We start from the raw sequence: 56,658 nt of genomic DNA on the forward strand, positions 1-56,658 counted from the left end.
TCCAGTCCAGGCAGGCACGGCACATCGGGCGACGGCTTGCTGAGAGGGCACCCAGGTCAATGCCGATGCCTGAGACGAAACCTTCGCCATCTGCGGTCAGGGCGAGGCCGCCCTTGTCCGTCGAGACGGCAAGGAACCCGCGCTTCTGCAGGCTGTCGAAAATACGCACCGCCATATCGCCGGCCAGATGGTCGTAGCACACACGGGCGGCCCGCATCTGCGGGTCTCTGGGGCCGGTGCGCGTGCGCAGGTGGCCCTTGCGGGCGGCAAGGCCCATCACGGCTTCCAGCACGGCTCCAACCTCCGGGCCCGCGAGCGTGAAATAGCGATGCCGGCCCTGCTTGGCCTGGGTCAGCAAGCCGCCTTCCATCAGTTTCTTCAGGTGCGAGCTGGCAGTCTGGCCGGTGATGCCGGCTTCGGTTGCCAGTTCCGTCGCCGTCAGGGCCTTGCCGCTTAACAGCGCGCTCAGGATGTTGGCGCGGGCCGGGTCACCCATCAAGGCGCCGATGCGGGCAATGTCCGGTCCATCCTTCATGGGATCTCCTCCATGGTTCGATCTGTGTCGAAGCATTGCAGACATGGACCGTGGCACACAAGTGCAATCGACACAGCCTTGAAGGAGACCTTGGTGATTACCTGTTTCATCCGCTATCACATCGACCCGACGAAGAAAGCCGCCTTTGAGCAATACGCGCGAAACTGGGGGCAGGCGATCCCGCGTTGCGGTGCGGATCTGATCGGCTATTTCGCACCCCACGAAGGCTCGACGACGCTGGCTTACGGTGTTTATTCCATCGAGAACCTTGCGGCGTATGAAGCCTACCGGGCACGGCTTGCCGCGGACCCGTTGGGGCAGGAGAACTATGCTTTTGCCATGAAGGAAAAATTCATCTTGCGGGAAGACCGCACGTTTCTGAAACTGGCCTCTGCACCGCATGGCATGGGAGAGAAACTCAAATGATTGCCGTCATCTTCGAAGTGATCCCGCATGCGGACAAGAAACAGGCTTATCTCGACATGGCTGCCGAGATGAAGCCCCTGGTCGAACAGATCGACGGGTTCCTGTCCGTCGAGCGATTCCAGAGCCTCACCAATCCGGAGAAATTACTGTCGGTCTCCTTCTTTCGCGACGAAGCCGCGCTGAATGAATGGCGGCAGCTCACGCAGCATCGCAAGGCGCAGCGTGCCGGACGGAACAGCTATTTCAACGATTACCGTTTGCGGGTGGCGCAGGTGCTGCGCGACTATGGCATGGACGAGCGCGACGAGGCTCCCGCCGACAGCCGCGACGTGAACGGTTAAGCCGGCAGCCATGCAAAACAGATCCATCGAACTGGCGCTTTTGGGCGTGCTCGCCCTGCTGTGGGGCTCATCCTACATGTGGATCAGCCTGGCGCTGCCATCGTTTCCGCCTGCGACGCTGATTGCCATCCGTGTGTCTCTTGCTGCGCTGGCGCTGCTGGCCATCATGGCTGCAAGGGGCATTCGCATGCCGCTGGACAGGCAAAACTGGAAGCAGTTCTTCATCCAGTCCCTGGTCAACAGCACAGGACCCTGGCTGATGCTGGCCTGGGGCCAGCAATATGCCGGGACGGCTGTCTCCAGCGTTCTGAATTCAACCTCGCCGCTCTGGGTCTTCGCCTTTTCGTTCCTGCTGCTGAACCATGGCGAAAGGCCAGGTGCACGGCAACTCACCGGCGCCTTGTTCGGCTTTGCCGGTATCGTGCTGATCGTCGGTGTCGGTGCGCTTGAGGATATCGGCAGGAACCTTGTGCCGCAGCTTGTCGTCCTATTCGGGGCTGCGCTCTATGGCATCGCGGCCCTGCGCGGCCGTGTCTTTGCGGGATTGCCGCCCATAGTGCCGGCTGCGGGAACGCTCATCTGCGCATCGGTTGTGCTGGTCCCGGCAAGCCTCATCGTCGACCAGCCCTGGCAGTTGACGCCGGATACGACAGGCATCGTTGCTGCGCTGACGCTCTCGCTCGCGTGCACCGCGCTGGCATTTCTGATCTATTTCCGTCTGCTGTCGACCCTTGGGGCAATGGGAACGGCCAGTCAGGCCTATCTGCGCTCAGGCGTAGGTGTCTTTCTCGGTGTCGTGTTCCTGTCGGAGACGCTGGATCTGGAGACCTTTGCCGGAATTTGCCTTGCCATTTTCGGTGTTGTTCTGATCAACTGGCCACGTGCGGTGAAGCGTCAAGACGTTTCGGCTCCAGTATCTGCCGCCAAGTAAGAGGGCATTCGGCCGGCAGGAAACTGGGCGGCCCGATCCGTGCGCATGGTGGCAGAGACTTGCGAGGAGGTGTCCATGAGTGTCCTGACCGTATTCGAGGCCGGTTCCAGGCCATCGCGACGTGCAAATCCGGATTATTTCACTGGAACGGTCTGGCAGGACCCGGTGATCGAGGCGCCCGCGCCAGCGCGAGTGCGCGCATTGCGGGTGACGTTCGAACCGGGAGCACGTACTCACTGGCATACCCATCCGCTTGGGCAGACCCTTCAGATACTGGAAGGGGCAGGTTTTGTGCATCTGTGGGGGCAGGAGAAACTGTCGATACTGCCAGGTGATGTCATCTGGATCCCGCCTGGCGTCAAACATTGGCATGGCGCCGGACCGAACACGTCTCTTGTCCATCTGGCCATACAGGAAGAACAGGACGGTGCGACGGCGGAGTGGCTCGAACCGGTCGATGAGGCCACTTACGCCGGTGGCCTTCAGGCAAGGCGTTGAGCACCCGGTGCCGAAGTTGCCCCGGCTCCTCTCGGCGAACGCCTTGCGTTCATCCGCGGCACGGGTGCCGGAGCATATTGTGCTTGCTGGCAGACTCTGGTCAAAAGGACCCATCCATTCATGAAGTGATTGCCCGATGAACATTGCCATTGTCGGGGCCGGGATCGGAGGACTGGCCACAGCCATTCTTCTGGAGCGTCTGGGCCACCGGATTTCCCTGTTTGAACAATTCCGCAAACCGGTTCCCATCGGTTCGGGCTTGATGATCCAGCCTGTCGGGCTTGAAGTCCTGGAACTGGCTGGTGTCGCGGATGTAGTGCAGAAGCACGCAACGCCGATCAAGCGTGTGCTTGGCAGGTCATCGCAAACCGGCAGACGGGTTCTTGACGTGGACTATGGCGCAGTCCCGGGGCTTGGTATCCACCGGGCCGCGCTGTTTTCCGCGCTTTATGAAAAGGTGCTGACCCGTGCGCTTTACTGGCACACGGATTGCCGGATCACCGGTCACCAGGACGGGAAACTGCGTTTCGCCGATGGCAGCTTTTCCGAGGCCTTCGACCTGATCGTCGATGCGTCGGGCGCAAATTCGGTTCTGTCGCCGCTGAAAGCACGCGCACTGTCGTTCGGTGCGATCTGGGGAACTGTCGACTGGGTTTCCGGCGGTCTGCCCGAGGATCATCTGTCCCAGCGCTATCGCGGTGCAGACCACATGATTGGTGTGTTGCCTGTCGGTCTCATGCCGGGACAGGACCGGCGGAAGGCCGCGTTCTTCTGGTCACTTCGCCACGACGCTTATGAAGACTGGCTCAAGGGCGGGCTGGCAGCCTGGAAGGACACGGCGCTGTCGATCTGGCCCGATGCCGGACCCTTTCTGGAGCAGATCACGGATCAGGAGCAAATGACCATGGCGCGCTACAGCCATGGCACCTTGCGCCAGCCCTGGGGTGACAGGATTGCCTTTGTCGGTGATGCCGCCCACCGGGCGAGCCCGCAGCTCGGGCAGGGCGCGAACATGGCTCTGCTGGACGCTGCCGCCCTGGCAAAATCTTTGGAGACCCTGCCACTTCACCAGGCTCTCCCTGCCTACGGCAAGGCCAGACGTTGGCATGTCGGTGTCTATCAGGCGTTCAGTGCGATGTTCACGCCGGCCTATCAAAGTGACAGCAGGTTGCTGCCCTTTTTGCGCGACAATGTGCTGTTTCCTGTCAGCCGGATCCCCCCCGTTCCATCGGTGCTGTCGCATCTGATATCGGGAACGCTTGTGCCACGCGGTATTTGATCCAGTCTATTTGCCCGCCCCGAGCGGCAATCTGACGTCGGCCTGAAGACCGCCTTCCGGACGGTTCTTCAACTCGATCCGGCCGCCATGTGCATGGATGATCGAACGGGTGATCGCCAGACCCAGACCGATGCCGCCTGTTTCTTCGCTGCGGGATTCTTCAAGCCTGACAAAGGGTTCGAAGACGTCCTTCAACTTTTCCTCAGGAATGCCAGGACCCTTGTCGATGATGCGGATGATGGCTTCGCCGGCGGATCTGGCCGCGTGGACCGAGACGCCGTCTCCGTAGCGGATCCCGTTCTCTATCAGGTTCCTCAGGGCCCGTTTCAAGGCCACCGGACGGCAAGGAAGCACGATGCGTTCTTCCGTTTCGACGGTACATTTATGGCCAAGGTCCTGCTGGTCGCCTGCAAGTGCCTCCAGGATCGCACCAAGATCGGCGTTTTCCGCTGTTTCCGCCTGGGCGTCGTCCCTGGCGAAACGCAGCGCAGCTTCCGTCATTGCGGCCATTTCTTCCAGGGTTTCGATCATCTTGTCGCGGTTTTCCTCGTCCTCGATGAACTCGGCCCGCAGGCGCAGCGAAGTTATCGGGGTTCTGAGATCGTGACTGATGGCGGCCAGCATCCGTGTGCGGTCCCTGACAAACCGTGTCAGGCGGTCCTGCATGTCGTTGAAGGCGTTCGTCAGCGAGCGGACTTCGCTCGGACCGCTGGGTGTCAGTGGCTTCTGTTGTTCGCCGCGGCCGAACTTCTCGGCAGCCACGGACAGTTCCTTCAAGGGCCGGGTTACGCGGCGGACGGCAAATCCGATAATGAGGACCATCAGCAGGGCGGTAATCGACAGCTGCACGACCAGGGGCAGAAAATCGCCGGCTGGCGGGCGATAGCTGGTGGCGACATTCAGCCAGCGCCCGTCACTCATCTGGATAGACAGCGACAGGTCTTCCGGCTTGTTCATGATCTTGCGCAGTTTCGAAGGGCGTTCGTGCCGCGGTTCGTCGCGCCACTTCGGATGGTCATCGTCGTCTGCCTCGCGGCCACGCGGTCCACGTTTTTCGTCGGCAAGAATGTTGAGATGCACAGTCTGGCCGTGTTCCAGCCTTTCGGCCATGTAGCCCTGCAGGCGTTTTTCGAAACGCGAGTTGCCGGGCGCCGGTGCCAGCGGCTTGTCGCCAAGCCAGAACACTGCGAACCGGCTGCTGCTGGCCACAAGGATCCTGTCCTGCAGGTTTGCAGGTGTATCTTCCATCAGCTCCGCCAGGGAAACAGCGCGCGACAGAAGGTTGTCACGGGCCGCCGCCACGAGCGCGATGCGCCGCTCGTCCTGGAAGATCCAGATGCTGAAGGCCTGTGCCGCGACGATGGCTGCGAGCAGCAGAATGATCAGCTGCGAGGCGAGGGTGCTCGGCCAGAGACGGGACAGGATCGGGCGGGGCGTCGGACGTGTCGTCATTCGGCCGTGTCTCTTACTTCCGCGGTGAACATGTAGCCGCCGCCCCAGACGGTCTTGATGAGTTTGGGGTCTTTCGGATCGATCTCGATCTTGCGGCGCAGACGGGAGACCTGGTTGTCGATGGACCTGTCGAAGACGGCGGGTGTCCGACCGGTTGTCAGGTCCATCAGCTGATCGCGGTTCAGCACCATTTTCGGACGTTTGAGGAAGGCGCACAGCAACTGGAATTCACCGCTGGAAAGGGCCACGGAAGTCCCTTCCGGGTCCAGAAGCTCTCGACGCGAGACATTCAGCGACCAGCCGTCGAAATGAAGCCTGTCGTGCTCGATCGGATCGCGTTCCTTCGGCACAAGCGATGTACGGCGCAGAACCGCGCGAATGCGCGCGAGCAGTTCGCGGGGGTTGAAGGGCTTAGTAACATAATCGTCGGCACCGATTTCCAGACCGATCACCCGGTCTGTGTCGTCTGCCATCGCGGTCAGCAGGATCACGGGCATGGAGCCGGTTTCCACCAGATGACGGCACAGGGACAGTCCGTCCTCGCCCGGCATCATGATATCCAGCACGACAAGATCGATGGACGCTGCCTTTAGGGTCTTGCGCGCCTGTGCGGCATTTTCCGCCACGGTTGCGCGCAGTCCGTTCTTGACGAGGTAGCGCGCAAGGGTTTCGCGGATGTCGCGGTGATCGTCCACCACCAGGATATGCGGGCTCGGATCGCTCAAGTGTCTCTCCAATCTGGCCTGCCGGGAATGGTCTCAAACCGGCCGGGCGCTGTGATCCTACTGTTTCTAAGGTAAAAATAGTCTCCGAAACGCGCTTGCGCGACCGGAACTTGTAACAAAGTGTGTCGCAGTGCCCATCCGGGACAGATGGCGACACTTCGGGCCCATTCGGACGGTATTCCTGCGACAATTGCTGCCTACCTTCAGCTCATCAACGAACCAAGGAGTTGTTGGAATGAAACCGTTCAAGAAGATTGCAATTGCCGCCCTGGCTGCGAGCGTCGCGGGTACCGCGCTGACGGCCGGCCTGTCCGCTTCCGCCCAGAACGCGACTGCAAACCAGGACGGGGGGCAACAAATTCAGCAGACCGACGGACAGCGTGTCGCGCTTATGGATGGGCGCGGTGGTCCGGGATACGGCTTCGGCCGGGGTCATGGCATGCGCGGTGGCAAGGAACGCGCCGAGCGGCTGTTCGAACGTTTCGATGTCAATGAAGACGGTGTCATCACCAAGGCTGAAATCGAGGAAGTCCGGACGCAGGAGTTCACATCGGCCGATGCAGATGGCAACGGCGAGATCAGTCTGGAGGAATTCAAGGCCGAATTTCTCACCCGCTCGAATGACCGCATGGTCAGGGCATTTCAGTTCCTCGACCGTGACGGCGATGGCACTGTAACCCAGGAAGAAGCGGATTTTCTCGCCAACCGCATGTTCAACATGCTGGATCGTGACGGCAACGGAACCGTTGAACGTGTTCGCGGTCCGCGTGGCCCTATGGCCGACGATGACGACGATGATCGTGGCCCGCGCGGCGAAAGAGCAGAGCGGGGTGAGCGCGGAGAGCGAGCAGAGCGTGGCGGCCGTGGTGAGCACGGCTGGCGCGGTGGTCCGCAAATGAGACAAGGCGGACACCACATGGGTCGTGGTGGTCACGGCGGCCCGGGAGGCATGTTCCTGGGCATGTTCGATACCGATGCGGACGGCAAGGTGAGCCGCGAGGAATTCGATGCAAGGCGCGGTGAATTGTTTGCTCTGGCCGACACCGACGGCAACGGCTCGTTCACGCTTCAGGATTTCGGTCCGCTGTGGCTTTCGATCAACGAGAACCGGGTGGTCGACATGTTCCAGCGTGCCGATGCCGACGGCAGCCTCGGGATCACCGCGGAAGAACAGAGCAAACACCAGGACCGCATGCTGGAGCGCGCCGACCGCAACAACGACGGCGTGATCACCAAGGCGGACTTCAAGGGTGGCCGGAAAGGTGGCCATGGTCCGGACAAGGGCCACGGCTGGAAGAAAGGTCACGGCCATGGTGATGGCGAAGGTCGTGGTCAGGGTCAAGGTCAAGGTCAGGGATGGGGTAAACACCACCGCGGCTGATCTGGCGCAGAACACCTGAAAAACTCCGGCCGATCACACCGGCCGGAGCCGTTTCCCACCCCCGGCGGCCCACCCCGCGCACGGGAAACGGATAAGGGAGCCGTCCCTCGCGGCTCCCTTTTTTTGTCGGTTCGGTTTTAGGGTAACTTCAAGAAATTTCGGCAATAGTCGTTCCGGTTTTCAAGGGGGACAGCATGGCCAAACCGACGTTGAATGAATTCGTGACTGCCAGAATAGCAGCGGGACATCTCAGTGAGGATGATGTCATCAACGTGCGCCGCTACGTTTACGGCGATATGGCTGTGTCCGTTGAAGAGGGCGAGGCTCTTTTTCGGCTGAACAATGCCGACATCACCTATCACGGCACCTGGTACGAACTTTTTCCCGAAGCCATCCTCGATATCCTGGTGCATCAGGCAAAACCCGAGGGCTATGTATCCGAGGACAAGGCTGCCTGGCTGGTCACCCAGATCATGGCGGACGGTCATATCTGTGGCAAAACCGAACTGGACGCCGTGCTGCATGTGCTGGAAAAAGCCCGCGAAGCACCGGAAAGTCTCGAACAGTTTGCACTGCGGGCTGTGGCGGACAGCGTGATTTCGGGGAAAGGTCCGACGCGCTCGGGCCTGGACCTCAAGCCCGGCGTCATTGCCGAGGCTGAAGTGGAGCTGCTGCGCCGGGTGCTCTATGCCGGTGCCGGCAGTCGCGGCGTTGCCATTTCGAAGGCTGAAGCCGAGGTACTGTTCGATCTCAACGACGCGACAATAGAGGCGGAAAATGCTCCCGGCTGGTCGGAGCTCTTTGCCAAGGCGGTTGCCAATTACATGATGGCGATGTCCGGTTTCACGCCACCCTCCCGCAAGATTGCCCTCGAGCGTGAAAACTGGCTGGAACAGCCCGGCGGATTTGAAGGTGGGCTCGGCGGTTTTTTCAAGAAGATGTTCAGCGGTGGTGTCGGCGGTATTCGTGACGCCTATGGCGACACGCCTGACCCGTTCACCGCCCGCGGAAACGAGATGCTTGCGGAGATTGCCGCCAATGAGGTGGTGACGGAAGACGAAGCCAGCTGGCTGGTGGAGCGCATTGGCCGCGACGGTATCCTGCATGAAAACGAGAAGGCCCTGCTGCGGTTCATCCGGGAAGAAAGCCCGAACATTCATCCCTCTCTCCGGCCATTGCTGGAGAAAGTTTGACCGGGTACCAGGCCGGCCAACGTTTTTTTGTTCCATCCCGGCTTCTTGGCACGTCGTCAATATTGCAAGGATGCCGCGGTCCGGTTACCTGAAGGTTGTCGAAAAAGGCGTGACCGGTTGGGCCTGTCGCCCGGGTAAGCCCCGGTCCCTTCACACGTGAAGGCTTTGTTCGGCCAGGCGGCATAAACGCCGTCCGGCAAGAACCCCCGACTGTGGCGGCGGAGATGCCGTCCCTTCGCGTTTGCGAAGTCGAGGGAGCATGTCATGACGATCCCATTTGAAACGCAGGGTTCCACGCGCCCGATCGGGTACTGGATCCGCTCTGCCGATAAATGTCTTACCAAGGCGATCGAGGCCATCCAGTCTGACCTGGGGCTTGAGCGAGCCGACTGGCAGGTGCTCAATACGCTTGCCGAAAGTGCAGCAGGAATGCCGTTTGGCCGGCTGAGACAGACCTTTGATCCCATGCTGGAGGTAAGGGACCTGCACAAGGTTCTGATCAGTCTTGCAGACCGGCGGCTTCTTCGGTCCGAGGAAGATTTCTGGCGGCTTACGGACAAGGGCAGGGACGTCCACAGAAGCGCGATGGAACGCCAAACCGCCTTGCGGAGAAAGGCGATGCAGGGAATCTCCGAGGCTGATTACAGCCTTGTGGTGAATGTTCTGGCCAGGCTCGTCAGCAATTGCCACAGGCCAGAAGACACTTGAAAGGAGACGCGAACCTCTGCAAGTTGCCGTCGCCAATGGCCAAACGGCCAGCCGAACCAGATGGAGCCGGACATGACGCAAGAGACTTTTTCACTCAAGGGGACATGCCGTTGTGGCCACACGAGCTTCGAGGTTTCCGCGCCGCCGCTGATCACCTGTGCCTGCCATTGCAGAGGGTGCCAGCAAATGAGTTCCAGCGCCTATTCCCTGACTGCGATCATGCCGGCGCCCGCGTTCAAGGTGACCGAAGGTACGCCGGTCAAAGGGGGATTGCAGGGACCTGAGGCGGATCATTACTTCTGCCCGGACTGCAAGACCTGGATGTTCACGCGTATTCCCGGGTACGACGAAATCGTCAATGTCCGCTCGGTCCTGCTCGACGACCTCCACTGGACAGAACCTTTCATGGAAACAATGACTGCCAGCAAGTTGCCTTGGGCGGAAACGCCTGCCAGGCACCGTTATGAAGGCTTTCCGCCGCCGGAAGACTTCATGAAGCTGATGGGCGAATTCGCCGCCCACCAGCTGGCAACCAGATAGCAGGTCGGCCAGGTCAGATTTCCTCGGCAACGTCGATCCGGTTGCCGTCCGGATCGGCGAAGACGAAGGCTCTGAGGCCGTAGTCCTTGTTCCGGAGGCGCTTGACGATGCGCAAACCATGGTGCTCGCAGGCCCGGCAGGCGGCGTCCGCGTCGGACACTATGATGTGGGCCTGATTGAATGGCGGAGCCCGGTAACCTTTCTGGAGTGTCAGGTGCAATTCGGCATCGTCCTTCTTCAGGATCAGAAAGCCAACCGGACTGCCGTTTTCGAACACTTTTTCCAGGCCGAAGATTTCCCGGTAGAGTGTACGGGAACGTTCAATATCGCTGACGCCCAGTGTTGCGGCGATGCGGCCGAGCCGCAGCTGCGAGGAAGTGTCGGTGGTCATGGCTTACCCTTCTGTTTTCAATGACGGACAGCAAGGCAACCGGTCGGTGCCGGTGAGAACCCGCTTATCCGCAATCTCAGGGCGGTGCCTGTGGGGGAACGGCTTCCGTTCAAGCGGAAGCCGAACGGTTTTCTAGTCGAGGCCGTAAATGCCGGCAATGTCCTGAAGCATCAGCTTTGCAGCCAGAATGCCACCGGCGGTGTTCCAGATCGCATCGCTGACCTGATGCACCTTGCCCGCCTTGACGGCGGACAGGGACTGCCACAACGGATCGGCAAGCACTTCTTCTTCCAGAGACGTGCCTTTGCCATCGCCCGTGTCATAGGTGAAATAGAAGATCCGGTCGCCGTCCATATCCGGAATGCTCTCCTTGCCGGTGCGGATGGCAAATTCTTCCACATTCTGGTTCGCCGGCCGGTGAAAGCCGATGTCTTTCAAAAGCACACCGGAGAAACTGTCGAGCTGATAGATGCGGATCTGGCCGGGCACGAAACGGATCACGGAAACTTCCTCGTTGAGGTGGTCACCAAGTTTCTCGCGAAGGTCTGCGACTGAAGCATCGTAATCGGCGACGGCTGCATCCGCTTCCTGCTCCTTGCCGAGTGCTTCGGCATAGAGGCGGAAGTTGATTTTCCAGTCACCACGAAGCTCCTTGGACATGACGGTCGGGGCGATTGCAGTCAGCTGCGGATAGATTTCCTCGTGCCGCTGCTTGTTTGCCAGGATCAGGTCGGGCTCCAGAGCCGCGATCAGTTCCAGGTTCACCGCGCTTTCCTTGCCGACAGGTTCTGCTCCGTCCATGGCATCGGAAATATGGTCCCACCAGGGATCGCCATTCCAGGAATTGGCCGCGCCCACCGGCGTCACGCCCAGTGCCAGCAGCGCTTCCGTGCCTTCATTGGTAAGGACGACAATCCGTTTCGGGGCGTCCGGAACCGTGACGGTGCCCATGCTGTCGGTGACATCGCGAGCAATCGCAGGGGCCGATGCCAGCATTGCAAACAGCGGCAGGGCGCACAGCAGGCGTGACCAGATCTTCATTAGAATGACTCCAAAAAGTTGAATATTTGCCTCCAGTATTAAACCCGTGTATGGACGGGCCGTTGATTTGTCAATCGGAGGGGAGAGGGCGCATGAGGCGGCCGGCGATTGCATTGTGTCTGGCGCTGTGCGCGGCTGTCATTTTCAGCCTGCATGCCGGACTGACCTTCTATACGCCTCATACGGTCCTTTCCGCGCTCTTGGGGGGCGAGGGCGCAGATGCGCTGATTGTGACGACGTTGCGTCTTCCAAGAACCGCGATCGGCTTGGTTTGCGGGGCCTCTCTCGGCCTTTCCGGCCTGTTGATGCAATCGGTTACGCGCAATCCGCTGGCAGAGCCGGGATTGCTCGGGGTCAATGCAGGTGGTGCGCTGTTCGTGACCTTCGGTGTGACGGTCTTCGGAGTGGCAAGCCTTGCCGGTATCGGCATGGCAGCAGTGATGGGCGCATTGGCGGCAACGGTCCTGGTTTTTTCGATTTCAGCGTCCACTGGCGGTGCAGGCAATCCGGCAACCACGTTGCTGGCCGGATTTACCGTCGCCGCGCTGCTGGCGTCCTTCACGCAGACCTTGCTGCTGATCGACGAAAGCGCTCTTGAGACACTGCTGTTCTGGCTGTCGGGCAGTTTTTCCGACAGGCCTATAGGGTTGTTGCAACTCGGGTTGCCGTCGCTTGCCATCGGGGTCGCAGGCAGCCTTCTTCTGGCAACACCGCTGGATGTGCTGCGCCTCGACGATGCCAGTGCCCGGTCTGTGGGTGTCAATGTTGGCGCAGTCCGATTGACGGCGCTCGGTCTTGCGGCCCTGCTTGCGGCGGGGGCGGTGGCGATGGCGGGCCCGGTGCTGTTTCTGGGGCTGGTTGCGCCGCATCTTGCCCGGCGTCTGACCGACGGCGCCCTGCCGTCGACACGGCAGTTGATCGTGCTTTCCCTTCTGACCGGTGCCCTGATCGCAGTCCTTGCCGATATTCTTGCGCGTATTGTCGTTGCGCCCGGTGAAGCGCCGATGAGTGCCGTTCTTGCGCTTGTCGGTGTGCCGATGCTGGTACATCTGCTTCACAGGCGGAAAGGGCTGGCAGCGTGATGGCAGGCGCATTTCCACTTTTCAGGCTGCTGCCGGTCATGCTGCTCGTGTTTGCGTTGACGCTGGCTGCAACGGGCATCGGGTCCAGCTTCATGCCGCCGGAACGTGTTGTCGCGGCGCTGGCCGGGCAAGGCAGCCGCATGGATGAAGTAATCGTCTGGACCCTCCGCTTGCCCCGTGTTGCCCTTGCCATACTGGCCGGAGCGGCGCTTGCCCTTGCGGGTGCCTTGCTGCAGCGGGTCGTGCGCAATCCCATGGCGTCGCCCTCGGTTCTGGGCATTACCGACGGCGCGGCGGTTGGCGTCGTGCTGTTCTTGTGGCTGTTTTCCGATCAGGCGAACAATCTGACAGTCTCCATTCACTGGCAGCCTCTGGCCGCCATCGCCGGGGCGGCCGTCTTCGGTGCCCTGGTGATCGCATTGGCATCGCTCGATCGGGCAGGCAGCAAGCCGCTGAAGATCATCTTGTACGGTATTGCCCTCGCGGCACTCGCAAAGGCCGCGGTCACGCTGTTGATTATTCTCGGACCTGTCTACAGGGCAAGTCAGGCACTGATCTGGCTGACGGGCTCGGTTGGTGCAGCCCACTGGCAGGACGTTCTGGCGGTCGGTCTCGGCCTAGTCGCAATCATCCCGGTGTTGTTGTGGCAACGGCTCACACTGCGGCAACTCGTACTTGATCCTCAAAGCGCTGCCGTGACCGGCCTGTCGCTGGACAAGGCCCAGTTCTGCCTGCTGGCAGTTGCCGTTTTCCTGACGGCCATCGCAACGGCCCACGTCGGTGCCATCGGTTTTGTCGGTCTGGTCGCGCCGCATGTTGCACGGATCTTCCACGGTCAGTTCCGGTCCGGATATCTGGTTTCCGTGGCTCTGACCGGGAGCTTCCTGGTGCTGGCAGCCGACACGCTGGCCCGGATCATCGCGCCGCCGCTGGAATTGCCCGCAGGCGCGTTGACTGCGCTCGTCGGTGCGCCGCTGTTTCTCTATCTGCTTGTAAAAGGACGGCAATCCCATGCCTGACACTCTGGCCAGTCTCGATCGTGTCAGTGCCGCATATGACGGCGCGCCCGCGCTGAACGAGGTCTGCCTCGACCTGCCCGACGGCAGGATCATTGCCTTTTGCGGACCGAACGGCAGCGGCAAATCGACGGCCCTGAAAGTGATGCGCGGTCTGCATCGGCCGGATGCCGGCAATGTGGAAATCGCAGGCAGGGCGCTTGGCGACTGGTCGCAGAAGGATCTTGCGCGCCAGGTCGCCATGTTGTCCCAGTCGCCCGATGCACCGTCGGATCTTTCGGTTGAGGATCTGGTGCTGATGGGGCGGTTTGCGCATCGAAGCCGGTTCGGCGGGCCATCGGCAGCGGACAGGGCTGCCTGCGACCGTGCACTTGAAATCACCGAAATGACCGAGCTGAAAACCCGGGCTCTCGCCCAGCTTTCCGGCGGGCAGCTGCAACGTGCCTGGGTTGCCATGACACTGGCGCAGGATGCGCCCCGGATCTTCCTGGACGAACCGACCAACCATCTGGACATTGCCCATGCATTTGAGTTGCTGGACCTCGTCAAGCACCTGAGCCGCTCCGAGGACCGAAGCTTCGTCATTGTCCTGCATGATCTCAACATGGCCATGCGTTATGCCGATCACGTTGTGCTGTTCGAAAAGGGACGGATCGCCGCCAACGGGCCGACAACGGAAGTGCTGACAGAAGCGACCGTCTCTTCCGTATTTGGCATCGCCTGCAGGATCATGCCCCTGGACGGGTTGGAACGACCGGTCATCGTTTCCTGGGGCAAGGCCACCGGCGCGGGCGTTTCCGGCCAGTCGTCCGGCAAAATGCGCAAAATCTGCACATAGGCTGACAAAGGCCTGCAAGCGGGCTTGGCACAACAGGTGCCATGACCCGCCTGGCAACCTCTTCCCCGACCTCACTGGCCTTCCTCCTGGCCTCGCTGATCCTTGCCTACGAGCCGCTGCGCTGGCTGATCGGCACATGGACTGACCCGTCCTACCCATCCACCGGCGCGCTCTATCTGGTCGCGGTGGCAGCCCTGGTGCTCTGGTCGATGACGAGCCCGGTTCGGCAGAATTCGATCGGGCACCGGCAAATGGCAGTGCTGCTCCTGTTGGCGGCGGCGCTGATCCGGCTGGCAAGCCAGGTTCTGGCGATCAACGTGATCGGCGGGGTGGCGCTGGCAATTGATGTCTTCGCGCTGGCGACCCTTTTTCGGACAGGGGAGAGGCAGAGAGCCGTTTCCCCATTCTGGCTTTCCGTCCTGTTTCTGTTCACTCTGCCGGTCGAGCGCATTCTGCAACGGCTGCTCGGCTATCCGCTGCAGGAACTGTCGGCCAAGCTTTCCTGCGGCGGTCTCGGCCTCTTCTTTTCGGATCTCTCGTGCTCAGGCATCCGGATCGGCCTTGCCGGCAAGGACGTTCTGGTGGACCTGCCTTGCTCGGGCACATCCGGGCTGATGCTCGCCATGGCCTTTCTGGTCATCCTGACTGCGCTTTACCGGCCGAACCTGCTGACTGCCGTGCTCTGGATTGGCATCACGCTCGGGCTGGCTCTCATCGGCAATTCTCTGCGCATCGCTTTGCTTGCCGTCGGTATTGCGTATCCGGAAAGTGTCCTTGAGGCCGATGTCATGGCGCAGCCGCTTCACGACATTATCGGTTATCTGACGCTTCTTCTGTCGATGGCACCGGTGCTGGCGTTCTACAAGCCACGTCCCGCTGAGTGGCGCGCTGCCCGGGCTGTCTTCAGCTTGCCGGTGATGTCGCGGCCCTTGCAGAAGATGTCTGCTCTGGTGTTCCTGAGCCTTGCCTTGTTCATCGTCAGCCTGCCGAGGCACGCGCTTGATGTCTCGGCTTCGTCCCGGCCGCAGCCGCTGCCTTTGACACTGGCAGGTGAGGTCGGTGTCGACGAAGCGCTGTTGCCGATCGAGGAGCAATATTTCCGGCAATACGGTGGCTACGCCCAGAAGCGGCGCTACGGGCCGATGGCACTGACGCTCGTGCACACCTCTTCGCCGCTGCGCCACCTGCACGCCCCGGACGATTGCCTGCGCGGGCTCGGCTTCGATGTGACCTTTCTCGGCAGCCGTTTCGAACCGGTTCCGACAGCGCTCTACCGGGCCCGGTCGGAAACCGGTGGGGACTGGCGCGTTGCCGTCACCTTTACCTCCAGCACCGGCGAGACGACCCACAACATCGCCGAGGCGATCTGGCTGTGGCTGAAACGGCCCGGCACCACCTGGACCAGCATTCAGCGAATTACCCCGTGGACTCTGGACGAGCCGCAACGCGCCGCCTTTGAGGCCGCCGCAGGGGCTGCGCTCGATCTCAACACCCGCACTTCCGGTATTTTCCCTGACCAAAAGGAGAAACGCATATGACGTTCCTGTCCCCATTGGCGTCTGCCAGTTCTCTAAAACCAACTCTGAAAGCCACACTGAAAGCTACTCTGGCAGCCTCGCTGGCCATCGTCTTTGGCACGCTTTCAGCGCTGCAGGCTTCAGCCGAGCCAGACCTCGACGATCTGTCCGGCACCGTGGTTGCCACAGCCGATGGCAAGGAGATCCATCTGCCGCTTCTGAAGGCCGATTACAGGGTCGAGGTTGACGGCGATGTTGCCCATGTGGAACTGACGCAGACCTTCCTGAACCCGACCAAGTTGCCACTTAGTGCGACCTACCTGTTTCCGCTGAACCAGAAGGCCGCCATCCACGCCATGCGGATGGATCTCGACGGCGAGACCATCGTGGCGCGGATGAAGAAGAAGGAAGATGCCAAGGCAACCTTCGAGAAGGCGAAGCGGGAAGGCAAGGCCGCTGCCCTTCTGACGCAGCACCGGCCCAACATGTTCACCCAGGATATTGCGCATCTCATGCCCGGTCGCCCGGTGAAGGTGACACTGGAATACGCCCAGACCGTCCCCAAGATCGACGGCGCCTATGAGCTGGTAATGCCGATGGTGGTGGGGCCTCGTTACGGGGGGCTGGGCGCGCAACCCGCCCTGAAGCATTCGCAAAACATCGCGGACAAAAGTGTGCCGGAGGACGACAGTCCAGGATACGGCGATACCGAATATGCGAGCGATGAGCCCGTCTCAGTGAAACCTGCTGCCTTCAAGCACAGTGAAACAGTCTCCGGCTGGCAGATCGACAAGCTTCCGGCCTATCCGGAGGTCATCGGGCAGAATGCTCCGAAGGAAATCGATCCGAGGCGGGTGTCGCTGGAACTTGCTCTCAAGGCACCGATGCCTGTCTCGCGGCTGTCGAGCGATACCCATGCACTGGAGGTTTCCAGCCAGGGCGAAATGCGGACAGTCCGCTTCAAGTCCGGCAGGGCCATCGACAATCGGGATTTCGTTTTGCGTTATGAGCTTGCCGCACAGAGCAATGTTGCTGCCGGTGTCTCGTCCCGGTACGAAGCCGATGGCGGGGGCTATTTTTCGCTGCTGATCGAGCCGCCGAAACTGCCGGCTGAAGACATGATTGGCCAGCGCGAGCTTGTCTTCGTGCTGGATACATCCGGGTCCATGAGCGGGCAGCCGATCGAAGCGAGCAAGACCTTCATGACAGCAGTGATCAAGTCTCTGCGCCCTGATGACTATTTCCGCATCCTCCGCTTTTCCAATAACACTTCCCAATTTGCCGGAAATGCCGTTCTGGCAACGGAGCGAAACAAGCGGCAGGCCTTGAAGTTCGTGGCTGGCCTTTCGACCGGTGGCGGGACGGAAATCAACCAGGCCGTAAACACCGCCTTTGATCAGGCACAACCGGAAAACACCACACGCATCGTTGTCTTTCTGACCGACGGTTATATCGGCGACGAGGCGACCGTGATCTCGAGTGTCGCGAGCCGTATCGGCAAGGCGCGTATCTATGCCTTCGGCGTCGGCAACTCGGTCAACCGGTTTCTGCTGGATGCGATGGCCACGGAGGGCAGGGGCTATGCCCGCTACGTGGCTTTGGGAGAAGACGCGGGCGAAGCGGCGGAAAACCTTGCCGCAAACCTGAAAACACCGCTCCTGACAGACATCGCCATCGACTGGAACGGTCTCAAGGTCGAGGGACAGAGCCCGGCCAGGATACCCGATCTGTTCGAAGGCGGCTCGGTGCGCGTGATGGGGCGATACGCTGCCGGCGGCAAGCATACGATTTTCATCAACGGTCTGGTCAACGGACATGCTGCCAGACTGCCGCTTGAAATCGACCTGAAGTCTTCTGTCGACGGCAGTGCGGTTTCCAGTCGGGCCCTGCCGCTGATCTGGGCGCGTGAGCAGATATTCGACAAGGAGCGCGCCTATACGATCGGCGGCAGCACCGACATGCAACTGAAGCAGGAAATCGTCGATCTGGGCCTGACCTATTCGCTTCAGACCCGGTTCACGTCCTTTGTCGCCGTCTCTGAAAAGGTGGTGAACGGTGCACCGGCGACCGCCTCTCACCGAAACGTGCCCTTGTCGCAGGTTGCAGGCGTTTCGACCAATGCCTATCCGTCCTTGAACCTTTCCGGCAGTTCCGCGCCGGAACCGGAGGGCATATTGGGAGTGATGCTGGTCCTCCTGGCTGTGGTTGCCCGGTTCCGGCTTAAACTGGCAAATAGCTTCCGCAAGTTGCGGGAAAGGGTTCGGGCGGGCCGGTCACGCGATGAGGAAGCTGCGTCTGGCGAGCTGGATCTTGCCTTGCCCCGTACGTTGCGCCGGGATGGTTGGTGGCTGGAAACCTGATCCGTGCTTCGCTATTGGTAACGCTCTCGCAGGCAACTGCGGGGCCATTTTTCGGGAAGAGACATTTGCCAGGTCAAACCATTCTTGTTGTCGATGACGACCCGCATATCCGGGACGTCATCTGTTTCGCGCTTCAAAAAGCGTCCTATGTGTTCGAAGTTGCCGCTGACGGGAAGGAAGCGCTCGACAAGGCGCTTTTATGCAATCCGTCCCTGATCGTTCTGGACATCGGCCTGCCGGAAATGGACGGGCTGGACGTCTGCCGGCATCTGCGCCGCACGTCGGAGGTGCCGATCCTGTTTCTGTCGGCACGCGATGACGAGATCGACAGGATCGTCGGTCTGGAACTGGGCGCTGATGACTATGTGACCAAACCTTTCAGCCCGCGCGAACTGATCGCCCGCGTCGGCGCGATCCTGAAGCGCTATGGCGCCCCCGCGGCTGCCGAAATAGTTGAAGACTTGCCTGCGCTGCGTTTCGGTGCGGTCGAACTTGACCGGTCGCAGCGCCATGTGACAGTCGATGGAACGCCTGTCACGCTCACGGCCATCGAGTTCGATATCCTGGCTACCCTGCTGGTCCGGCCGAAGATCGTCTTTACCCGCGAGCAGATCCTCCAGAATGCCTACCGGGACAATATCCACGTCTCCGATCGCACCATTGACAGCCACATCCGCAACATCCGCGCCAAGCTTGGAACCGTTGGATGCGGCGATGCCATCGAGACCGTGCACGGCGTCGGATTCCGGCTTGGGCCCTGCCGGGTCGAGAATGGAAACGGCGGATGATCCTGTCGCGCACCTTCCGAGACAAATGGCGTCCGCCACTGTCGCTCGTGGTGGCGGGTGTTCTTGGCATCATGCTGCTGGTGCCTCTCGCAGGTGTCGCCTTCTTTCGCGTCTATGAAAACCAGCTCATCGAGACGACAGAAGCGGAGCTGATCGGGCAGTCGGCGGCAATTGCCGCGGCAATGGCGCAGCGCCTTGAGGAGATTGGTGGCGCCGACCTGCCTTTGGGGCCGGAAGTTGCGAAGGCTACGGAGGTGCCCGGCAGTCGCAGCATCTATCTGCGGAACCCGGGCGGAAGCTGGACGCCGCAACTTCCGGAACTCGATCTGACGCGCACAAATGTCTTGCCCGGAAGAGGGGCGCCACGGCCGGCTGCCGAACCACCACTTCTCGAATACCTGAGTGCCGGACAAGCCGTGGACCGCATCCTGCAGGAAACTCAGAAGAAGACCCTGGCCGGATTCCGGGTGCTGGATTTCAATGGCGTGATCATCGCCGGACGTGAGGATATTGGCCTGTCGCTTGCCCATGTGGAGGAGATCAAAAGAGCGCTTTCGGGACATTATGCCAGTGCGCTGCGCGAGCGCATCGTCGACAATCCGCAGCCGATATATTCCATCAGCCGGGGAACCAGCGTTCGCGTTTTTGTCGCGATGCCGATTATCGTGAGCGACCGGGTCGCGGGCGTTGTCTATGCCTCGCGAACACCCAGCAATATCCTCAAGGAAATGTTCGTTAAGCGCGAGGCCGTCTTCTGGGTCGTGGTCTTTGTGCTGGCTGCGACTTTTGTCGTCGGTTTCATTTTCGCGCGCGCCATCACCGGACCAATCAAGGCACTGACACGGCGTTCTCTGGCGATCGGTAATGGCGAGCGGGATGCATTGGTGCCGCTTGCCATTCACGGCAACCGCGAGATCCATGCGCTTTCAGAAAGCATGCTGGACATGTCGCGCAAGCTGTTCGATCGGAATGACTATATCTCCACCTTCGCCAACCACGTGACTCACGAGCTGAAGACGCCGCTGACCTCTATCCAGGGTGCCGCGGAGCTGTTGAAGGACGAAGGGGCAGAGCTGAGCGACGCGGACAGGGAGAAGTTCCTGAGCAATATCCTGCACGATACCGAACGTGCCTCGAAGCTCTTGAACCGACTTCGAGATCTCGCCCGGGCCGACAGCGTCGAGATCGGCGGGAGTTGTCGGCTGAGCGAAGTTGCCACCGCGCTCAGGAGACGCTTCGAAGGGCTGGAAATTGACCTGTCCGGCGATGCGGATCTGCCGATGTCGGCGGAAAACGCCCGGATCGTTTTTGAAAACCTGATCGACAACTCCCGCCGCCACGCCGCGTCCAGGGTATCGATTGTTGCTGTGCCCGACGAGAAAGGCCTGACAGTTCAGGTGCAAGACGATGGCGAGGGCATTTCCGAAGGCAATCAGGACCAGGTCTTCGAACTCTTCTTCACCACCCGGCGGCAAAGCGGGGGCACCGGCATGGGGCTTGGCATCGTCCAGGCGCTCCTGAAGGCCCATGGTGCAGCGATCCGACTGCTGTCGGGTGCCGACGGTGCTACTTTCGAACTCTTCTTTCCGGTGAGGCCACCTGCCATTAGTCCGGCCAGCGGGAGCTGAACACTGCGGCCAGATGATCGAGCAGTGCACGCACGCGGCGGGTCAGGTGCCGGTTGGGCGGGTAGAGTGCATAGAGGCCGAACGTGTCGGTCTTGTATTCCGGCAGCACGCGCTCAAGCCGTCCGTCCGCCAGGGCGTCCTCGATGGCATAGAGCGGCGCGATGGTGAGGCCGAGACCTCCCATTGCCATACGGGCCAGGGCTCCGGGAGAGTTGGAGCGGACGGCACCATGCAACCGGATGACCTGCTCTTCGTCCCCGGAATGAAACCGCCAGGTGTTGAGTTCGGTCTGATTGCTGTCGACAAGGCAGACATGGGTTGAAAGGGCTCTTGGGTCCTGCGGTCTGCCGTGCCGCTTCAGATAATCCGGTGAGGCACAAAGAACCAGCGGCATGCCGGCAAGCTTTCGAGCGATCAGGGTGGAATCCCGCAAGGCTCCGATGCGGATCGCCAGATCGAGACCTTCCTCCACCAGGGCAAGCCGGTGATCGGTCAGGCGCATATCCACCTCGACATCCGGATGCTTGCGCAGGAAAGGGACAAGCGCCTCGCTCAGCCTCGTGCTGCCGAAGCCTGTCGGTGCCGTCAGCCTGATCTGGCCAGCCAGGGCGCCCTGACGTTCACGCACAAGCGAATCCAGATCATCGATCTGCTCCAGGATCGGCCGGCAATGTTCCAGATAGGCAGCGCCGACGTCGGTCAGGGACACACTGCGCGTGGTCCGGTTGAAAAGCTGGGTCTTCAACTGGCCTTCCAGATGCTGGACATATTTGCTGACTAGCTTGGTCGACAGGCCCAGCCGTCGCCCCGCGCTTGTGAAGGATCCTTCCTGCGCGACGGCGATGAAGGCTCGCATGGTTTCGATCTTGTCCATCACTATTGTCCTCGGCGGATCCTGCTCTCGTCAGCTATTTATCCCCTATTTGTACATAATCATTGAATGAATTCGAAGATTATCTCCATTCAAGTCAGGAGGCATATTGCAGGCAGCGGACCGGACCAAGACGCTTCGGCCGCAGGAAGATCCTTCAAGGCAAGAGGAAGCTGGCGATGTCCAACGCAATCAAGATCCACCGTTTTCCGCTCTCCGGTCACTGCCACCGGGTGGAACTCTTTTCCAGCCTCACCGGCATCAATTACGAGCTGGTCGAGGTCGACCTGGCCAATGGCGAGCACAAACGCGATCCGTTTCTGAAACTCAATCCGGTGGGCCTGGTTCCGGTCATCGAAGATGGTTCGACCGTGCTCTCTGACTCCAACGCGATCCTCGTCTACCTGGCCCGCAAATATGCGCCGGACTGGCTGCCGACAGATCCGTATCTGGAAGCAGAAGTTCATCGCTTCCTGGCCTTTGCCGCCGGTGAACTTGCCAGCGGACCGGGTGCGGCGCGGTTGATCACGGTCTTCGGACGGCCGCTTGATCCGGAACGTGCAAAGTCTGTCGCCAAGGTGGCTTTCGATAACCTGGAAGCCCATCTGGACGGCCGCGAGTGGCTCGTTGGCGATCGGCCGACGATCGCTGACATCGCCATCTACAGCTACACGGCGCATGCGCCGGAAGGCAACGTTTCGCTGGAGCCCTATCCGCGCATCCGCGGTCTTTTGAAGCGCATCGAGGATTTGCCGGGCTTTGTGGCCATGCCGGCCACCAAAGCAGGCCTTGCCGCGTAACGTTTCACCGGAGCTGCAGGTTCTTGCAAGCAAGGGCCTGCGTCTGGCGTTCCTGAAGGTACCGAGAGGATTTGACGATGGCTGAGATCGATGAGACTGCAAACCGGACGGTCATCCCTTCTCCGTTTCATGACGGCGAGCGCCAGGTGCAAGAACGACTTGGTGACAGGGACGTGGAGCGCTGGGCGCGTGGTGCCATCCGTGGCTTCATGCCTGATCAACATCGGGCCTTCTTTGAGGACCAGCCATTCATGATCGCCTCGGCGCGCGATCCTGCCGGTCGCCCCTGGGCGACAGTGCTGGAGGGCTGGCCCGGGTTTGTACGCTCACCCGATCCCGGGTCGTTGACGATTTCAGCGCGTCCTGTCGCAGGAGACGCCCTGGAAGAGGCATTTGTCGAAGGCGCGGATGTCGGTTTCATCGGGATCGAGCTTGCAACCCGGCGGCGCAATCGCGTCAACGGGACAGTCGCGTCAGCAGGGTCCGAGGGGTTCCGGTTTGCTGTCGGGCAGTCGTTCGGAAATTGCCCGCAATATATCCGGGCACGGGATGTGCGCTGGAGCACGGAAGCTGCCTCGGGAGAAGCTGTTCGTGGATCACGTCTTAGCGCGAGGCAAACGGCGTGGATCAGGTCTGCCGATACGTTCTTCATCGCAACCGGCTACCGGGGAGAGGGAGATGACGAGGCCTTTGGCATGGACGTGTCTCACCGGGGTGGTGAACGCGGCTTCGTGCATGTTCTGGATGATCGCCGGCTGATCTTCCCCGACTATGCGGGCAACAGGTTCTACAACACGCTCGGCAACATTCTGGCGGATGCGCGAACAGGGCTGTTGTTCCTGGATTTTGCAAGCGGCAGCCTGTTGCAGGTGACCGGCCGGGCAACGATCGTTTGGGATGCGGAAGAAGTGGCGAAAGTGCCTGGTGCACGTCAACTCGTGTCCTTCGAGGTCGACGAAATCGTTGAACTGACGTCGGTCTTGCATTTGCGCTGGCAGAAAGAAGCATCGGCAATCCGGTCGTTGCGGCTTGCCGAGAGAATCCGGGAAAGTTCCGACGTGACGTCTTTTGTGTTCGAGGCTCGCGACGAGGGAGCTTTACCTTCGTTCAAGGCCGGTCAGCATTTGCCGATCGAACTCAGCCTTCCTGCCGGCCATGGCAAGATCCAGCGAAGCTATTCGCTTTCCGGCGATCCGTCCGAAGGCCGCTATCGAATATCCGTGAAGCGCGAGCCGAACGGACTTGTCTCGCGTCTCCTGCATGATGTGCTTCAGGTTGGCGGATACATAGACGCTGGAAGGCCGGCTGGTGATTTTGCGCTGCCGGAGACGAAGGAGCCGGTGGTGCTGGCAAGTGCGGGCATCGGTATCACGCCGCTCCTGAGCATGCTGCATCATCTGGCTGGTGAGGACGGGAGCCGTCCCGTGTGGTTTGTCCAGAGTGTCAGGGATGGCGATCATCATCCCTTCCGGCAGGAAGTCGAAAGCCTGACGGCGGGGAGGCCGAACATTCGGCACGAGATCCGTTATAGCCGCCCCCAGCCTTCGGACGTTTCAGGTCAGGATTATGATGCGGTCGGCCGGATAACAGCGCAACAGCTGCTGGACTTGTCACCCACACTGCAGACGCAATACTTCCTGTGCGGTCCGTCTGCCTTCCTGGCTGATCTGAAGTCCGGGCTGGAACAGCTTGGTGTTTCGCAGGAGCGGATCCACTTCGAAGCCTTCTGAGGGAGATCCGGGCGTATCAGTCCGGTCGTCAATCTTCCGGGGTGAAGTCGACATGGATATGGTTGCCGTCCGGGTCCCAGACATTGATGGCAACCGTCCCCGTGCCGGGCTGAACGGAGCGGCGATAACGTTCGCCGCGCTCGTTCAGTCTTGTTTCGAAAGCCTCCAGGCCGGAAGCGGTAAAGGCGAAATGTTCCAGTTTCAGCTTGGCTTCGGATCCGGTCGCTTCCGGCCCCTCAACGCCGACCAGATGAATGGCTGCATCGTTACCCGCGTAGAGCCAGGCACCTGGAAAGGGAAAATCGGGACGCGGTCCGGGTTTCATCCCGAGAATGTCGCCATACCAGGCGATCAGTTCGTCGAGCCGCGTGGTGCGAAGATTGACGTGGTCTAGCTTTCCGATCTTCATGCGCTGGCCTTTCCAGAGCGGTCCGTTTGGTCCGGTAAGTGGTGATTTGTTGTCTGACCCTCGAGGGCTGGCAAGTCAATGCCGGTCGGCATCCAGGGAACCGGGCAAGGCACCGCGAAACACCTGCCGGGACTGTCACAATTTTTAGCAAATAGTTAAGGTCGGGCAAGGCTTTCGGCTCTGAAGACCACTCGTCCGGTTCAGCGTGAAAAAAACCTTCTGCAACTGAAAATTTCCTATTGCATCGGGGGGCGAACGGGCGCATATACGCCTTGCCCAAATTCGCACGTGCCCGTGGTCGTCCATGGGATGTTCAACAAGACATCTCTTAAGGGGCCGCTGCCAGACAATCCGCCAAGGGGCGGGGCAGTTGAGATCCGGACGGCTTAAAGCAACGACGTAAGAGGGCTTTTTTGGTCTCTGCCGGGGTTTCCAACCTCCGGCGTCACTGAAGAGGCACTTGTTACATCATTGCCCGACGTGCGGTTCGGTTCTCCCGATCCAATCAACGGCATTTCCCGACGCGGGAAAGCTTTGTGCTGCTTGGCAGTCGCATAGCCCAACCGTCGCTGCAGTCAACCCGGCCTCCGGTTCCATCCCGGGGGAGGCCCGGTGCGCATTGCAGCACCCTGCGACGTGAACGCAGCGCGCACGCCAAGGATTAGCGCGCCTGCGGCTGAGATTGAGAAAGAGGGGAGCCCCCCAATGAGCGACCGTATCCGCGATTTCCTCCGCCGACGTGACGAAGATGGCCCGTGCGTTGTTGTCGATCTCGACATCGTGCGCGACAACTTTGAAGCTTTTGCCAAGTCCCTGCCGGACACCTCCGTCTACTACGCAGTGAAAGCCAACCCGGCACCTGAAATCCTGTCGCTCCTGGAAAGCCTCGGCTCCTCCTTCGATTGCGCCTCCGTCGGCGAAATCGAAATGGTGCTGGCAACCGGCGCATCCGCCGACCGCATTTCCTACGGCAACACGATCAAGAAGGAGAAGGATATTGCGCGTGCCTATCAGTATGGCGTCCGCCTCTTCGCCGTCGACTGCGTCGAAGAAGTTGAAAAAATCGCCCGCGTTGCCCCTGGCTCCAAAATCTTCTGCCGCGTCCTGTGCGACGGTGTCGGCGCCGAGTGGCCGCTCTCCCGCAAATTCGGCTGCGACCCCGAAATGGCGCCCGACGTCCTCGAACACGGGCACCGGCTCGGCCTTGTCGCCCATGGCGTTTCCTTCCATGTCGGCTCCCAGCAAGCCAACCTCACGGCGTGGGATCTCGCTCTCGCCATGGCAGCAGGCGTTTTCCAGGAAATGGCGCTCCGCGGCATCGAACTGAAAATGGTCAACATGGGTGGGGGCTTCCCGACCCGTTACCTGAAGGACGTCCCGGGCGTTTCGACATACGGCGAAGCGATCTTCCAGGCGCTGTGCAAGCACTTCGGCAACCGTCTGCCGTCCACCATCATCGAGCCGGGCCGCGGCATGGTCGGCAATGCCGGCATGATCGAAGCTGAAGTCGTGCTGATTTCCCGCAAATCCGCAAGCGACGAAGTACGCTGGGTCTATCTCGATATCGGCAAGTTCCACGGCCTGGCCGAAACCATGGACGAGGCGATCCGTTATCCGATCCGCACCCCGCGCGACGGCGACACCACCGCACCTTGCGTGCTGGCTGGCCCGACCTGCGACAGCGTCGACGTTCTTTACGAAAAGACGCCGTACGAACTGCCGGTGAGCCTGTCCATTGGCGACAAGGTGCTGATCGAGGCCTGTGGTGCCTACACCACGACCTATTCCACGGTCGGCTTCAACGGCTTCGCGCCGCTGGCGTCCTTCGTCATCTGAGGCAAGTGCCATGATTGATATTGTGGACGAGGCGCCGGATCACACCGGCGCCCGCGAGGGTCTGCTTGACCTTTGTTTCGGCGAGGACCGCTTCAGGAAAACCTCCGAGCGTCTGCGTGAAGGCCGGCTTCCGGTCTTCGCATTTTCTGCAATCGACGAATCTGGCAAGCTCGTTGGCACGGTAAGGCTCTGGTCTGTGGCGGACCGCAACGGCTCGCAAAGCCTGTTGCTCGGACCCCTTGCCGTCGATCCGGCTTGCCGGGGACTGAAGGTCGGAGACCGCCTGATGCGGCACGCCCTCAACCAGGCTGCCGTGCTTGGCCATGGATCCGTGATCCTGGTCGGAGATCAGCCGTATTATACCCGCTTCGGTTTTGCTGCGGGCCTTCTCGACAAGGTCGGGATGCCGGGACCGGTGGACTATCACCGTTTCCTCGCACTCGAGTTCACTCCAGGGCACATTGACGGCCTGGAGGGTGTGCTTTCTGCATCCGGTGTACTGGATCCGATGGCAGTGCCGGCTGCCCGGGAAGACGTCTTCTCGGTTTCGCAAGCAATTTGAAGCTTTAGACTTGGAGACGGCGGCGAAGTTTTTCGCCGCCGTCTCTTGTTTTTTAAGCACAGGCTTGTTTGTTTAAAAATAACAGGGGTTGAGACAGTCATTTGTCTTTCCTTGAACGGGCTTTCACCGAGAAGACTTGAAATTCCTGCAGAAACCAGCCACACCTAACAAAGGCGCAATAAGTGCGCTTTGCTGTTTGAAGGATTTCCCAACGGGCCGGACCCTCTGGAAGCGATGTGGGCGGCATATCGGATAGGATTGGAGTTACGCATATGACCGACGACACCAACGACGGTGCGCCGAAGAAGCTGGCGGTAAAAGCTGCCGCAAAGCCAACAACACGGCGCAAGACCACATCGCGTACGCCTGCTTCCAGAGCCGCATCGGCAAAGCCGGCAAGCTCCAAATCCACACCTGCCAAATCACCGTCTGCGAAGCCGGCTGCAGCCAAGGCTGCGCCCGCCAAACCGGCGGCTGCGAAACCGGCGGCTGCGAAACCGGCTGCTGCAAAAACTCCGGCCAAAACAGCCTCTGCAAAGCCTGCTGCTGCGAAACCCGCAACCAACAAGCCGTCCGCCTCCGCCACCAAGGCAGCTGACGCGAAAGCGCCCGCAAAGTCTGTGGCGGCCACAAAACCTTCGACAAGCAGGACACCGAAACCTGCTGCTGCAAAAGCGCCAGCCAAGCCGGCTGCCAAAAAGGCGGCTCCGGTGAAACCGGAAGCAGCGAATGCTTCCAAGGCGAAGACAGCCGCTCCTAAAGCTTCTGCACCGAAGGCGGCAGCTTCGAAGGCCGCTGAACCGAAAGCAGATTCTACAGCATCAGCAGGCGCTGTTCACGGAACGATCACCGGCCCGCTTGTGATGATCGGTCTCGGGTCCATCGGCAAGGGAACGCTGCCGCTGATCGAGCGTCATTTCAAATTCGACAAGAGCCGGTTTACCGTCATCGACCCGGTTGATGGTGATGCCAAGCTGGTGACCGACCGGGGATACCGGTTCGAAAAAGTCGCCCTGACGCCTGAAAACTACAAGGACATACTCACGCCTTTGCTCACGGAGGGCGAGGGGCAGGGTTTTGTCGTTAATCTGTCTGTGGACACTTCATCGCTGGACCTGATGAAATTCTGCCGCAAGCTTGGCGTGCTCTATATCGACACCGTGGTCGAACCCTGGCCGGGGTTCTACTTCGACGACACCGCAACGGCAGCCGACCGGACCAATTATGCACTGCGTGAGGCCGTACGACGCGAAAAGAAGAAACATCCTGGCGGCACTACGGCAGTTTCCTGCTGCGGCGCCAATCCCGGCATGGTCTCCTGGTTCGTGAAGAAGGCGCTGGTGGATATCGCGACCGATACCGGCGTCAAGTTCAAGGAACCGTCCAGCCAGAAGGGCTGGGCCAAGCTGATGAAGAAGGTGGGTGTCAAGGGCATCCATATTGCCGAGCGTGACACCCAGCGAGCCAAGGAACCGAAACCATTCGGCGAGTTCTGGAACACCTGGTCGGTGGAAGGTTTCCTTTCCGAAGGTTTCCAGCCCGCGGAACTCGGCTGGGGTACGCACGAAACCTGGAAGCCTGCGAACGCCAAGAAGCACAAGAAAGGCTGCAAGGCTGCGATCTATCTGGAACAGCCGGGTGCCAACACCCGTGTGCGGACCTGGTGCCCGACGCCAGGCGCGCAATATGGCTTCCTCGTCACGCACAATGAAGCAATCTCCATCGCCGACTACTTCTCCGTGAGCGACGGCAAGAAGGTCAGCTACCGCCCGACATGCCACTATGCCTATCATCCGGCGAACGTGGCCGTGCTCTCGCTGCATGAACTGTTCGGCTCCGCAGGAAAGGTTCAGGAGACGCTGCACGTTCTCGACGAAAGTGAACTGCAGGACGGCATCGATGAACTCGGCGTTCTGCTCTATGGTCACAAGAAAAACGCCTACTGGTATGGCTCCCAGCTGTCTGTCGAGGAGGCCCGGGACCTTGCGCCGTATCAGAACGCGACCGGTCTGCAGGTGACTTCGGCCGTTCTGGCCGGAATGGTCTGGGCGTTGGAGAACCCGGAAGCGGGCATCGTCGAGACGGACGAGATGGACTACAAGCGCTGCCTCGAAATTCAGCTGCCGTATCTTGGCCCGGTCAAAGGCTATTATACGGACTGGACACCTTTGGAAGGGCGGCCTGGCTTCTACAAGGAAGATATCGACACCAAGGATCCCTGGCAGTTCCGTAACATTCTGGTGCGATAACGAAAAAGGGCAACCTTTGGTGAAAATAGCCGCCGGATAACTCCGGCGGCTTTTTTGTTGTTTGTTGAAATTCGGAAAGTCGCCGAACGCGAAAACTTTGTGATCTACATAACATTCTTGAAATAAATCTTGGCAGAATATACGTCATAGGGTGCAACCATTCGGCGAGGGCAAGTTGAAAGTCGATCAGGCAAGACTGAACGCTGCCATCCGGGGCCTTTATGAGGCCGCGGTTACGGCGGAGCTCTGGAAGCCGGCCATGGAAGAGGTGACTGACGCCCTCCAGGCAAAGAGTTGTCACTTCTTCTCCAACAACCTGACAGATGCGGGGGACGACCTCTTCGTCACGGTTCGCATGGATCCTGATTTTCACAAGGATTACATGGGCACCTACGCAGAGCTTGATGTCAGGTATCCGCGCATCCTGGATGCACCGGTCGGAAGAGTTCTGCACGGAGAGCTCCTGTGGACCGACGAAGAGCGGATGGCCAGTCCTGTCTATCACGAGAACCTGCTGCCTTTCGAACTCTACGAGGTAACTGGCGCTCAACTCGCCATGCCCGATCGCTTGAGCTGGCTTGGCTTTTCTCTCTATGAAGAGGAGCCTTGGGAAAAAGATCAGCTCGAGGCTCAGCAGCTGGTCCTCGGCCATACCCGGCAGGCCTTGCGGATCCATCTGACACTGGCTGAAGCAAAAGCGAATACGGAAACGCTCGGCAATCTCCTGACGGCACGCGGGCAAGGGATAATTCTGGTGACCGCAGGGGGCAGGATCGTCTTCGCGAACGATCAGGCCGAAGCCTTGCAGCAAGAACAGGTTCTGAAAATGAGCAGCCGGGGTCTTGTCTTCCGGGACAGGGCCTTGAACCGGCGTCTTGCGCTTGCCCTAGATGCCCTTCACTTCCGTTCGAGCGTTCCTTCGGGCGAGACCGTTACGCTCACCGATACAACGGATCATCAGATCGGGGTCCGCTTCCTGCCCGTTCCCGGAGGGATCGGTGGTGGCGGCTCGATGCTGGCTGTCCTGTGTATTCCGCTCCACATGCAGCATGGGCCGGACCCATCGGAGATCAGGCAATTTGCCGGATTGTTCCGCCTGACACCTTCCGAGGAGCTTGTGGTTGGCGCAATCGCGTCCGGGCAGGATCTGTCGCAACATTGCATTGAGCGCGGCATCTCACTCGACACCGCAAGAAAACACCTGAAGAATACAATGGCAAAGGCCAACTGCCGCTCGCAGAAAGATCTTCTGCGGCTGGTCGAGCGGTTCTGCTTCTTCCGACTTCGCTGACCTGCGAAGCTCTTGCCATCCGGAATGCCTGACAGATTTATACTGGATCCGTTGTCGCTGATCTTGCCGGACCCGGGCCGCCTTGCCTTGTTTCCCCCGGTTCATGTCAAGACCGTTTGCGCCTGCTGTTCGGGCAGTGTCGCTGGTCACAGGAGGCCGGGAAGGGGATGAGCTAACAAGAGACGGTGACAGGGCTCGTGTCAGGTTCAAACGCTGGTGACAACGGTTGCCATCTACCCGAACCTGACGGGCAGCCGACCGTGAAAGAACCGGGCGCAAAACGAACCCGGGCTGTTGAGGCATAAAAAGGACAATGACAGTGCTGAATTCCATGGAAACGACTTCGCGAACCGATGCGCATCCCCTTGGACCGGAAAGCCGTCATGCCGGAACCACCAGGATCCTGCACTGGATGATTGCCGCTTTGGTTCTGGCTACATGGCCACTGGGTTACGTGATCAAGTTCGTGAAAAGCGATGTGTCCCTGGATTTCTACCTGCTGCACGAAAGTATCGGCTTTCTGGTGCTCTGGCTGATGCTGGTTCGTGTCGGCAACAAGCTTGTTGCTCGAAAGCCGGCGGAAGAGGGTCCGGCTCTGGAACGACTGGCGGCCAGCGTCGTTCACGGGCTTCTCTATCTGTTCCTGATCGTCATGCCGGTCAGCGGGTTTCTGGCAACAAACGCCCACGGATTTCCGCTGAGCTGGTTCGGCCTGGTTCCGGTCTGGAGCCCGATCGGCAAGTCGCCAGACATTGCGGGGACACTGTCGGCCATTCATTCCTGGAGCGCATGGGCTTTGCTGGCACTGTTTGCCCTTCACATTGCCGCGGTACTGTTCCACCACGTTCTGAGGCGTGACCGGACACTCTACCGGATCCTCTGAACCGAACAGCCAGTGCTGGGTAGCGCTGGCCGCTTCCTCCAGTGGCGAGTGTCAATCGATCAGCCGCACCACCTCCAGGGGCTCAACTCTGCCTTTTACCTGATGCTGGCCGATGGACCGGTACTCAACGGTGTTGCCAAGTCGTTTGGCGATCTCGCTGGAGACGAGGATCACTACATCGGAGCTGCCGTCGATCTCCTTGCCGAGGCTCTCCAGCCGGGAAGCGGCGTTCACCGTGTCGCCGATGACCGTGTAGTTGACCCGCTCCGGTGCGCCGATATCGCCGACCACGAGCGGGCCCATGTGAAGGCCGATGCGAATACGCACAGGCGCTTCACCGCGGGCAACGCGTGCCGTGTTGTCCGCCCGGATGGCACGGGCCATGCCGATTGCCGCACGGGCGGCAGGTTCTGCCGGATTTTCCAGCCGTTCCGGAGCGCCCCAGAATGCCATGACACTGTCGCCGATGTATTTGTCGATGGTGCCGCCTTCCTTTGTGATTTCGGCGCCGAGCAGGGACAGGTGATGATTGACGAAGGCAGCGGTTTCGGTTGCCGTCATGCCTTCGGAGGCGGAGGTGAAGCCGGCAATGTCGGTGAACATCACCGCGACTTCTCGTTCTTCCGGCGGCGCATACGCCCGGCCTTCACGCAGGAGTTTCCTGACCAGTGTTTTGGGTACGTACCGGCTGAAAGCGGTCAGGCCGCTGACCATGGAATTGAAACCGTTGGCCAGGTCGTCCAGTTCGCGCACGAAGCTGCCTGGCAGGTGCTCGGCAGAGTCCAGTTCAAGATCCGCGACGGCCCTTGCCCCAAGCGCTGCCCGACGGATCGGCTGGCCGATGCGGTGGGCAAGAAAGCCGGCGCCGATCAGCGACAGTCCGAGAAGGGCGATGCCGATCAGTATCGCATCGCTCAATTGCTCAAGCGGCTGCTCGAGAACCTCCGCCGGAAAATGGGCGCCGATGGAAATCGGCAACCCTGTCGGGCCGAGGTCCGGGCTTTGGAGGACGACAAACCGCTTGTTGCCAAGGGCATCATAGCCGGCACGCATTTCGTGTCCCTGGCGTATGCCATAGCCTGATCCATCGACTGTTTCGGTCGATTTGAGGGTTTGCAAAAAAGTGTCCGGGACGTTCTCGAGTTCAATCAGCGGACTTGTCGGCGACAGAAGGTTGAAGACCTCCGGCAACGCAGGATGAGCAATCAGACCGTAGGTCTGCGGGTTGATCATGAACACCTGAACCAGGCCGGTGGAGATGTCGCTTGTGACTTCCGACAAGCGCTCCATGGACATGGCCATCAGGACGAGGCCTTCGTAATCACTGCCGTCAGGGCCGTCGGACAGGATCGGTTGAACGTGAGCGATATAGGTGTGCTGGCGCTGAGGATAAAAGGCCGGGCCAGACCAGAAGGGGGCTGTCTTGTCCCTTGAAGACGAGATCAGACCCGCAAGGGCATGCGTTTCGTCCGTCTTCGGCACGAATTGAGGTACAAGAATTCCGTCTGCTCGGCCCCGGTCGACCTGGATGAAATTGCCGTTCCTGTCGGCGACGATGACAAAGGAGACATGCTCCATGGCCGATAGCGCACCGAACATGTAGTCGGCGACTTCCTGAGGACGGCGCAACAGGATGCTGCCGGTGGAAAGCGCTGCCGCGGTAAAGGAGCTTGCTTCCTCGACGGCTTCTATCTGGGCGGAAAAGGCCTGCTCCAGGGAGTGCATGCCCGAGTTGATCAGCGAGCCGCCCAGGTTGCGCACGACCTTTTCGGACGTGGCCGCCTGGACGATCAGGACAAGCGCAGCGGTGATGAAGACAAAACCACCGATGACCGTCGTGAGCGTCGGCGTGATGTGAAGGCGCCTGTTAAAGGGCAAGTGCTTGGCCTGCGTACTGAATTTCGACGCAATACCCATACCCTGATAACGTGGCGAGGCAAAGCGCGGGAGACCGGATGAAACCGTGAGGATTGCAACGGATGATCGGCTCGGTGCTAGCCACGCAGCCGAACGACCTCGACCGCTGCCGATTTACCCTTGACCTTGTGCAGTCCGATGGCCTCCTGCTCGATGCTGCTGTCGAGACGCTTGGCGATCTCGCTGGAGACGAGAATCACAACATCGGCATCGCCGTCGATCTCCTTGCCGAGGCTCTCCAGCCGCGAAGCGGCGTTTACCGTGTCGCCGATGACCGTGTAGTTGACCCGCTCCGGTGCGCCGATGTCACCGACGACAAGCGGTCCCATGTGAAGGCCGATGCGAATACGCACAGGCGCTTCACCGCGGGCAACGCGTGCAACGTTGTCCTCCCGGATGGCCCGGACCATGCCGATTGCCGCCCGGGCGGCAGGTTCTGCAGGATTTTCCAGCCGTTCCGGTGCGCCCCAGAATGCCATGACACTGTCGCCGATGTATTTGTCGATGGTGCCGCCTTCCTTTGTGATCTCGGCGCCGAGCAGGGACAGGTGATGATTGACGAAGGCAGCGGTTTCGGTTGCCGTCATGCCTTCGGAGGCGGAGGTGAAGCCGGCGATGTCGGTGAACAGCACTGCAACCTCCCTTTCTTCCGGCGGGGCATCCGCCCGGCCTTCGCTCAGAAGTTTCCTGACAAGTGTGCCCGGAACGTAGCGATTGAAGGCTTTCAAGCCGCCTAACATGGCATTGAAGCCCTTGGATAGGTCGTCCAGTTCCCGGATGATGCTGGAAGGCAGCGGGGCTACGGTCGAAAGGTTCAGGCCCGCCACTTCTCTTGCCGCGACCGAAGCACGTTGCACCGGTCTTGCAATCCGTCTCGCCAGCAAAACTGCGCCAAGCAGCGACAGCACGAGCAATCCGCCACCAACAAGTAGCGCCATCAGCAATTGTTTCAGCGGCTGGGAAAGGTACTCGGCCGGAAAGTGAACACCGATCCTGACCGGAAGACCCAAGAGGTTTTCGTTCTTCTGTTCAAGGATCACGAACCGTTCGGCGCCGTCAGGGGCAGTGCCGGAATAGACAGCCAGTTTCTCGGAAATGTCGAAGGACTCATTCTTGACCCTCGGCATGTCCTTGAAGCCGGCCAGAAAGGCATCGGGCAAACGATCGACATTCAGAAGAGGCATTTCTGCTGTCAGGTCATCGAAGGATTTGTGAAGGTCGGGATGGGCGACGATTTCGTCTGATCCCTCCTTCATGAGAAAGACGGTTATGTCGTCTGTCGAAACGTGCCAGGTGATCTCGGACATTCTGTCGAGCGACATGCCGATCATCAGGCTGCCACGGTAGGTCTTACCCTCATGCAGCGGGCGTACAAAGACGTAATAGGTGTGCTCGCGGTTCGGCATGTAGAACGGCTCGCTCCAGAAAGCACCAGACTGCTTTTTCGCGCGCTCCGCCAGGGGAACCAGGATCGGAATATCCGTCGCCAGATTGACGTTGCCGCCCAGCAGCTTGCCGTCCGCATCGCCTCTGTCGACATCAACGCCTTCGCCATTTTCGTCTACCAGAACCAGAAAGGAGACTTGCTCCATCGGGGCGAGTGCACCGTAAAGGTAAGACAGGATGAGATCGGGGTCGTCGACCGGCAGTTCCTTGCGCTCATAGGTCAGCCGGGTGAATTCGGCAGTTTCCGTGATGGCATGAAGCTGTTCGACAAACGCCGTTTCGGCTGCTTCCATGCCGATATCGACCAACTCACCGCCCATTCTCCTGACGACTTCCGAAGAAGTGACGGCCTGGATGAAGAGGATCGCAGCCGCGGTCACCAGCACGAAACTGCCGATGACGGAGGCAAGGGTCGGTGTGATGAAGAGTTTCCTGCGTGCTGGCACCGTGACGTCCCGATTGTGAGTTGTGTCGTCGTAAGCCGATATCTCTTTCAAATTACGCCGCGCGTAGCAATCGGGGAACTGTACCGGAAGCTTGAAACCTGTTTCAGATACAAAAAGACCCGCACGGCGAAACCGTGCGGGTCTTGGTTTTTCGCGCTTGGAAAAGCGTGCGTCAGGAAGTCTTTTCTGCCCGGTCGAACGTGTGACCGTAGTCCACGGCAATCTCGTAATCCGGATCTTCAAGGACCGAGACTTCGACAAGATCGCCAGCCTTGGCCAGCAGCTTCTTGCAGTCCGGCGACAGGTGGCGCAGGTGCAGGCGCTTGCCAGCAGCAAGGTATTTCGAGGCGAGGGCGTCAATTGCTTCCAGGCCGGAATGATCGACCACGCGGCTGTCGATGAAGTCGACGACAACGTCCTCGGGATCGTTCAACGGATCGAAGAGGTCGGCAAAGCCGGTGGTGGAGCCGAAGAACAGCGGGCCGGTCAGACGATAGACCTTCCAGCCTTCCTTGCTGGTGCCGATACGGGCACGGATCCGGCTGGCTGCATTCCAGGCGTAAGCAAGCGCGGAGATGATCACACCGACGACAACAGCGACCGCGAGATCCGAATAAACGGTGACGCAGGTGACAATGACCATCACAAGCGCGTCGATCGGCGGGATCTTGTGCATGATCTTCAGGCTGGTCCACGCGAAGGTGCCGATGACCACCATGAACATTACGCCGACCAGGGCTGCGACCGGGATCCGTTCGATCAAGGGCGAGGCGATGACGATGAAGGACAGCAGGAAAAGAGCTGCGGCAATGCCGGAAATCCGGGTCCGTGCACCGGATTTCACGTTGATCATGGACTGGCCGATCATGGCGCAGCCACCCATGCCACCGAAAAAGCCGGTCACGACGTTCGCCGTGCCCTGTGCAAGGCATTCCTTGGACGCGCCGCCCTTGGTGCCCGTCAGGTCGGCCACGAGGTTCAACGTCAGCAGGGATTCAATGAGGCCGATGGCTGCCAGGATCACGGCATAAGGCAGGATGATCTGCAATGTGTCGAGCGTCAGCGGCACCATGGGAATGTGGAAATCCGGCAGGCCGCCGGCGATCGAGGCGAGATCGCCAACCGAGCGGGTGTCGAGGTTGAAGCCGAGCACGAGCGCGGAGACAACCAGAATGCCTGCAAGCGGCGCGGGGAAAGACGATGTGATCTTGGGCAGGAACCAGATAACAGCCATGGTGAGGGCGATCAGGCCGAGCATCAGATACAGCTGGGAGCCTTCCATCCATGTCAGTCCGCCAGCGCCATCTGGAACCTTGAACTGGCCAAGCTGTGCAAGGAAGATCACGATCGCAAGGCCGTTGACGAAACCAAGCATGACCGGATGGGGCACCATGCGGATGAACTTGCCCCACTTCAGCAAGCCCACCACGATCTGGATGAGGCCCATCAGCACGACGGTGGCGAAAAGGTATTCCACCCCGTGCTGGCTGACGAGGGAGACCATCACCACGGCCAGTGCGCCGGTCGCGCCGGAAATCATGCCGGGACGACCACCGATACAGGCCGTAATCAGTCCGACAAAGAACGCCGCATAGAGACCTACCAGCGGATTTACGCCAGCAACAAAGGCAAAGGCCACGGCTTCGGGAACGAGCGCCAGGGCAACTGTAAGCCCGGCCAGAAGTTCGGTTTTGATGCGGGACGCATCCATTTTCAACGGTTGTTCAGGCGCAACGGCCTCCGCGCGTGCTGACACGGGCTGCTCCGGATATTTGGTGTGGTTTTTTAGGTCAGCGCCAATCCCTGCCCGGATTTCCACTTTTGACCTGGATCAAGTTGCCATCTTCTAATCGATTTTTTGCAACGCAGCAAGGCAGGCCAGGCAGGAGCAGCCATGCGTTGACCGGGGTTCTTCCTTGATAAGGGGGTGGTGGTTGCCTGTTGAGCCAGTAAAGCGCGTGTATGACAGGAGTTTTCCGTTAAGGAAGAAGAATTGGTTCTTGCTGGATACAATTTACGATATTGCAATAATACGAGCGATAATATTTGATGAAATTGGGTAACAACTTTAATTCTCTGATTATTTGGGGTTGTTGTTGTGTCAATTTCTCGTATCTGTTGCGTTGCTTTTTCCTTTTTGCTTGCGGTGTCAGCAGGCGCCGCACGCGCGGACGAGATGATCATGGCCACCGATGACTGGCCGCCATTCCGGATTTCGGAGGGAGATACCTTCATCGGGCTGGATCTGGACCTGATGGACGAAGTTGCCAGGCGCACAGAAGCCGAACTCCGGATTGCCAAACTGCCTTGGGGGCGGGCGCTCACCGAAATGCAAGGGGGCGGCGTCGATGTCATGACCGGGCTGGCTTTCCGTCCGGACCGGGCAGAATATATCGCCTATACCGATACGCCTTATTTCAGATGCACGACCGCCTTCTACACCATCAAGGGACAGGCCGATAAGATCCGGAGCTACGAAGACCTGGCGCCATACCAGGTCGGCTACGTGTTGCATTCGGCCTACTTCGAAAGGTTCGACAAGGACCGGTCATTGGACAAGGTCGGCGTCGCGCAGGAGCAGATCCTGATCGACATGCTGATGAAGAGGCGTTTCGGTATCATGATCGGTACGGATTGCCAGGTGGACTACCTGATCAAACGCCAGGGGTTCGCCGACAAGATTGAAAAGGCGCCGTATAATCCGGGAAACTCGGTCGACCTGTATCTCGGTGTTTCCAAGAAATCGGGTTGGGCGGCAAAGCTTGATGAACTGAATCGTGTCATCAAGGAGCTTGTCGACGAAGGCTTCATCGACAAGATTGCAGAGGACTATTACGGCACGCACTCCTAGCGTTGCCAAATCCTCTGATCCTTGAAGTCTTTTCCTGACTGGCAGAAGGAGAGACATGCAAGCGCACGTTATTGGTTATTCATAATAGATTGTACAACCGCATTGCAATCAGCTTGGAAAGTCTGCAAATTGTCCCGTAGGGTTATTGCTCTAGATACGGGACTGCGGAGGACGTGGCCGCAGTCAAACGGCTTGTTGTGAACGAAATTGTCGTGCAGGCAGCTTAAGGAGGGCGGAATGCATCGGCTCATGTTTTGCGCCATGCTGAGCGTTCTTCTTTTGATGTCCAGCGCCCGGGCACAGGACGTTCTCAAACTGTCCGGTTTTGAAGCCCCAAACCTGACCCCCGTTGCCGAGAGTATTCTAAGTCAGGCCTATGGGGAGTTAGGCATCCGCATCCAGACGGTTATCACCAGCCCTCGCAGGGCACTGCTGGATTCTGCTTCCGGCAAGACCGACGGTGAACTGGTGCGGATCAGGACCATCGAAGCCGATCACAGCAGCCTGTTGCGTGTCGATGTTCCGATTATTCTGGCTCGGACCTTCGCCTATGCGAACAAGCCTCAGCTTCGCGGCAAGTCCTTCAAGCAGCTCCAGCATTTGCGGGTTGGCCATGTGGCGGGCGCACGGTTCGCCGCTGAACTGGCAGATGGGTTTGCCGAGGTATGGACCGCAGATACGCCCGAACAATTGTTCGAGATGCTCCAGCGAGACCGGATCGACCTTGTCATTGCCGGGGAGGGCACGGGGCGGCGCATTATCCGCGACCGGAAATTGGTGGGTGTCTTCCCGTTGCGACCGTCTTTGCAGGAGGTCGCATTCTATCATTATCTGCATGAAAAACATGCGGATCTGGTGCCCAGGATCGAAGCAGTTCTGAAAAGAATGCTGGCTGTGCCAGTGGGTGAGGAAACCGACGGTGTCGGTGAGACGACGCCGGAGAAAGATGGACACGTTCTGCACAAGACCGGCTTGAGCTGAAGGTTTTACGCAGGCTGCACGGCCGACGAGACGCTGCGAGGAACACTATGTGCACGAAGAGGCTCATATGTCTGCTGGCTGGGTTCCTTCTGGCTACTGCCGCTTCCGCTGGCGAGAGAATTGTGCTGTCCGGGTTTGAGGCTCCCGGTTTGACCCCGGTGGCGGTCGGTTATCTGCAGAAAGCCTATTCGAGCCTTGGGATCGAACTGGAGATTGTCGAAAACACGCCAAGCCGGGCACTGGTGGAATCCACCTCCGGCAAAACCGATGGCGAAGTGATCCGAATCGGCTCTGTGGGGGACCGTTATCCGACCCTCGTCAGGGTGGATGTGCCGCTGCTTTCTGTTGTGGCCTATGGCTACACCAACCGCGCAGACCTGAAGGACAAATCCCTGGAAGATCTTAAATCCCTGCGGGCAGGGCATGTGCGTGGGGCTGTCTTTGGCGAAATGGCGGCCAGCGGGTTTGCAGAAGTCTGGTCGGCTGAAGAACCGGAGCAGCTGTTTCTCATGCTGAAACAGAAGCGGCTCGATCTGGTTTTCGTCCGCGAGTTGAGGGCGAAGGAGATGATAGAGAGGTTCGGTCTTGAGGATGCTTATTCTCTCCCGTCCAGCCGCAAGGAATATGCCTTCTACCATTACCTTCACGAGCGGCACCGGGATCTGGTGCCTCGGGTGGAGGAGGCCTTGCGCGCCGTCCTGAGTGACGAGGACAAGGATACCGGGGATGGCCCGAGCTAGGCGGGCCAATCCGCTGATCCGGACTACTGCCCGCCGGATGTCCGGTTAGCTGCCGGTTGCTGGGCCTGGCCCAGGCTTGCTCCGAGAAGGGCGGCCGCACCGGCAAAGCCGCTGTCTCCACCGACAACTGTATTGGGAACAAGCTTGCCGACGAGGCCAACCAGCTCCGGTTTGCGTTCCAGCGAGGTCAGCAGTTTCTCCAGCGCCTGCAGCAGGGCTACGCGGTCCTGGCCGAGAACGTCGACCTGCGCTCTCTGGCCTCGGGCAAGTTCCTCCAGATACTGGCGCTCGGCGCGGCCGAGGGCCGCGCGTTCCTGTTCGCGCTGATTAGCCACCTGCACAGCTATCTGGGCTTCCACGAGACGGGGCTGTTCGTCCGCCGTGGAACGTGCCTGTTCCGTTTCGATGCGTTTTTGCTGCGCATCCGTTTCGCGTTCGTAGGCGGTGGAAAGCTGATCGGCCAATTGCACGCGCAGGCGGGAGACCAGCAGTTCCGGCGGGATGGCCGGTTCGCCCAGACGGATCTCGCGAATGTCGACGCCGGCCTTGTTGCCTTCGATCTTGATCTGCTGCTCGATGGTCTGTTCCAGGGCATCGCGGTTTTCGATGAGATCCAGAACCTTTGTCGGGCGCACGGTGTAGGTCGCAGGCTGCACCGGCGTCCCGTCGGCATTCTTGTCCTGCACGCGGATCGAGGCACCGGCTACGTTCCTCACGATCGAGCGGATGGCCGGGGTCAGGATGCGGTTTTCAATCTCCTCCAGTCCACCGACGGAGCCGACGACCACGGGTGCATTGTCAGGGTCGACCTGGACGAGGGCGCGCAGTTCCAGGGGGATGTCCCAACCTTCCACCTTGACGTAGACCGCCCGGTCGGCAGCGTCGCTGGGGATCTGTTCCTGCACGGAGCGTTCGTTCTGCTGGATATTGCCCTGTTGATCGACCGAGAGATCGATGATGCGTTTTACGTAGCCGCCCTTGTATTCCCAGGTCTGGACGCGGGTATCGACCAGCGTGACTTCATAGGCCTGCCGGTTGAGGTAATAGGCCCCGGGGAAGAGCGGGTCTTTCCAGATGCCGACGCAGCCTCTGGGTACCAGGGGAACGGTAAGCGCCTCGCGGGAAACAGAGGAGGCAGAGACTTCTTCCTCGATGCAATTGATGCCGGGCTGACTGACATTGGACTTGACCACACCCACGTGCCCGGCGGGGATAATCGTCGCGTTGGTATTCTCATCGAGGCGAATGTCGAAGAGATACCGGTTCAGACGGTATTGCCCCGGCTTCAGCACCGTTTCCTGCGGTCCGCGCAGACCGCCCTTTGTCAGGAAGCTGTCGGCCTTCAGCATGTCGCCGACATCTGCATCTGCAATTGCCGGTGCCATGAACATGCCGGAGGGCATGGCGTCGCCGTCGAGTGCGGTCAACTGGCCATAATAGCCTTCGGGAATGGTGACGACGTCCCATTCCTCGAAATCGTAGAGCACCCGGACAAGCGGAATGAAATGGAAGCCGGGCCCGAGGATCTGGGCCTGCGGGCCTTTTTCGCCGTCCAGGGCAAGGATGCGGCCCTCAGGTAACTCCTCGAACGCATAGATCCTCTTCAGGTGACCAACACTGTTGGCGTCCACCAAGATGAAGGAAGAGGACAGGAGCATGAAGCCGCCGATCAGCACCAGAATGATGCCCATGAACCGGCTCGAAAAAATTTGAACCAGCCTGTGACCGCCGGCGGGAACTCCGGCTCGTCGAAGAATGATGCTGGCTCCCAGAAGGATTGCCACAATTCCAATAATAACGCCGAGCATCACGTTTCCTCCGCCAAGGTTCCGATGCGGAACCTATCTGACTGCGGGTGATGGACTGAGTCAACGACACTCATATGACATGTGGTGGTCGAACTGCGCCTGAGCCTCGTTCAGATGAAAAAGCTCGACGGCAAACGCGGGTAGGATTAGAACCGGCGAAAAGACGCTCGGGAGGAACCATGAAGCCGACCAATCCGGTCTTCACCGGCATTGCCACCACCGTGTTCGAGACCATGTCGCGCTTGGCTATGGCGCATGGGGCCGTGAACCTCGGACAGGGATTTCCAGATGTCGACGGGCCGGTGGATATCCGGCAGGCGGCGGCAGATGCGTTGTTGCAGGGGCCGAACCAATATCCGCCCATGCTGGGAATACCGGACCTTCGCCAGGCCGTTGCCGAGGCCAATCGCCGTTTCTACGGTCTCGAGGTCGATCCGCAAACCGAAGTGATGGTGACTTCCGGTGCGACCGAGGCGTTGGCGGATTGCATTTTCGCGCTGGTATCCCCGGGTGACGAAGTCGTGCTGATCGAACCGCTCTACGATTGCTACCTGCCGCTGGTGAAGCAGGCCGGCGGCATTCCCGTGCGCGTCCGGGTGACGCCGCCCAACTGGTCGCTGGATGCTGAAGCTCTCAAGGCAGCCTTCTCCGACAAGACCAAGGCAGTCCTCATCAACAACCCGATGAACCCGACCGCCAAGGTGTTTTCAGACGAAGAGCTTGCGTTGGTCGCCTCTCTCTGCCGCCAGTATGATGCCTATGCGATCTGTGACGAAGTCTACGAGCACCTCGTTTTTGACGGTCATAGACACACACCGCTGATGGCGCTGGACGGCATGCGCGAGCGCACGGTGCGGATCGGCTCCGCGGGCAAGACCTTCTCGCTCACCGGGTGGAAGGTTGGCTATGTCACCGGGCCTGCCGCACTCATGGACCCGATTGCCAAGGCGCACCAGTGGGTGACCTTCACGACACCGCCACATCTGCAAAAAGCTGTTGCCTATGGCCTGCGCAAGGACGACAGCTACTACGATGGCCTGTCGCAAGACCTTGCCGCAAAGCGCGACCGCATGGCGGCAGGCCTTGCCGCCCTCGGGTTTTCCGTTCTGCCTTGCAATGCAACCTACTTCCTGACATGCGGGTTCGAAGGGCTCGGGCTTGGACGGACCGACGTCGAGGCGTGTGAAACCCTGGTCACGGCCGCCGGTGTTGCGGCAGTTCCCGTGTCTGCCTTCTATGGATCGGATGCGCCTGAAGGCTACATTCGCTTCTGCTTCTGCAAGCAGGATGCCGTGATCGACGAAGCGCTCGCCCGTCTTTCCGCATTTTTGACTGCGGCCCGGGCCGAATCCGCTTAGCCTGATAGTGTGAAACCTTGGAAATGAGAAACTTCATGGACAATCCGGCTCTGGTCGACGTCACCCGCGGCACCGTGATCGAAAGCCTGCATCGGGGCAGCATTGCGATCGTCGATAGCGCCGGAAAGCTGGTTTTCGGTATCGGCAACGTGGAAGCCCGGGTGTTTCCGCGCTCCGCCATCAAGGCACTTCAGGCATTGCCCCTGGTTGAATCGGGAGCGGCGGAAGCGCTCGACTATTCAGATGCCGAACTGGCACTTGCCTGTGCGTCTCATAACGGCGAGGAAGTTCACGCCAATTCGGCAAGGGTCATGCTGATGAAGGCAGGCCTTGCCGAAGACAATCTCGAGTGCGGCCCGCAATGGCCCCAGCGCATGGAAGACGCAGCCAAACTTATCCTGGCTGATGAATCGCCCTGCGGCCTGCACAACAACTGCTCAGGCAAACATGCCGGTTTCCTTGGCCTGGCCAAGGTTATGGGTGTCGAGACACGCGGCTATGTAAACGCGGAACACCCTGTGCAACGTGAAGTTCGCAACGTGATGGAACAGATGACCGGCGACACTCTGTCCGAGGATGTCTGCGGAACAGACGGCTGTTCAATCCCGACCTACGCTTCACCTTTGCGCAGCTTCGCGCGCGCCTTTGCCGCCTTCGGAACCGGTGAGGGGCTGGAGCCGCTTCGGGCAGAGGCTGCCGAACGGCTGTTTGATGCCTGCATCAACGAACCTTACATGGTTGCCGGGACAGGCCGTTTCTGCACCAGGGTGATGGAAGCTTTCCGTGGCCGAGTGTTCGTCAAGACCGGAGCCGAAGGTGTCTTCTGTGCTTCCATTCCCGAGCTTGGTTTCGGTGTCGCGCTGAAATGCGACGACGGAGCAACCCGGGCGTCCGAAGTGATGATGGCAACCGTTCTGGAAGCGATGCTGGAGCTGAACGATGATGAGGCAGCTCTGCTTGACGGCCTGGTGAACCCGCCGATCCTGACCCGGGTCGGTATCCAGGCCGGACACATCAAGCCGCGCGAAGAGTTCCTGACCGAGTTGAAAGCAGCGCTGCCTTAACAAGCCGGCGCACTCTCAGGCTTCATTCCTGGCTCTCACCTGTTTCCGTCTGGTTTCAGATGCCGCTTTTTCGGCTCTTGAGGCAGAGGCGTGTGACGAGCGCTTGTGATCTGGCTCAAAGATCTTTTTTCATCAGTACCTTGTTGCCGTTTCTTTCCATTTCACTCCAGCCCAGGTGCGCGTAAAGAGCAACGTTCTCAGGCATGGCGACATGGGTTGCCAGATGTATCTCGGTGGCTCCGCTCTCACTGGCGAGGACTTCGATGGTTCCCATCAACAGACGCCCGATGCCCATGCCCCTGATATCCGGATCGACGGCTATATTCATGAGATGAGCACTTTGGCCGTGGAGACCCAGGATTGCGCAACCGACAATGCGGCCATCCGTTTCGGCGACGAAGACCTGGTTTTGCTCAATGTCTTCCTTGAGGCCGGAGGAGACGTCCGGCAGGTCCGGCAAGGTTGATTTTACCGGTGCATAGGCCCTGTCGATGCATGTTTTCAGGGCCGGGACGTCTTGCAATTTGGCCATGCGGATGGCTGGTTGAGCGCTTGGTTCTGTCACAGGAGTTGTCTCATGGCACATCGTCCCGATTTGTCTTTCCGTTTCACCCACGCGATCACGCGCACGCCCGCCGACAGCGTGGCCGACGGCATCCGTGCGGTGGACACGGGCAACCCGAGTGGCGAAAAATTCAGGGCAGAACATGAGCGTTATGTCTCGGCCTTGCAAGAAGCCGGCTTGACGGTTGACGTTCTGCCGCAGCTTGAAGCCTACCCGGACAGTTGTTTTGTCGAGGATCCTGCCTTCTGCCTGCCTGAAGGCGCCATCCAGCTTCGGCCGGGCACGGCCAGCCGGGAAGGCGAAGGCGCGGAGATCCGTGCGGCGCTGGAAAGCCGGTTCGGCAAGGTTGTCGACCTGCCGGGGAACGGTCATGTCGACGGCGGCGATGTCCTGATGCTCGACGACGTCATCCTGATCGGCCTGTCCGCCCGCACCGACCGGGAGGGTGCTGATGCCTTTGCAGGATTGCTGGGCGAGTGGGGCTACAAGGCCGAAGTTTGCGAAACGCCGGATGGCGTGCTGCATTTCAAGACGGCCTGTTCCACCCTTGGCGATGGCGTCATCCTGGCGACCAAGGTCATGGCAGACAGCGGCTTTTTCGGTGACCGGGAAATTGTGGTCGTTCCGGAAGGGGAAGACTACGCCGCCAACGTCATCCGTGTGAATGATGTCGTGATGGTGCCGGAAGGCTACCCGAAGACATTGGCAGCCATCGAGGCGGCCGGTTTCACGACCGTTGTCCTGCCGACCCACGAAGCCCGCAAGGTCGATGGTGGCCTGTCGTGCCTGTCACTGCGGTTTGCCCTGGACTGATTGCTCCAGAGCTTTGCAAGTCTTGAACCTGTTCGTCTCGATCCTGAGAATGCGCGGAAGTGCGTTCTCGGGATGAGTTCATTGAGATGTATCTGGCTTTCGAATTCCATCGTCATGCCACTGGTTGGCCATGGCATCCACGCCGTTCGGTTTCCGCTTGAACGGCCTTTGTTTCAGGCACAGTCATGGCATGGATTGCAGGGTCAAGCCCTGCAATGACGGGGATTGAGGAGTGGTCAGTCTTATGGTTTGAGATGCGTCTTGCGCTGGCTGGATCTTGTCCCTCGGCGTGCCCATCTCTCTCGTCATGCCATGGCTTGACCATGGCATCCATGCCGTTCCGTTTCTGCTCGTAGGGTTTTTACCCGAGGCATGGAGAGAGCGGTCGACAGGATGTCTCAGAGAATAAGCGCGTTTGTGCCAGGCGGTTGGGTCAGTCAGGCCGCTATCTGGTTGCCGTGAACGGTGAGATTGTCGAATTCCGAAACATTGTTCAGTTCACCGGTCGCTTTTTCGAGCCAGCGGTAACCGTTGATCGCGCCCTGATGCGAACCTTGAACGATGTTGTTGGTGATGACGGCAGCGCCCGCGCCATCAACCACGGTGACAGCAATACCCGTGCCGCAGTCCCGAACAACGTTCTGGGAGGCTGCGATGTTGCGCATATAGGGACCCCAGCCGAGCATCAGGCCGAACTTCGGTGCGCCCTCAACCACATTGCCGGTCAGCGTTGTATCCGCTTCAACGGCAATGCCGATGCCGAAGCCGGCCACTTCCGGCGGGTAGGGGCCTTCCTTCTTGATGTTGCGGATCAGGTTGCCGGAGCAGACCGCCATACGGCCGCCATCCATGAAGTTGGCGATGGATATGCCGATCGTGCCGCCGTCAACGATATTGTTGGCAATGACCGCTCCCTGGAAACCGAACTCGGAATAGATCGCCGTTTCTCCGGAGCGCAGGCAGGAATTACCGATGATCTGGACGTTGGAACCTGCATTGGAGCGGATTGCGGAGAAGGCGCAATCCGCCACGCGGTTGTTGGAAACCATGACGCCATGAGCGCGGAATACATTGATGCCGTTGCCGAACTGGCCGGTGCCGCCGTAGCGGGCGCCGATACGTTCCACCCGGTTGCCGGAAACGATGGTTCCGTCCTCGCCTTCGCGCCAGCGGTGCACCCAGATGCCGCCGTTGGCGCAGTCGGTTACCGTGTTGCCGGTTATGGCAAGGCCGTTGGCCTCGTTCGAGCGCACTCCCGCTTCTGCGGCACCGGAGATCCGGCAATTTTCGACCCGGCCTGAACAGCGGTCCAGCAACAGTCCCATCTTGGAAGAACCGGTGATCTCGCAATTGTCCAGCGTGACGTTCTTGACGTTGATGAAATGCAGCAGTCCCTCGGTGAAATCGCCGATGGATCGATTAGCGCCATCGAAGGTAATCCCGGTCAGGCCGACATTGGCAACATCCTCGGCACGGATCAACTGACCACCGCCGCCCTGGTAGACGAGCCGTGTTCTGCCCGGAACCCCGACAATCAATGTGCCAGAGGGAAGACGCAGATTGGCGACCGGATAGGTGCCGGCAGGCAGGAACAGCGCGCGACCACGCTCAACGGCACGATTGACGGCATTCTGGAATTGAGCGGTCTGGTCATCTGCCGCGTTGGGAAGAAGACCAAGATCCTCTGAGTCGATAGAACCGCGCAGGTCGGCAACCTTCATCTGGGCCGTGGCGACTGTCCCGGAAAGACACAATGCTGTCCCGGCAAGAAACGCGCGTCGGTTCAGTTTTGAAAGATTACGTGTCATCGATCCGGCCAATTGCTTTCCGACGTCCCGGATTGGGATGCGTCTCAAGTGTCTATGGCTGAAATCGCAAGAGCCGTGCCGGAATGGCATTTGCGAGACCACACACTGTAACCGGCGGAAAAAAGAGACCGGCCAGGCAGATGGCCTGGCCGGTCAGGTAACCGGTCTACAGGGGCAGAAGAGACCGGTCAGAGGCGATTAGAGGCTGCTCGGGTCGACGCTTTCCAGACCAACCCAGTTTTCGTCAGCCTTGGAAATGAAGCCCGGTACGTCCTTGTTCCAACGTTCCTGGATCGACGGTGCGAGGTTCAGGTAAAGCTTGTTGTCGACGATCTTCCACAGGTCCGGGTCACCATCGACCTTCACACCCATGGCAGCACCGAAGGCGCAGAAACCGCCGTATTGCGGAAGATATTTTTCCGGGTTCTGCTTGAAGAGATCGCGGTTCTCTTCAGAGGCGAAACGGTAGGTGGCGCCATTGTGAACTTCGGTAATGGCAATGTCGCCGTCCTGCGGAGCGCCATTGACGAAATAGGAAACCGGATCGACACCGCGCAGGGCCAGGCCGGTGATGGTGGCGTTGACGTCAAAACCGGCACCGAAAGCGCTGGAAACAAGCCCGGTGACGACGACCAGGGCGGCAACTGAGCCGCGAATGAGGTTTGCAAACATCTGAAGACACTCCCAAGGGGTTGAATTGGTCCGGCAAAGACGTGTTCAAGCGATCTTGAAATAGGAACCGATTGGTTCCTAATCGGTCGCACTTGACCAACCCTGCCGGTGGTTCCTAAATAGAGTTAGGAACCGAATGGTACAAAACACAAGCGCGTGACATGCGGTTGAGTTTTTTGTGAAGTGGCTTGACGGGAGATCGCATGGCAAGACCTCGGGAATTCGACGCCGATGAGGCATTGGAAAAAGCCATGGAGCTGTTCTGGGACGTTGGCTATGACGAAGCCTCGCTGTCCGAACTGCTCGATGCCATGGCCATTACCAAGGGTTCTTTCTACAAGGCGTTCCAGGACAAGCAGTCGGTCTATCTGGCGGCACTCGACAGGTACAACGATCAGGTTGTCAGCAACACGGTCGCTTTTCTAGGTGACCCTTCGGAAGGGGCGGGACGGGACCGGATACTTGCCCTGTTCGGCCGCATTGCCGACCTCGCCCAGAAAGATGGCGACAGGCTTGGCTGCTTTCTGTGCAATGCCCTGGTCGACAAGGCGGGGGGGGCAGAAGCCGAGGCAAGGCTGCAGGCCATGACAAGGCGTCTGGAAAACGGTTTTTACCGCGCGCTTCAGGACGATGGGCTTGAGGGGACAGAAGCTCGCGGCACCGCGCGCGGCGTACTGACAGCCTATTTCGGCTTGCGGGTTCTCGGCCGGGCGGGGTTGTCCGCCGACATGGCGGCCGACTGCATCCGCCAGGTCGAGAGACTGCTTGGCCGTGTGCATTGAGGCAGGAGCAGGTGGTTTATTGAGGCTCGGGGACTTTCAAACCGCGAAATACTGAATTTCAGATAACCCAATACCACCTCATCCTGAGAGAGCACGAAGTGCTGTCTCGAAGGATGGGCGACACATTCCGGAGCAAGCGGCCCATCCTTCGAAACGGGCTTTCAGCCTTCCTCAGGATGAGGGAGATGGGATGAGGGGAAAGTTCTTCAGGAGAGTGTCCCGAGCTTCCCCCTATCGCAGGCGCCTTGCCAGTTCCCGCAGAATGCGGACCGCGGCTTCCTCGATGACAGGGTAGGCCGGTCTCGTATCGCGCGGACCTTTCGGCAAAGCCGGAACGTGAACGAAGATGCTGGCAATGCCCGAGCCGATGGAATCCCACAAGGTGGCATTGCAGAGATAGGTTCCGGCGTTGGTGGAAAGCTGTGCAGGCGCACCGGCGGCAAGCGCAGCATCGCGCAGGGCCCTGGCAGGCAGGGTTGAGCTCCGCGCGCGCTCTTGAGAGGTTGCCAGTTCCGGCCTCGCCGGTGCTCTGCCCAACGCATCCGGACGCACGCGTACGGCTTTGTTGACGGCCCTTGTTTCAATATTGATCGTTCGCCGCGTCCCGTCGACGCCGAAGTGCACGATGGCGTCCGGCGAAAGGGTGGTGCGGAGCCGGTCTGTGACATCCTCACGCCCTGCCCAGGTTGTCGGCAGGACATGGAACACGAAATCGACACCTGACTGATGCGCCCCAATGCGTTTGGCGAGCCGTCTCATGAGGCGCTCCGTCGGATTGACGGGTGCCCCCGGGAACGGCGAAAAACCGGTCACCAGAACGGTCTTGCGTCCTGAAGTGTTCATTCGCCAAGCCCCATCAAGGTCGCTAATTCGTCCACCGCGAGCGAGACAGCGGTCTTGCCGCCGCGCACTTCCTCCTCCAGGGATTTGAGACGGTCAGCGGTACGCGTGTTCGATGTCAGGGCTTCCATCATGCGCTGCTGAAGCATGTCCCACATCCAGGCGACTTGTTGTCCGCTGCGTTTTTGATGCCATTCACCGCTGGCCTGCATGCGCTCGCGAAACACCGTAATCTGCTCCCACAGGTGATCCAGCCCTTCGTTGGCGAGGCCAGACACCGTGATGACAGGCGGGGTCCATGTGGGCGACTTGGGAGCAAGAATATGCAGGGCTGCGCGATAGTCCGAGGCAGCGGTACGGGCACGGGTAGCGCCGTCGCCGTCGGCCTTGTTGACGGCGATCATGTCGGCAATCTCAAGAACGCCCTTCTTGATGCCCTGAAGTTCGTCACCGGCGCCAGGCAGCATCAGGACCAGAAAGAAGTCGACCATGTCGGCAACCGTGGTTTCCGATTGCCCGATGCCGACGGTTTCAACCAGGATCACGTCGTACCCGGCGGCCTCGCACAACAGCATGGTTTCGCGCGTCTTCGCGGCGACCCCACCAAGCGTGCCGGCGGAAGGCGAAGGGCGGATGAAGGCGTTCTGATCCACTGCAAGCTGCGCCATTCGTGTCTTGTCACCCAGGATCGACCCACCGGTACGGGTGGATGACGGATCGACCGCCAGAACGGCGACCTTGTGCCCTGCGGCTGTCAGGTTGGACCCCAGCGTGTCGATGGTCGTGGACTTGCCGACACCTGGCACGCCGGTGATGCCGACCCTGAGGGCCTTGCCTGTGAGAGGCAGCAGTTCCTGGATCAGATGCTGGGCAAGACGGCGATGCTCGCGCTTGCGCGATTCCACAAGCGTGATGGCGCGGGCAAGCGCAGCGCGCTGTCCGGCTTTCAGACCGTCCGCCAGCTTGGCGGGGTCGAGATTTCGTGCCGTTGTCATCATGCCTCAAGGTGTTAGCGCAGGATTCGGCAAACGTCACTGCCGCCAAAGGGTGAAGACGCCTTCGCGACGCGTACTGACGGCGCAAAACAGCGCCGAAACGGATGGAAACATTGAAACCCGCAGGCAAAAACGTGTTAGATACACGCCACTTCGATGAAATTCATTTTTGGTGCTGCATGACACCCTTGTCCTATCTGAAAGCCCCGTTCTGGGTTCTGGGTCTCGCCGGAACCGACAAGTCTCCGCGCAAGAATCCGCTTCTGGGAAGCGAGAGGCTGAATACCTGGGGCCTGCACAAGAAAAGAGTGCAGCTTGCGGCCGATCTTGCAGCACACAGACGCGCGAAGCTGGCGCATCTGGTTGATCGGGACCAGCAGGCTTTCTTCGATGAGAACGGCTATTTCCTGGTCAAGAACTTCCTTCCGGAAGAAACTTTCCGCCAGCTCAAGGAAGAAGTGTTCAACCAGCCGTTCGAATCGCGGGAGATGCGTCAGGGCCAGGCGGTGACGCGGATGACATTGCTGCCGCCGGAGGTGTTGCGCAAAAACGCTGCGTTGGCTCAGGCGGTGCGTGATCCGCGCGCGATCAATATGATCCGCTATGCCGCCTCACAGGGCGGACAGCCTCTCAATTTCATTCAGACGGTCCTGGTGGAACCGTTGAAGGTGAAGAAAAAAGATCCGCAGTCCGATGCCCATGCAGATACGTTCCACGCGACGTCCAAGGCCTGGCTGTTCCTGCAGGACGTCGGCGAGGACGACGGGCCCTTCTTCTTCGTGCCGGGCTCACACAAGCTCACGAAGGAGCGGCTGGAATGGGAGTACGAATGCTCCCTGAGCGCAGCCAAGGACCTGAGGTCCCACCATGCCAGCGGGTCTTTCCGGATCAAGGCGGATGAGCTTGCCTCCCTTGGCCTGCCGCAGCCCAAAAAGATGGCGGTGCCGGAAAACACGTTGATCGTGGCCGATACCTTTGCCTTTCACGGCCGCACGCCGTCCGACAAACCGACAGTCCGTTCGGAAATCCACTGGCACATGCGCCGCAATCCGTTCCTGCCGTGGACCGGCGGCGACATCAAGGCACTGCCGGGTCTCAAGGATCGCGGCATGCCGGTTCTGATGGATCTTGCGGATGTGGCTGAAAAGACGCTGAAGCAGCGCAACGTGTGGCGCAAGGTGGGCGAAGTCATGGTGCGCTCGCAGCCGCATGTGTGAGGGCTGAGGTGTTTTCTGATTTCTTCGTTTCAAAGATCCGATAGTCAATTGTTCCCATCCAACCTCATCCTGAGGAGGACCATCAGGTCCGTCTCGAAGGATGGGACACCTGCTCAAGAGTGTGCCGCCCATCCTTCGAGACAGCGCTTTCGCGCTTCCTCAGGATGAGGGGGAAATTGGGGGTGCTCTGTCGGAATGAACCTGGCCGGCCGTGTAACCGTCAGCTCTTCGGTGTCCAGAGGATCCGCTGGAGCTGTGCATCGAACAGGTCGTTTTCAGCCGGAAGGCGGTCGAACGGGCCGTCGTAGCCCGGGATTGCGTAGACCAGTTCCACGTTCGGATGGCCATCGGAATGGCAGATTGCCATGCCACGCCACAGGTTCTGGCCGACACGGCAATCGGCCCGTGAGGAGCCGATTTCCGAAAAGGTCATGCCGATCCGTTCGCCGTTCGGGCCCTGCAGGTGGTGTGTCACACCGTGGACGGTGCGGACCTTGCCGTTCTGACCCTTGAACACCTGCAACACCTGAAAGCCGTCACTGTTGAAAGCTGCTAGCGCCCACTCGGTGGAGTTTTCGTTGGCGGTCTGAATGCCTTCGGTGGTGAAGCCGGGCAGGGCTGCCTCAATGGCTTTCTGGCCGTATTGGGTTTCACCGGTAATGCCGCCGACATGATCTTCAGCGATTTGCACCAGCGTGATGTTGGATGTCCGCACCAGGCGCCCGGATGTGCCGTCCAGATCCGCCGTCGGTGCGCAGGCCGCTCCCGTAAGTGCGAAAAGGCAGGCAAAACCGATAGCAGTTAGACGCATGATGATACTCGGGCTGATTGGGCTGCGCCGAAGTGCGCAGAAGCGATACGGGATTTACCAAGTAACGTCTTGTTTGCAAAGAGAGCGATGCCCCCTGTGGACAGTTCCCGAAGCTTGCAGGCAACTGCCGCAGGGGCATCAAGGCTTGCGTTTCAGCGTGCCTGTCAGGTCTCGTCCCGGTTGATCCATTTGGGAGCGGAAGGGGGCGTATAGTTTTCGAACTGGCGGATCATATCCAGCGGAGAACTGGCGATCTGCGCCATGTCGCGCATCACCTGTTTGGTGAAACCCTGGTCTGTCTGGTGATCGAGGAAGGCGATCAGGTGATCGTAATAGCCTTCGGCATTGAGGAAACCGCAGGGCTTCTTGTGATAACCGAGCTGGCCCCAGGTCCAGACTTCGAAAATCTCTTCCAGCGTACCAACGCCGCCCGGAAGGGCTATGAAGGCGTCGGACAAGTCTGCCATCATCGCCTTGCGCTCATGCATCGAATCCACGAGATGCAGTTCGCTCAAACCCTCGTGGCCGATTTCCTTGTCCTGAAGAGATCGCGGCAGCACGCCGATCACCTTGCCACCGGCTGCAAGTGCCGCATCGGCAACGGTGCCCATCAGGCCAACCTTGGCGCCGCCATAGACAAGCGTGTAGCCCTGTTCGGCGATGGCGCGTCCCGTTTCGCGCGCAATATCCGCATATGCCTCGAGAGCGCCGTAGCTGGAGCCACAAAAGACGCAAATGGATTTCATGTCTGTTCTCCGGTCGCTGAGGTGGCAGGCTCTGCCCTCAGGAATTTTGATCGTGTTCGATCCATGACACGCGGGCCCGTGGGCCCGCGTGACATCTTCAAGGTCAGTCTTTGGCCAACTCGTCCAGAACCCGGGCCCAGGAACGGATGCCCTTATGGAAGCTGGTCAGGTTGTATTTTTCGTTCGGCGAATGGATCTGGTCATCTTCCAGACCAAAGCCGATCAGCAGCGAATCCATGCCCAGCATGCGCTTGAAATCACCCACGATCGGGATCGAACCGCCCATTCCGATCAGTGCAGCATCCTTGTCCCATTCCGCCTTGAGGGCTGTCTTGCCCTTTTCCAGCGCAGGCATCGCAAAGTCGAGCCTGAGGGCAGGGCTGCCTTCCTTGGCAATGAAATCCACCGTGCAGTCTGCCGGGATCTTCGAGCGCACGTAGGCGCGGAAAGCTTCCTGGACCTTGTCCGGGTCCTGATCGCCGACAAGGCGGAAGGTGAACTTGGCATGTGCTTCGGCCGGAATCACGGTCTTGGAACCGGCACCCTGGTAACCGCCCCACATTCCGTTCACTTCAACGGTCGGGCGGGTCCAGAGATGTTCAAGCGGTATGCGGTCCTTTTCACCGCGCGGATATTTCAGGCCGACCTCGCCGAGGAATTCCTCGACCGAGAAACCGAGCTCGTCCCACATCTTGGTGACTTCCTCCGGCATGTCGATGACGCCGTCGTAGAAGCCGGGCAGGGTCACCTTGCCGTTCTCATCGTGCAGGCCGGCAATGATCGTAGCGACGATGTGGTTCGGGTTTTGAGCCGAGCCACCATAGGAGCCGGAATGCAGGTCGCGGCTGGCCGCCTTGACGATGATCTCGTCGCCGACCATGCCGCGCAGCATGATGGAGATTGCCGGTGTTTCAGCGTCCCACATGCCGGTGTCGCACACGAGCGCGAGGTCGCAGGACAGTTCGTCCTTGTTGGCTTCAAGGAACGGATGAAGCGACGGCGACCCAGACTCTTCCTCACCTTCGAACAGGATCGACACGTCGAGCGGCAGATCGCCGGTTTCTTCCAGGTAGGCGCGGGCCGCTTCCACGAAGGTCATCAGCTGACCCTTGTCGTCGGCGGAACCGCGGGCAACGATGATCTTGCTGCCGTCCGGCTTTGTCTCGATGGCAGGATCGAACGGGTCGCGCTTCCACAGGTTCAGCGGATCGACCGGCTGAACGTCGTAGTGGCCGTAGAACAGGACATGCGGTCCCGGCTTGCCGGACTTGCGATGACCGACAACCATCGGATGGCCGGTCGTGTCGCGTACCGATGCTTCAATGCCGATGTCGTTCAGTTCTCTTGCCAGCCATTCAGCGGCCTCACGGCACGGAGCCTTGAAAGCCGGGTCGGTGGAAATGCTCTTGATCTTGAGGAGGTCGAACAGTCGGTCGAGGCTGTTGTCGAGATTGGCATCGATGCGCGCCAAGACCTTGTCGATGGAACTCATGACGGATCCTTGAATTTTTGAACAGATAGGAGCAGGCCCGATGGACTCGGGCAATGTGAGAAGGCCCTAACAGGCCATATCGGCGCGCGTAGCGCAATTGCTTATTCAGGAAGCAGAAGACGGCCCGCAAAGCGCCGGCCGCCGATCCATCAGGCGGCCTGGATCTCTTTCTCGCCGGTGGCAGGTGCTGCGTCACCGGCCGTCTGTTCGTCCTGCAGACCCTTGTCTTGCGACAGATAGACGGTCGAGGAGGGATAGGCGATTTCTGATCCGTTGGCCTCGACGATCTCCCGTATGCCGAAGAGAAGCTCTTCCTGGATTTCCTGAAACGCCGCGACGGTGGCTGCCTGCACATAGGCATAGACGTCGACCGTGACAGCGTAATCGTCAAAACCGATCAGACGCACGCGAAGCGGATCTTCGATTACCTTTTCGTGGGCGAGGAGATAGTCGTGGATCGCTGCCAGAACGCGCTTCAGTGATGCCGGGCTCGTCTCATACCGCAGTTTGAGTTTGTGTCGGAAGTGAAACTGATCGCGATAGCTGTAGTTGATGATCTTTCGTTTGGCGAGGTCGGCATTGGCAACGGTAATGAGTGTCCGGTCGAGCGCCCTGATACGGGTTGAACGGATGCCGATGGATTCCACGGTGCCCGCCAGATCGTCGAACTGGCAGAACTCGCCGACGCGTACCATCCGGTCAGCATAGAGAATGATACCGCCGATCAGGTTTTCGATTGTCGGCTGGGCGGCAAGGGCAATTGCAAGACCGCCCACGCCGAGACCGGCGATGACACCGTAGATCGGAATGCCGATCTGAGTTGCGCCATACCCGAGCACGATCAGCGCGATGGCAAGGGAGAAGACCCGGAAGCCGGTGCGCAGAAGGCTGACGTCAAGTCCGTCTCTTGCAGCCCCGGCACTGCTGGAAAACCAGACGTAGAACAGCTGCAGAAGCTGATAGACCATCCAGGCGGTCGCCGACCAGATGATGGCTGTCGTCGACGTTCCGACTGCCACCAAAGGCATGCCTGTGATGTTGATCTGATCTTCGCACACATATCGGAAGAGACTTGCGGCAAGGATGACGACAACCGGATTGAGGATCGCGTGGACGATGCGGGTACCTTCGTTCACGGAGACCGCACGCCACCTGCGCCAGCGGACGTAATATCCGAACACGACCGCGTAGAGGACGAGAAGTCCGGCAAGTGCCAGCCACTGCCAATACGCCTGGTCGGCAAAATGGTACTGAAGCAGGTCTGGCCCTGCTTCAATGACGTCATACCAGAGCGGTGCAATCAGGTTGCCGGGGGTGTAGGTGTAGTATTCAAAGAGGTCTTCCCCGCGATCCGCGGTGATGGGCAGAACCCGTACAACTGCATAGTCTTCGGGAATGCGCTCAACGGAGGACCTGGAAAACAGGTACTGCCCGCGCAGTTCCCCTTCATCCTGGCGCAGCAGGTTGATGCTGGTGCCGGGAATGGTCCAATGGTCAGGCAAATCCGCCGCGTTGCCGGCCTGTCGCGAGCTGCCTGCAGGCGAGCCGGGAATGTCTTCGAAAAGCGGCGCCGGGATCCTGTCCAGGATCTCCTGAAGCTGCAGTGCAATCTCGACACTGGCATTTTCCCGGGAAGTCACGGGAATGCCGCTGAGGTCGAAAGTCTGCGCGGCTTTTGAAAGAAGCGCACGTACCAGAACCAATTTTTCCTCTTCGCTGTCCGACAGGAACAACCGGTTGCTGTCATCATAACTGTCCCGAACAGACATCCAGAGCGTGTTCACTTCGTTCATGATGTAGACGAAGCTTTCCAGTGTCGCACGCGGACTGGACGTGTCGGGTGGAGAAATCGGGTTGTCGCGCAGGTACTCCCGGGCGCGGGCCACCCGATTTTGATCCAGTGATCCTGCCCGCTCTTCCGTACTGGTGGGGGCTGCGCCGCGCTCCTGTGCACGGGCCATCGGCGAGCCGGTCAGGAGAACAGCAACCAGGGACAGCAGGAAAA

General features: G+C 59.8%; 52 protein-coding genes (2 of these 52 only partly in view). 31 read left to right on the forward strand and 21 right to left on the reverse strand.

Annotated features, from left to right (window positions below):
• Positions 1–535, reverse strand: the 5' portion of a protein-coding gene (locus ACYQ6M_RS06970) for an ArsR/SmtB family transcription factor (RefSeq protein ID WP_460072910.1). The gene continues 155 nt to the left of window position 1, outside the view; the window shows 535 of its 690 coding nt (coding positions 1–535); it begins with the start codon at positions 533–535; the stop codon falls past the left edge of the window.
• A gap of 93 nt (positions 536–628) precedes the next feature.
• Here ACYQ6M_RS06970 and ACYQ6M_RS06975 point away from each other — a divergent pair, with 93 nt between their 5' ends.
• From ACYQ6M_RS06975 to ACYQ6M_RS06995, 5 genes are all read left to right on the forward strand, one after another.
• Positions 629–961, forward strand: a complete 333-nt coding sequence (locus ACYQ6M_RS06975) for an NIPSNAP family protein (protein ID WP_055656646.1) — start codon at positions 629–631, stop codon at positions 959–961.
• The gene (locus ACYQ6M_RS06980) at positions 958–1,302 is read left to right on the forward strand and encodes an antibiotic biosynthesis monooxygenase family protein (RefSeq protein ID WP_209169503.1); all 345 of its coding nucleotides are present in this window, start codon (positions 958–960) and stop codon (positions 1,300–1,302) included. The genes ACYQ6M_RS06975 and ACYQ6M_RS06980 overlap by 4 nt, the downstream gene beginning before the upstream one ends.
• A 10-nt stretch (positions 1,303–1,312) precedes the next feature.
• Positions 1,313–2,233: a DMT family transporter gene (locus tag ACYQ6M_RS06985; protein WP_460072913.1), complete on the forward strand. Its 921-nt coding sequence runs from the start codon at positions 1,313–1,315 to the stop codon at positions 2,231–2,233.
• A 75-nt stretch (positions 2,234–2,308) separates the two neighbouring features.
• A complete protein-coding gene (locus tag ACYQ6M_RS06990) occupies positions 2,309–2,731 on the forward strand; it encodes a (R)-mandelonitrile lyase (protein ID WP_023000917.1) in 423 nt (140 codons plus the stop codon).
• A gap of 136 nt (positions 2,732–2,867) precedes the next feature.
• Positions 2,868–4,010, forward strand: a complete 1,143-nt coding sequence (locus tag ACYQ6M_RS06995) for an FAD-dependent oxidoreductase (protein WP_460072915.1) — start codon at positions 2,868–2,870, stop codon at positions 4,008–4,010.
• Between the two features lie 6 nt (positions 4,011–4,016).
• On the opposite strand, the gene ACYQ6M_RS07000 is transcribed toward ACYQ6M_RS06995, so the two are convergent.
• Positions 4,017–5,462, reverse strand: coding sequence for an ATP-binding protein (locus ACYQ6M_RS07000; RefSeq protein WP_460072917.1), 1,446 nt, complete (start codon positions 5,460–5,462; stop codon positions 4,017–4,019).
• Positions 5,459–6,187: a response regulator gene (locus ACYQ6M_RS07005; RefSeq protein ID WP_023000920.1), complete on the reverse strand. Its 729-nt coding sequence runs from the start codon at positions 6,185–6,187 to the stop codon at positions 5,459–5,461. The genes ACYQ6M_RS07000 and ACYQ6M_RS07005 overlap by 4 nt, the downstream gene beginning before the upstream one ends.
• Positions 6,188–6,422: 235 nt before the next feature.
• On the opposite strand from ACYQ6M_RS07005, the gene ACYQ6M_RS07010 reads away from it, so the two are divergent.
• The 4 genes from ACYQ6M_RS07010 (at position 6,423) to ACYQ6M_RS07025 (ending at position 10,009) form a co-directional block, all read left to right on the forward strand.
• Positions 6,423–7,568, forward strand: coding sequence for an EF-hand domain-containing protein (locus ACYQ6M_RS07010; RefSeq protein ID WP_460072919.1), 1,146 nt, complete (start codon positions 6,423–6,425; stop codon positions 7,566–7,568).
• 194 nt (positions 7,569–7,762) lie between these two features.
• Positions 7,763–8,761 carry a hypothetical protein gene (locus tag ACYQ6M_RS07015; RefSeq protein ID WP_460072921.1) on the forward strand — a complete coding sequence of 333 codons (999 nt, stop codon included), beginning with the start codon at positions 7,763–7,765 and terminating at the stop codon, positions 8,759–8,761.
• 264 nt (positions 8,762–9,025) lie between these two features.
• Entirely contained in the window at positions 9,026–9,469 is a 444-nt protein-coding gene (locus ACYQ6M_RS07020) for a MarR family winged helix-turn-helix transcriptional regulator (RefSeq protein WP_168684131.1), read from the forward strand.
• Positions 9,470–9,541: 72 nt separating this feature from the next.
• The gene (locus ACYQ6M_RS07025) at positions 9,542–10,009 is read left to right on the forward strand and encodes a GFA family protein (RefSeq protein ID WP_031269258.1); all 468 of its coding nucleotides are present in this window, start codon (positions 9,542–9,544) and stop codon (positions 10,007–10,009) included.
• 13 nt (positions 10,010–10,022) lie between these two features.
• Here ACYQ6M_RS07025 and ACYQ6M_RS07030 read toward each other — a convergent pair whose 3' ends face one another.
• Complete coding sequence (locus ACYQ6M_RS07030; RefSeq protein WP_460072924.1) at positions 10,023–10,400, reverse strand: VOC family protein; 378 nt, start codon at positions 10,398–10,400, stop codon at positions 10,023–10,025.
• A gap of 132 nt (positions 10,401–10,532) precedes the next feature.
• Positions 10,533–11,441: an ABC transporter substrate-binding protein gene (locus ACYQ6M_RS07035; RefSeq protein ID WP_460072926.1), complete on the reverse strand. Its 909-nt coding sequence runs from the start codon at positions 11,439–11,441 to the stop codon at positions 10,533–10,535.
• Between the two features lie 92 nt (positions 11,442–11,533).
• Here ACYQ6M_RS07035 and ACYQ6M_RS07040 point away from each other — a divergent pair, with 92 nt between their 5' ends.
• The 7 genes from ACYQ6M_RS07040 to ACYQ6M_RS07070 all read left to right on the forward strand — a co-directional run bounded on the left by ACYQ6M_RS07040 (position 11,534) and on the right by ACYQ6M_RS07070 (position 20,670).
• A complete protein-coding gene (locus tag ACYQ6M_RS07040; protein ID WP_209169495.1) occupies positions 11,534–12,523 on the forward strand; it encodes a FecCD family ABC transporter permease in 990 nt (329 codons plus the stop codon).
• Entirely contained in the window at positions 12,523–13,542 is a 1,020-nt protein-coding gene (locus tag ACYQ6M_RS07045; RefSeq protein ID WP_460072928.1) for a FecCD family ABC transporter permease, read from the forward strand. The genes ACYQ6M_RS07040 and ACYQ6M_RS07045 overlap by 1 nt, the downstream gene beginning before the upstream one ends.
• Positions 13,535–14,377, forward strand: coding sequence for an ABC transporter ATP-binding protein (locus tag ACYQ6M_RS07050; protein ID WP_297834832.1), 843 nt, complete (start codon positions 13,535–13,537; stop codon positions 14,375–14,377). Before ACYQ6M_RS07045 ends, ACYQ6M_RS07050 begins: the two co-directional genes overlap by 8 nt.
• Before the next feature lie 41 nt (positions 14,378–14,418).
• Entirely contained in the window at positions 14,419–15,915 is a 1,497-nt protein-coding gene (xrtT, locus tag ACYQ6M_RS07055) for an exosortase T (protein WP_460072931.1), read from the forward strand.
• Positions 15,912–18,254, forward strand: a complete 2,343-nt coding sequence (locus ACYQ6M_RS07060) for a VIT and vWA domain-containing protein (protein WP_460072933.1) — start codon at positions 15,912–15,914, stop codon at positions 18,252–18,254. Before xrtT ends, ACYQ6M_RS07060 begins: the two co-directional genes overlap by 4 nt.
• A gap of 65 nt (positions 18,255–18,319) precedes the next feature.
• Positions 18,320–19,042, forward strand: a complete 723-nt coding sequence (locus tag ACYQ6M_RS07065) for a response regulator (RefSeq protein WP_460072935.1) — start codon at positions 18,320–18,322, stop codon at positions 19,040–19,042.
• A complete protein-coding gene (locus tag ACYQ6M_RS07070; protein WP_460072938.1) occupies positions 19,039–20,670 on the forward strand; it encodes a sensor histidine kinase in 1,632 nt (543 codons plus the stop codon). Before ACYQ6M_RS07065 ends, ACYQ6M_RS07070 begins: the two co-directional genes overlap by 4 nt.
• On the opposite strand, the gene ACYQ6M_RS07075 is transcribed toward ACYQ6M_RS07070, so the two are convergent.
• Positions 20,648–21,544: a LysR family transcriptional regulator gene (locus tag ACYQ6M_RS07075; protein WP_062488416.1), complete on the reverse strand. Its 897-nt coding sequence runs from the start codon at positions 21,542–21,544 to the stop codon at positions 20,648–20,650. The genes ACYQ6M_RS07070 and ACYQ6M_RS07075 overlap by 23 nt on opposite strands.
• Before the next feature lie 176 nt (positions 21,545–21,720).
• Between ACYQ6M_RS07075 and ACYQ6M_RS07080 the strand changes: the two genes are divergently transcribed.
• Positions 21,721–22,341, forward strand: coding sequence for a glutathione S-transferase family protein (locus ACYQ6M_RS07080; protein WP_023000935.1), 621 nt, complete (start codon positions 21,721–21,723; stop codon positions 22,339–22,341).
• Between the two features lie 77 nt (positions 22,342–22,418).
• Positions 22,419–24,071 (forward strand): pyridoxamine 5'-phosphate oxidase family protein, encoded by a 1,653-nt coding sequence (locus tag ACYQ6M_RS07085; protein ID WP_460072940.1) that lies wholly within the window; start codon positions 22,419–22,421, stop codon positions 24,069–24,071.
• Positions 24,072–24,099: 28 nt separating this feature from the next.
• On the opposite strand, the gene ACYQ6M_RS07090 is transcribed toward ACYQ6M_RS07085, so the two are convergent.
• Complete coding sequence (locus ACYQ6M_RS07090) at positions 24,100–24,480, reverse strand: VOC family protein (protein WP_460072942.1); 381 nt, start codon at positions 24,478–24,480, stop codon at positions 24,100–24,102.
• 705 nt (positions 24,481–25,185) lie between these two features.
• On the opposite strand from ACYQ6M_RS07090, the gene ACYQ6M_RS07095 reads away from it, so the two are divergent.
• From ACYQ6M_RS07095 to ACYQ6M_RS07115, 5 genes are all read left to right on the forward strand, one after another.
• Positions 25,186–26,316, forward strand: a complete 1,131-nt coding sequence (locus ACYQ6M_RS07095; RefSeq protein ID WP_152506242.1) for a type III PLP-dependent enzyme — start codon at positions 25,186–25,188, stop codon at positions 26,314–26,316.
• A 10-nt stretch (positions 26,317–26,326) separates the two neighbouring features.
• The gene (locus ACYQ6M_RS07100) at positions 26,327–26,878 is read left to right on the forward strand and encodes a GNAT family N-acetyltransferase (protein ID WP_055654983.1); all 552 of its coding nucleotides are present in this window, start codon (positions 26,327–26,329) and stop codon (positions 26,876–26,878) included.
• Between the two features lie 863 nt (positions 26,879–27,741).
• Positions 27,742–29,127, forward strand: coding sequence for a homospermidine synthase (locus ACYQ6M_RS07105; RefSeq protein ID WP_023000941.1), 1,386 nt, complete (start codon positions 27,742–27,744; stop codon positions 29,125–29,127).
• A 175-nt stretch (positions 29,128–29,302) separates the two neighbouring features.
• A complete protein-coding gene (locus ACYQ6M_RS07110; protein ID WP_460072945.1) occupies positions 29,303–30,418 on the forward strand; it encodes a helix-turn-helix transcriptional regulator in 1,116 nt (371 codons plus the stop codon).
• A 331-nt stretch (positions 30,419–30,749) separates the two neighbouring features.
• Positions 30,750–31,301: a cytochrome b gene (locus ACYQ6M_RS07115; protein WP_460073202.1), complete on the forward strand. Its 552-nt coding sequence runs from the start codon at positions 30,750–30,752 to the stop codon at positions 31,299–31,301.
• A 51-nt stretch (positions 31,302–31,352) separates the two neighbouring features.
• On the opposite strand, the gene ACYQ6M_RS07120 is transcribed toward ACYQ6M_RS07115, so the two are convergent.
• The 4 genes from ACYQ6M_RS07120 to ACYQ6M_RS07135 form a co-directional block, all read right to left on the reverse strand.
• On the reverse strand, positions 31,353–33,179 hold the full coding sequence (locus ACYQ6M_RS07120) for an adenylate/guanylate cyclase domain-containing protein (RefSeq protein WP_460072947.1): 1,827 nt from the start codon (positions 33,177–33,179) through the stop codon (positions 31,353–31,355).
• A gap of 116 nt (positions 33,180–33,295) precedes the next feature.
• Complete coding sequence (locus tag ACYQ6M_RS07125; RefSeq protein WP_460072949.1) at positions 33,296–35,110, reverse strand: adenylate/guanylate cyclase domain-containing protein; 1,815 nt, start codon at positions 35,108–35,110, stop codon at positions 33,296–33,298.
• Positions 35,111–35,282: 172 nt separating this feature from the next.
• Positions 35,283–36,821 carry a SulP family inorganic anion transporter gene (locus ACYQ6M_RS07130; RefSeq protein WP_055656639.1) on the reverse strand — a complete coding sequence of 513 codons (1,539 nt, stop codon included), beginning with the start codon at positions 36,819–36,821 and terminating at the stop codon, positions 35,283–35,285.
• 74 nt (positions 36,822–36,895) lie between these two features.
• On the reverse strand, positions 36,896–37,300 hold the full coding sequence (locus ACYQ6M_RS07135) for a hypothetical protein (RefSeq protein WP_460072951.1): 405 nt from the start codon (positions 37,298–37,300) through the stop codon (positions 36,896–36,898).
• Here ACYQ6M_RS07135 and ACYQ6M_RS07140 point away from each other — a divergent pair.
• The 3 genes from ACYQ6M_RS07140 to ACYQ6M_RS07150 all read left to right on the forward strand — a co-directional run bounded on the left by ACYQ6M_RS07140 (position 37,293) and on the right by ACYQ6M_RS07150 (position 39,682).
• Entirely contained in the window at positions 37,293–37,961 is a 669-nt protein-coding gene (locus ACYQ6M_RS07140; protein ID WP_209014769.1) for a substrate-binding periplasmic protein, read from the forward strand. The two genes, ACYQ6M_RS07135 and ACYQ6M_RS07140, sit on opposite strands and share 8 nt — an antisense overlap.
• 237 nt (positions 37,962–38,198) lie before the next feature.
• Positions 38,199–38,942, forward strand: a complete 744-nt coding sequence (locus ACYQ6M_RS07145; RefSeq protein WP_460072953.1) for a substrate-binding periplasmic protein — start codon at positions 38,199–38,201, stop codon at positions 38,940–38,942.
• Between the two features lie 122 nt (positions 38,943–39,064).
• A complete protein-coding gene (locus tag ACYQ6M_RS07150; protein ID WP_460072955.1) occupies positions 39,065–39,682 on the forward strand; it encodes a hypothetical protein in 618 nt (205 codons plus the stop codon).
• 23 nt (positions 39,683–39,705) lie between these two features.
• On the opposite strand, the gene ACYQ6M_RS07155 is transcribed toward ACYQ6M_RS07150, so the two are convergent.
• Complete coding sequence (locus ACYQ6M_RS07155; protein WP_023000950.1) at positions 39,706–41,490, reverse strand: SPFH domain-containing protein; 1,785 nt, start codon at positions 41,488–41,490, stop codon at positions 39,706–39,708.
• Positions 41,491–41,669: 179 nt separating this feature from the next.
• Between ACYQ6M_RS07155 and ACYQ6M_RS07160 the strand changes: the two genes are divergently transcribed.
• On the forward strand, positions 41,670–42,848 hold the full coding sequence (locus ACYQ6M_RS07160; protein ID WP_062488425.1) for an aminotransferase: 1,179 nt from the start codon (positions 41,670–41,672) through the stop codon (positions 42,846–42,848).
• Positions 42,849–42,883: 35 nt separating this feature from the next.
• Positions 42,884–43,912, forward strand: coding sequence for an asparaginase (locus ACYQ6M_RS07165; RefSeq protein WP_062488426.1), 1,029 nt, complete (start codon positions 42,884–42,886; stop codon positions 43,910–43,912).
• Positions 43,913–44,027: 115 nt separating this feature from the next.
• Here the strand turns inward: ACYQ6M_RS07165 and ACYQ6M_RS07170 are convergent, their stop codons facing one another.
• Positions 44,028–44,444 carry a GNAT family N-acetyltransferase gene (locus ACYQ6M_RS07170; protein WP_460072958.1) on the reverse strand — a complete coding sequence of 139 codons (417 nt, stop codon included), beginning with the start codon at positions 44,442–44,444 and terminating at the stop codon, positions 44,028–44,030.
• Positions 44,445–44,489: 45 nt separating this feature from the next.
• Between ACYQ6M_RS07170 and ACYQ6M_RS07175 the strand changes: the two genes are divergently transcribed.
• Positions 44,490–45,290, forward strand: coding sequence for a dimethylarginine dimethylaminohydrolase family protein (locus ACYQ6M_RS07175; RefSeq protein WP_075283287.1), 801 nt, complete (start codon positions 44,490–44,492; stop codon positions 45,288–45,290).
• Positions 45,291–45,727: 437 nt separating this feature from the next.
• Here the strand turns inward: ACYQ6M_RS07175 and ACYQ6M_RS07180 are convergent, their stop codons facing one another.
• Both ACYQ6M_RS07180 and ACYQ6M_RS07185 read right to left on the reverse strand, forming a co-directional pair.
• Positions 45,728–47,098, reverse strand: a complete 1,371-nt coding sequence (locus ACYQ6M_RS07180) for a TIGR03808 family TAT-translocated repetitive protein (protein WP_460072960.1) — start codon at positions 47,096–47,098, stop codon at positions 45,728–45,730.
• A 198-nt stretch (positions 47,099–47,296) separates the two neighbouring features.
• The gene (locus tag ACYQ6M_RS07185; RefSeq protein ID WP_023000956.1) at positions 47,297–47,770 is read right to left on the reverse strand and encodes a YHS domain-containing (seleno)protein; all 474 of its coding nucleotides are present in this window, start codon (positions 47,768–47,770) and stop codon (positions 47,297–47,299) included.
• A 203-nt stretch (positions 47,771–47,973) separates the two neighbouring features.
• Here ACYQ6M_RS07185 and ACYQ6M_RS07190 point away from each other — a divergent pair, with 203 nt between their 5' ends.
• Positions 47,974–48,552, forward strand: coding sequence for a TetR/AcrR family transcriptional regulator (locus tag ACYQ6M_RS07190; protein ID WP_023000957.1), 579 nt, complete (start codon positions 47,974–47,976; stop codon positions 48,550–48,552).
• A 231-nt stretch (positions 48,553–48,783) separates the two neighbouring features.
• Here the strand turns inward: ACYQ6M_RS07190 and ACYQ6M_RS07195 are convergent, their stop codons facing one another.
• Positions 48,784–49,395, reverse strand: coding sequence for a pyroglutamyl-peptidase I (locus ACYQ6M_RS07195; RefSeq protein ID WP_460072963.1), 612 nt, complete (start codon positions 49,393–49,395; stop codon positions 48,784–48,786).
• On the reverse strand, positions 49,392–50,390 hold the full coding sequence (gene meaB, locus ACYQ6M_RS07200) for a methylmalonyl Co-A mutase-associated GTPase MeaB (RefSeq protein WP_145903473.1): 999 nt from the start codon (positions 50,388–50,390) through the stop codon (positions 49,392–49,394). Before meaB ends, ACYQ6M_RS07195 begins: the two co-directional genes overlap by 4 nt.
• 176 nt (positions 50,391–50,566) lie before the next feature.
• Here meaB and ACYQ6M_RS07205 point away from each other — a divergent pair, with 176 nt between their 5' ends.
• Positions 50,567–51,604, forward strand: coding sequence for a phytanoyl-CoA dioxygenase family protein (locus ACYQ6M_RS07205; RefSeq protein ID WP_023000960.1), 1,038 nt, complete (start codon positions 50,567–50,569; stop codon positions 51,602–51,604).
• 220 nt (positions 51,605–51,824) lie between these two features.
• Here ACYQ6M_RS07205 and ACYQ6M_RS07210 read toward each other — a convergent pair whose 3' ends face one another.
• The 4 genes from ACYQ6M_RS07210 to ACYQ6M_RS07225 all read right to left on the reverse strand — a co-directional run.
• A complete protein-coding gene (locus ACYQ6M_RS07210) occupies positions 51,825–52,415 on the reverse strand; it encodes a DUF1131 family protein (protein WP_023000961.1) in 591 nt (196 codons plus the stop codon).
• Between the two features lie 164 nt (positions 52,416–52,579).
• Positions 52,580–53,161 carry an LOG family protein gene (locus ACYQ6M_RS07215; protein ID WP_460072966.1) on the reverse strand — a complete coding sequence of 194 codons (582 nt, stop codon included), beginning with the start codon at positions 53,159–53,161 and terminating at the stop codon, positions 52,580–52,582.
• Positions 53,162–53,264: 103 nt separating this feature from the next.
• Positions 53,265–54,653, reverse strand: coding sequence for a dipeptidase (locus ACYQ6M_RS07220; protein ID WP_460072968.1), 1,389 nt, complete (start codon positions 54,651–54,653; stop codon positions 53,265–53,267).
• Positions 54,654–54,802: 149 nt separating this feature from the next.
• A protein-coding gene (locus ACYQ6M_RS07225; RefSeq protein ID WP_460072970.1) for a mechanosensitive ion channel family protein crosses the window boundary here: on the reverse strand, positions 54,803–56,658 show its 3' portion. Its footprint extends 37 nt past the window's final position; 1,856 of the gene's 1,893 nt are visible here — the last part of the coding sequence; its start codon lies off the right edge, out of view; its stop codon occupies positions 54,803–54,805.

It is taken from the genome of Roseibium sp. ROS1 (genome assembly GCF_054658215.1).

What these genes read in the sequence shown, in the direction of transcription:
- ACYQ6M_RS06980 (WP_209169503.1), top strand. Translation starts at nt 958, where the DNA reads ATGATTGCCGTCATCTTCGAAGTGATCCCGCATGCGGACAAGAAACAG.
- ACYQ6M_RS06985 (WP_460072913.1), top strand. Translation starts at nt 1,313, where the DNA reads ATGCAAAACAGATCCATCGAACTGGCGCTTTTGGGCGTGCTCGCCCTG.
- ACYQ6M_RS06990 (WP_023000917.1), top strand. Translation starts at nt 2,309, where the DNA reads ATGAGTGTCCTGACCGTATTCGAGGCCGGTTCCAGGCCATCGCGACGT.
- ACYQ6M_RS06995 (WP_460072915.1), top strand. Translation starts at nt 2,868, where the DNA reads ATGAACATTGCCATTGTCGGGGCCGGGATCGGAGGACTGGCCACAGCC.
- ACYQ6M_RS07000 (WP_460072917.1), bottom strand. Translation starts at nt 5,462, where the DNA reads ATGACGACACGTCCGACGCCCCGCCCGATCCTGTCCCGTCTCTGGCCG.
- ACYQ6M_RS07010 (WP_460072919.1), top strand. Translation starts at nt 6,423, where the DNA reads ATGAAACCGTTCAAGAAGATTGCAATTGCCGCCCTGGCTGCGAGCGTC.
- ACYQ6M_RS07015 (WP_460072921.1), top strand. Translation starts at nt 7,763, where the DNA reads ATGGCCAAACCGACGTTGAATGAATTCGTGACTGCCAGAATAGCAGCG.
- ACYQ6M_RS07020 (WP_168684131.1), top strand. Translation starts at nt 9,026, where the DNA reads ATGACGATCCCATTTGAAACGCAGGGTTCCACGCGCCCGATCGGGTAC.
- ACYQ6M_RS07025 (WP_031269258.1), top strand. Translation starts at nt 9,542, where the DNA reads ATGACGCAAGAGACTTTTTCACTCAAGGGGACATGCCGTTGTGGCCAC.
- ACYQ6M_RS07030 (WP_460072924.1), bottom strand. Translation starts at nt 10,400, where the DNA reads ATGACCACCGACACTTCCTCGCAGCTGCGGCTCGGCCGCATCGCCGCA.
- ACYQ6M_RS07035 (WP_460072926.1), bottom strand. Translation starts at nt 11,441, where the DNA reads ATGAAGATCTGGTCACGCCTGCTGTGCGCCCTGCCGCTGTTTGCAATG.
- ACYQ6M_RS07040 (WP_209169495.1), top strand. Translation starts at nt 11,534, where the DNA reads ATGAGGCGGCCGGCGATTGCATTGTGTCTGGCGCTGTGCGCGGCTGTC.
- ACYQ6M_RS07045 (WP_460072928.1), top strand. Translation starts at nt 12,523, where the DNA reads ATGGCAGGCGCATTTCCACTTTTCAGGCTGCTGCCGGTCATGCTGCTC.
- ACYQ6M_RS07050 (WP_297834832.1), top strand. Translation starts at nt 13,535, where the DNA reads ATGCCTGACACTCTGGCCAGTCTCGATCGTGTCAGTGCCGCATATGAC.
- xrtT (WP_460072931.1), top strand. Translation starts at nt 14,419, where the DNA reads ATGACCCGCCTGGCAACCTCTTCCCCGACCTCACTGGCCTTCCTCCTG.
- ACYQ6M_RS07060 (WP_460072933.1), top strand. Translation starts at nt 15,912, where the DNA reads ATGACGTTCCTGTCCCCATTGGCGTCTGCCAGTTCTCTAAAACCAACT.
- ACYQ6M_RS07070 (WP_460072938.1), top strand. Translation starts at nt 19,039, where the DNA reads ATGATCCTGTCGCGCACCTTCCGAGACAAATGGCGTCCGCCACTGTCG.
- ACYQ6M_RS07075 (WP_062488416.1), bottom strand. Translation starts at nt 21,544, where the DNA reads ATGGACAAGATCGAAACCATGCGAGCCTTCATCGCCGTCGCGCAGGAA.
- ACYQ6M_RS07080 (WP_023000935.1), top strand. Translation starts at nt 21,721, where the DNA reads ATGTCCAACGCAATCAAGATCCACCGTTTTCCGCTCTCCGGTCACTGC.
- ACYQ6M_RS07085 (WP_460072940.1), top strand. Translation starts at nt 22,419, where the DNA reads ATGGCTGAGATCGATGAGACTGCAAACCGGACGGTCATCCCTTCTCCG.
- ACYQ6M_RS07090 (WP_460072942.1), bottom strand. Translation starts at nt 24,480, where the DNA reads ATGAAGATCGGAAAGCTAGACCACGTCAATCTTCGCACCACGCGGCTC.
- ACYQ6M_RS07095 (WP_152506242.1), top strand. Translation starts at nt 25,186, where the DNA reads ATGAGCGACCGTATCCGCGATTTCCTCCGCCGACGTGACGAAGATGGC.
- ACYQ6M_RS07100 (WP_055654983.1), top strand. Translation starts at nt 26,327, where the DNA reads ATGATTGATATTGTGGACGAGGCGCCGGATCACACCGGCGCCCGCGAG.
- ACYQ6M_RS07105 (WP_023000941.1), top strand. Translation starts at nt 27,742, where the DNA reads ATGATCGGTCTCGGGTCCATCGGCAAGGGAACGCTGCCGCTGATCGAG.
- ACYQ6M_RS07115 (WP_460073202.1), top strand. Translation starts at nt 30,750, where the DNA reads ATGGAAACGACTTCGCGAACCGATGCGCATCCCCTTGGACCGGAAAGC.
- ACYQ6M_RS07130 (WP_055656639.1), bottom strand. Translation starts at nt 36,821, where the DNA reads ATGGATGCGTCCCGCATCAAAACCGAACTTCTGGCCGGGCTTACAGTT.
- ACYQ6M_RS07140 (WP_209014769.1), top strand. Translation starts at nt 37,293, where the DNA reads ATGGCCACCGATGACTGGCCGCCATTCCGGATTTCGGAGGGAGATACC.
- ACYQ6M_RS07145 (WP_460072953.1), top strand. Translation starts at nt 38,199, where the DNA reads ATGCATCGGCTCATGTTTTGCGCCATGCTGAGCGTTCTTCTTTTGATG.
- ACYQ6M_RS07155 (WP_023000950.1), bottom strand. Translation starts at nt 41,490, where the DNA reads ATGCTCGGCGTTATTATTGGAATTGTGGCAATCCTTCTGGGAGCCAGC.
- ACYQ6M_RS07160 (WP_062488425.1), top strand. Translation starts at nt 41,670, where the DNA reads ATGAAGCCGACCAATCCGGTCTTCACCGGCATTGCCACCACCGTGTTC.
- ACYQ6M_RS07165 (WP_062488426.1), top strand. Translation starts at nt 42,884, where the DNA reads ATGGACAATCCGGCTCTGGTCGACGTCACCCGCGGCACCGTGATCGAA.
- ACYQ6M_RS07170 (WP_460072958.1), bottom strand. Translation starts at nt 44,444, where the DNA reads ATGGCCAAATTGCAAGACGTCCCGGCCCTGAAAACATGCATCGACAGG.
- ACYQ6M_RS07175 (WP_075283287.1), top strand. Translation starts at nt 44,490, where the DNA reads ATGGCACATCGTCCCGATTTGTCTTTCCGTTTCACCCACGCGATCACG.
- ACYQ6M_RS07180 (WP_460072960.1), bottom strand. Translation starts at nt 47,098, where the DNA reads ATGACACGTAATCTTTCAAAACTGAACCGACGCGCGTTTCTTGCCGGG.
- ACYQ6M_RS07185 (WP_023000956.1), bottom strand. Translation starts at nt 47,770, where the DNA reads ATGTTTGCAAACCTCATTCGCGGCTCAGTTGCCGCCCTGGTCGTCGTC.
- ACYQ6M_RS07190 (WP_023000957.1), top strand. Translation starts at nt 47,974, where the DNA reads ATGGCAAGACCTCGGGAATTCGACGCCGATGAGGCATTGGAAAAAGCC.
- ACYQ6M_RS07195 (WP_460072963.1), bottom strand. Translation starts at nt 49,395, where the DNA reads ATGAACACTTCAGGACGCAAGACCGTTCTGGTGACCGGTTTTTCGCCG.
- meaB (WP_145903473.1), bottom strand. Translation starts at nt 50,390, where the DNA reads ATGATGACAACGGCACGAAATCTCGACCCCGCCAAGCTGGCGGACGGT.
- ACYQ6M_RS07205 (WP_023000960.1), top strand. Translation starts at nt 50,567, where the DNA reads ATGACACCCTTGTCCTATCTGAAAGCCCCGTTCTGGGTTCTGGGTCTC.
- ACYQ6M_RS07210 (WP_023000961.1), bottom strand. Translation starts at nt 52,415, where the DNA reads ATGCGTCTAACTGCTATCGGTTTTGCCTGCCTTTTCGCACTTACGGGA.
- ACYQ6M_RS07215 (WP_460072966.1), bottom strand. Translation starts at nt 53,161, where the DNA reads ATGAAATCCATTTGCGTCTTTTGTGGCTCCAGCTACGGCGCTCTCGAG.
- ACYQ6M_RS07220 (WP_460072968.1), bottom strand. Translation starts at nt 54,653, where the DNA reads ATGAGTTCCATCGACAAGGTCTTGGCGCGCATCGATGCCAATCTCGAC.